Source organism: Agromyces sp. NPDC055658, assembly GCF_053618155.1.
Genome location: NZ_JBSHHD010000015.1, coordinates 1 through 54562 on the forward strand (window position 1 = coordinate 1; position 54562 = coordinate 54562).

54 protein-coding genes and 1 tRNA gene (1 of these 55 cut by a window edge) are annotated in these 54562 nt (G+C 72.6%); 29 read left to right on the plus strand and 26 right to left on the minus strand.

All coding sequences use genetic code 11. From position 1 onward, the window contains the following. Nucleotides 1–31: 31 nt before the first annotated feature. The 5 genes from ACWGPE_RS08890 to ACWGPE_RS08910 are packed head-to-tail and all read right to left on the minus strand — an operon-like array spanning nucleotide 32 to nucleotide 7218. Nucleotides 32–1138, minus strand: a complete 1107-nt coding sequence (locus tag ACWGPE_RS08890; protein WP_452048525.1) for a peptidase C39 family protein — start codon at nucleotides 1136–1138, stop codon at nucleotides 32–34. Further along, nucleotides 1135–2727 carry an ATP-binding cassette domain-containing protein gene (locus ACWGPE_RS08895; protein WP_452048526.1) on the minus strand — a complete coding sequence of 531 codons (1593 nt, stop codon included), beginning with the start codon at nucleotides 2725–2727 and terminating at the stop codon, nucleotides 1135–1137. Before ACWGPE_RS08895 ends, ACWGPE_RS08890 begins: the two co-directional genes overlap by 4 nt. Further along, nucleotides 2724–3581, minus strand: a complete 858-nt coding sequence (locus tag ACWGPE_RS08900) for an ABC transporter permease (RefSeq protein WP_231430016.1) — start codon at nucleotides 3579–3581, stop codon at nucleotides 2724–2726. The genes ACWGPE_RS08895 and ACWGPE_RS08900 overlap by 4 nt, the downstream gene beginning before the upstream one ends. Further along, entirely contained in the window at nucleotides 3578–4570 is a 993-nt protein-coding gene (locus ACWGPE_RS08905) for an ABC transporter permease (RefSeq protein ID WP_231430017.1), read from the minus strand. Before ACWGPE_RS08905 ends, ACWGPE_RS08900 begins: the two co-directional genes overlap by 4 nt. After that, nucleotides 4567–7218, minus strand: a complete 2652-nt coding sequence (locus ACWGPE_RS08910; protein WP_452048527.1) for an ABC transporter substrate-binding protein — start codon at nucleotides 7216–7218, stop codon at nucleotides 4567–4569. The genes ACWGPE_RS08905 and ACWGPE_RS08910 overlap by 4 nt, the downstream gene beginning before the upstream one ends. A gap of 91 nt (nucleotides 7219–7309) precedes the next feature. Here ACWGPE_RS08910 and ACWGPE_RS08915 point away from each other — a divergent pair, with 91 nt between their 5' ends. The 3 genes from ACWGPE_RS08915 to cls all read left to right on the plus strand — a co-directional run bounded on the left by ACWGPE_RS08915 (nucleotide 7310) and on the right by cls (nucleotide 9723). Beyond that, nucleotides 7310–8008 (plus strand): DUF1684 domain-containing protein, encoded by a 699-nt coding sequence (locus ACWGPE_RS08915; RefSeq protein ID WP_452048528.1) that lies wholly within the window; start codon nucleotides 7310–7312, stop codon nucleotides 8006–8008. A gap of 61 nt (nucleotides 8009–8069) precedes the next feature. Further along, nucleotides 8070–8246 carry a hypothetical protein gene (locus ACWGPE_RS08920; RefSeq protein WP_231430020.1) on the plus strand — a complete coding sequence of 59 codons (177 nt, stop codon included), beginning with the start codon at nucleotides 8070–8072 and terminating at the stop codon, nucleotides 8244–8246. 4 nt (nucleotides 8247–8250) lie between these two features. Continuing rightward, complete coding sequence (cls, locus tag ACWGPE_RS08925) at nucleotides 8251–9723, plus strand: cardiolipin synthase (protein ID WP_231430021.1); 1473 nt, start codon at nucleotides 8251–8253, stop codon at nucleotides 9721–9723. Between the two features lie 60 nt (nucleotides 9724–9783). Here cls and ACWGPE_RS08930 read toward each other — a convergent pair whose 3' ends face one another. Continuing rightward, nucleotides 9784–10833 carry a pirin family protein gene (locus ACWGPE_RS08930; protein ID WP_452048529.1) on the minus strand — a complete coding sequence of 350 codons (1050 nt, stop codon included), beginning with the start codon at nucleotides 10831–10833 and terminating at the stop codon, nucleotides 9784–9786. Nucleotides 10834–10909: 76 nt separating this feature from the next. Between ACWGPE_RS08930 and ACWGPE_RS08935 the strand changes: the two genes are divergently transcribed. Both ACWGPE_RS08935 and ACWGPE_RS08940 read left to right on the plus strand, forming a co-directional pair. Next, entirely contained in the window at nucleotides 10910–11362 is a 453-nt protein-coding gene (locus ACWGPE_RS08935) for a hypothetical protein (RefSeq protein WP_452048530.1), read from the plus strand. Nucleotides 11363–11536: 174 nt separating this feature from the next. Further along, nucleotides 11537–14908 (plus strand): prealbumin-like fold domain-containing protein, encoded by a 3372-nt coding sequence (locus ACWGPE_RS08940; RefSeq protein ID WP_452048531.1) that lies wholly within the window; start codon nucleotides 11537–11539, stop codon nucleotides 14906–14908. A 68-nt stretch (nucleotides 14909–14976) separates the two neighbouring features. Here the strand turns inward: ACWGPE_RS08940 and ACWGPE_RS08945 are convergent, their stop codons facing one another. Both ACWGPE_RS08945 and ACWGPE_RS08950 read right to left on the minus strand, forming a co-directional pair. Further along, nucleotides 14977–15210, minus strand: coding sequence for a helix-turn-helix domain-containing protein (locus ACWGPE_RS08945; protein ID WP_231430025.1), 234 nt, complete (start codon nucleotides 15208–15210; stop codon nucleotides 14977–14979). Next, on the minus strand, nucleotides 15210–15824 hold the full coding sequence (locus ACWGPE_RS08950) for a hypothetical protein (RefSeq protein WP_231430026.1): 615 nt from the start codon (nucleotides 15822–15824) through the stop codon (nucleotides 15210–15212). Before ACWGPE_RS08950 ends, ACWGPE_RS08945 begins: the two co-directional genes overlap by 1 nt. Nucleotides 15825–16004: 180 nt before the next feature. Here ACWGPE_RS08950 and ACWGPE_RS08955 point away from each other — a divergent pair, with 180 nt between their 5' ends. From ACWGPE_RS08955 to ACWGPE_RS08970, 4 genes are all read left to right on the plus strand, one after another. Then, nucleotides 16005–18533 (plus strand): ATP-dependent Clp protease ATP-binding subunit, encoded by a 2529-nt coding sequence (locus ACWGPE_RS08955; protein ID WP_231430027.1) that lies wholly within the window; start codon nucleotides 16005–16007, stop codon nucleotides 18531–18533. Between the two features lie 97 nt (nucleotides 18534–18630). Then, a complete protein-coding gene (locus ACWGPE_RS08960; protein ID WP_231430028.1) occupies nucleotides 18631–19137 on the plus strand; it encodes an amino-acid N-acetyltransferase in 507 nt (168 codons plus the stop codon). A gap of 77 nt (nucleotides 19138–19214) precedes the next feature. Next, entirely contained in the window at nucleotides 19215–19859 is a 645-nt protein-coding gene (locus ACWGPE_RS08965) for a hypothetical protein (protein WP_275505426.1), read from the plus strand. A gap of 238 nt (nucleotides 19860–20097) precedes the next feature. After that, the gene (locus ACWGPE_RS08970) at nucleotides 20098–20505 is read left to right on the plus strand and encodes a dehydrogenase (protein WP_231430030.1); all 408 of its coding nucleotides are present in this window, start codon (nucleotides 20098–20100) and stop codon (nucleotides 20503–20505) included. 315 nt (nucleotides 20506–20820) lie between these two features. On the opposite strand, the gene radA is transcribed toward ACWGPE_RS08970, so the two are convergent. Continuing rightward, complete coding sequence (gene radA, locus ACWGPE_RS08975; protein ID WP_231430031.1) at nucleotides 20821–22185, minus strand: DNA repair protein RadA; 1365 nt, start codon at nucleotides 22183–22185, stop codon at nucleotides 20821–20823. Between the two features lie 175 nt (nucleotides 22186–22360). On the opposite strand from radA, the gene ACWGPE_RS08980 reads away from it, so the two are divergent. From ACWGPE_RS08980 to ACWGPE_RS08990, 3 genes are all read left to right on the plus strand, one after another. Beyond that, nucleotides 22361–23584 carry an NAD(P)-binding domain-containing protein gene (locus ACWGPE_RS08980; protein ID WP_452048532.1) on the plus strand — a complete coding sequence of 408 codons (1224 nt, stop codon included), beginning with the start codon at nucleotides 22361–22363 and terminating at the stop codon, nucleotides 23582–23584. 48 nt (nucleotides 23585–23632) lie between these two features. Next, nucleotides 23633–23723, plus strand: a tRNA-Ser gene (locus ACWGPE_RS08985). Nucleotides 23724–23792: 69 nt separating this feature from the next. Further along, nucleotides 23793–24341, plus strand: a complete 549-nt coding sequence (locus tag ACWGPE_RS08990) for a GNAT family N-acetyltransferase (RefSeq protein ID WP_452048533.1) — start codon at nucleotides 23793–23795, stop codon at nucleotides 24339–24341. Between the two features lie 21 nt (nucleotides 24342–24362). Here ACWGPE_RS08990 and ACWGPE_RS08995 read toward each other — a convergent pair whose 3' ends face one another. Then, nucleotides 24363–25445, minus strand: coding sequence for a DNA polymerase IV (locus ACWGPE_RS08995; protein ID WP_452048534.1), 1083 nt, complete (start codon nucleotides 25443–25445; stop codon nucleotides 24363–24365). A 96-nt stretch (nucleotides 25446–25541) separates the two neighbouring features. Between ACWGPE_RS08995 and ACWGPE_RS09000 the strand changes: the two genes are divergently transcribed. The 3 genes from ACWGPE_RS09000 to ACWGPE_RS09010 all read left to right on the plus strand — a co-directional run bounded on the left by ACWGPE_RS09000 (nucleotide 25542) and on the right by ACWGPE_RS09010 (nucleotide 27180). Next, nucleotides 25542–25835: a DUF6412 domain-containing protein gene (locus ACWGPE_RS09000; RefSeq protein ID WP_231430034.1), complete on the plus strand. Its 294-nt coding sequence runs from the start codon at nucleotides 25542–25544 to the stop codon at nucleotides 25833–25835. Between the two features lie 194 nt (nucleotides 25836–26029). Then, a complete protein-coding gene (locus ACWGPE_RS09005; RefSeq protein WP_231430035.1) occupies nucleotides 26030–26812 on the plus strand; it encodes a YidC/Oxa1 family membrane protein insertase in 783 nt (260 codons plus the stop codon). Nucleotides 26813–26907: 95 nt separating this feature from the next. Continuing rightward, nucleotides 26908–27180 (plus strand): GlsB/YeaQ/YmgE family stress response membrane protein, encoded by a 273-nt coding sequence (locus ACWGPE_RS09010; protein WP_231430036.1) that lies wholly within the window; start codon nucleotides 26908–26910, stop codon nucleotides 27178–27180. A gap of 88 nt (nucleotides 27181–27268) precedes the next feature. Here the strand turns inward: ACWGPE_RS09010 and ACWGPE_RS09015 are convergent, their stop codons facing one another. Next, nucleotides 27269–28012 (minus strand): glutamine amidotransferase, encoded by a 744-nt coding sequence (locus ACWGPE_RS09015; RefSeq protein WP_452048535.1) that lies wholly within the window; start codon nucleotides 28010–28012, stop codon nucleotides 27269–27271. Then, nucleotides 28009–28719: a LysR family substrate-binding domain-containing protein gene (locus tag ACWGPE_RS09020; RefSeq protein WP_452048536.1), complete on the minus strand. Its 711-nt coding sequence runs from the start codon at nucleotides 28717–28719 to the stop codon at nucleotides 28009–28011. The genes ACWGPE_RS09015 and ACWGPE_RS09020 overlap by 4 nt, the downstream gene beginning before the upstream one ends. A gap of 152 nt (nucleotides 28720–28871) precedes the next feature. Between ACWGPE_RS09020 and ACWGPE_RS09025 the strand changes: the two genes are divergently transcribed. Next, nucleotides 28872–29240, plus strand: a complete 369-nt coding sequence (locus ACWGPE_RS09025; protein WP_231432269.1) for a DUF5997 family protein — start codon at nucleotides 28872–28874, stop codon at nucleotides 29238–29240. Between the two features lies 1 nt (nucleotide 29241). Here the strand turns inward: ACWGPE_RS09025 and ACWGPE_RS09030 are convergent, their stop codons facing one another. Both ACWGPE_RS09030 and ACWGPE_RS09035 read right to left on the minus strand, forming a co-directional pair. After that, complete coding sequence (locus ACWGPE_RS09030; RefSeq protein WP_452048537.1) at nucleotides 29242–29889, minus strand: alpha/beta hydrolase; 648 nt, start codon at nucleotides 29887–29889, stop codon at nucleotides 29242–29244. Continuing rightward, a complete protein-coding gene (locus tag ACWGPE_RS09035; RefSeq protein WP_231430040.1) occupies nucleotides 29886–30644 on the minus strand; it encodes a FadR/GntR family transcriptional regulator in 759 nt (252 codons plus the stop codon). Before ACWGPE_RS09035 ends, ACWGPE_RS09030 begins: the two co-directional genes overlap by 4 nt. A gap of 125 nt (nucleotides 30645–30769) precedes the next feature. Between ACWGPE_RS09035 and ACWGPE_RS09040 the strand changes: the two genes are divergently transcribed. The 3 genes from ACWGPE_RS09040 (at nucleotide 30770) to ACWGPE_RS09050 (ending at nucleotide 33430) form a co-directional block, all read left to right on the plus strand. Continuing rightward, nucleotides 30770–32206, plus strand: a complete 1437-nt coding sequence (locus ACWGPE_RS09040) for a GntP family permease (protein WP_231430041.1) — start codon at nucleotides 30770–30772, stop codon at nucleotides 32204–32206. A gap of 16 nt (nucleotides 32207–32222) precedes the next feature. Then, the gene (locus ACWGPE_RS09045; protein ID WP_231430042.1) at nucleotides 32223–32783 is read left to right on the plus strand and encodes a gluconokinase; all 561 of its coding nucleotides are present in this window, start codon (nucleotides 32223–32225) and stop codon (nucleotides 32781–32783) included. 65 nt (nucleotides 32784–32848) lie between these two features. Continuing rightward, nucleotides 32849–33430 (plus strand): NUDIX hydrolase family protein, encoded by a 582-nt coding sequence (locus tag ACWGPE_RS09050; RefSeq protein WP_231430043.1) that lies wholly within the window; start codon nucleotides 32849–32851, stop codon nucleotides 33428–33430. 27 nt (nucleotides 33431–33457) lie between these two features. Here ACWGPE_RS09050 and ACWGPE_RS09055 read toward each other — a convergent pair whose 3' ends face one another. Beyond that, a complete protein-coding gene (locus ACWGPE_RS09055) occupies nucleotides 33458–34423 on the minus strand; it encodes a nucleoside hydrolase (RefSeq protein WP_452048538.1) in 966 nt (321 codons plus the stop codon). Nucleotides 34424–34486: 63 nt separating this feature from the next. Further along, the gene (locus ACWGPE_RS09060) at nucleotides 34487–34990 is read right to left on the minus strand and encodes a GNAT family N-acetyltransferase (RefSeq protein WP_231430045.1); all 504 of its coding nucleotides are present in this window, start codon (nucleotides 34988–34990) and stop codon (nucleotides 34487–34489) included. 166 nt (nucleotides 34991–35156) lie between these two features. On the opposite strand from ACWGPE_RS09060, the gene ACWGPE_RS09065 reads away from it, so the two are divergent. Together ACWGPE_RS09065 and ACWGPE_RS09070 are read left to right on the plus strand one after the other, a co-directional pair. Further along, nucleotides 35157–35798 (plus strand): RNA polymerase sigma factor, encoded by a 642-nt coding sequence (locus ACWGPE_RS09065; protein ID WP_231430046.1) that lies wholly within the window; start codon nucleotides 35157–35159, stop codon nucleotides 35796–35798. Further along, nucleotides 35795–36295, plus strand: a complete 501-nt coding sequence (locus ACWGPE_RS09070; RefSeq protein WP_452048539.1) for a hypothetical protein — start codon at nucleotides 35795–35797, stop codon at nucleotides 36293–36295. The genes ACWGPE_RS09065 and ACWGPE_RS09070 overlap by 4 nt, the downstream gene beginning before the upstream one ends. 6 nt (nucleotides 36296–36301) lie before the next feature. Here the strand turns inward: ACWGPE_RS09070 and ACWGPE_RS09075 are convergent, their stop codons facing one another. From ACWGPE_RS09075 to ACWGPE_RS09090, 4 genes are all read right to left on the minus strand, one after another. After that, nucleotides 36302–36892: a hypothetical protein gene (locus tag ACWGPE_RS09075; RefSeq protein ID WP_275505433.1), complete on the minus strand. Its 591-nt coding sequence runs from the start codon at nucleotides 36890–36892 to the stop codon at nucleotides 36302–36304. Nucleotides 36893–37333: 441 nt separating this feature from the next. After that, nucleotides 37334–38884, minus strand: a complete 1551-nt coding sequence (locus ACWGPE_RS09080; RefSeq protein ID WP_231430049.1) for a DEAD/DEAH box helicase — start codon at nucleotides 38882–38884, stop codon at nucleotides 37334–37336. Between the two features lie 260 nt (nucleotides 38885–39144). Beyond that, nucleotides 39145–39774 (minus strand): DUF1684 domain-containing protein, encoded by a 630-nt coding sequence (locus ACWGPE_RS09085; protein WP_231430050.1) that lies wholly within the window; start codon nucleotides 39772–39774, stop codon nucleotides 39145–39147. Then, the gene (locus tag ACWGPE_RS09090; protein WP_452048540.1) at nucleotides 39771–40319 is read right to left on the minus strand and encodes a hypothetical protein; all 549 of its coding nucleotides are present in this window, start codon (nucleotides 40317–40319) and stop codon (nucleotides 39771–39773) included. Before ACWGPE_RS09090 ends, ACWGPE_RS09085 begins: the two co-directional genes overlap by 4 nt. Nucleotides 40320–40424: 105 nt before the next feature. Here ACWGPE_RS09090 and ACWGPE_RS09095 point away from each other — a divergent pair, with 105 nt between their 5' ends. Genes ACWGPE_RS09095 through ACWGPE_RS09105 form a run of 3 tightly spaced genes read left to right on the plus strand, consistent with a single transcriptional unit; the run spans nucleotide 40425 to nucleotide 45506 of the window. Next, nucleotides 40425–41675: a hypothetical protein gene (locus ACWGPE_RS09095; protein ID WP_452048541.1), complete on the plus strand. Its 1251-nt coding sequence runs from the start codon at nucleotides 40425–40427 to the stop codon at nucleotides 41673–41675. Between the two features lie 9 nt (nucleotides 41676–41684). Further along, on the plus strand, nucleotides 41685–42455 hold the full coding sequence (locus ACWGPE_RS09100) for a 2-phosphosulfolactate phosphatase (RefSeq protein WP_452048542.1): 771 nt from the start codon (nucleotides 41685–41687) through the stop codon (nucleotides 42453–42455). A gap of 9 nt (nucleotides 42456–42464) precedes the next feature. Then, nucleotides 42465–45506 (plus strand): hypothetical protein, encoded by a 3042-nt coding sequence (locus tag ACWGPE_RS09105; protein ID WP_452048543.1) that lies wholly within the window; start codon nucleotides 42465–42467, stop codon nucleotides 45504–45506. A gap of 129 nt (nucleotides 45507–45635) precedes the next feature. Here ACWGPE_RS09105 and ACWGPE_RS09110 read toward each other — a convergent pair whose 3' ends face one another. The 3 genes from ACWGPE_RS09110 to ACWGPE_RS09120 all read right to left on the minus strand — a co-directional run bounded on the left by ACWGPE_RS09110 (nucleotide 45636) and on the right by ACWGPE_RS09120 (nucleotide 48138). Then, a complete protein-coding gene (locus ACWGPE_RS09110; RefSeq protein WP_231430055.1) occupies nucleotides 45636–46328 on the minus strand; it encodes a CGNR zinc finger domain-containing protein in 693 nt (230 codons plus the stop codon). A gap of 49 nt (nucleotides 46329–46377) precedes the next feature. Next, complete coding sequence (locus tag ACWGPE_RS09115; RefSeq protein WP_231430056.1) at nucleotides 46378–46875, minus strand: SprT-like domain-containing protein; 498 nt, start codon at nucleotides 46873–46875, stop codon at nucleotides 46378–46380. A gap of 84 nt (nucleotides 46876–46959) precedes the next feature. Then, nucleotides 46960–48138 carry a PQQ-dependent sugar dehydrogenase gene (locus tag ACWGPE_RS09120; RefSeq protein WP_452048544.1) on the minus strand — a complete coding sequence of 393 codons (1179 nt, stop codon included), beginning with the start codon at nucleotides 48136–48138 and terminating at the stop codon, nucleotides 46960–46962. A gap of 51 nt (nucleotides 48139–48189) precedes the next feature. Between ACWGPE_RS09120 and ACWGPE_RS09125 the strand changes: the two genes are divergently transcribed. The 4 genes from ACWGPE_RS09125 to ACWGPE_RS09140 all read left to right on the plus strand — a co-directional run bounded on the left by ACWGPE_RS09125 (nucleotide 48190) and on the right by ACWGPE_RS09140 (nucleotide 52173). Then, nucleotides 48190–48951, plus strand: coding sequence for a LamB/YcsF family protein (locus ACWGPE_RS09125; protein ID WP_452048545.1), 762 nt, complete (start codon nucleotides 48190–48192; stop codon nucleotides 48949–48951). Beyond that, complete coding sequence (locus tag ACWGPE_RS09130) at nucleotides 48948–49583, plus strand: 5-oxoprolinase subunit B family protein (RefSeq protein ID WP_452048546.1); 636 nt, start codon at nucleotides 48948–48950, stop codon at nucleotides 49581–49583. Before ACWGPE_RS09125 ends, ACWGPE_RS09130 begins: the two co-directional genes overlap by 4 nt. Beyond that, the gene (locus ACWGPE_RS09135) at nucleotides 49583–50446 is read left to right on the plus strand and encodes a 5-oxoprolinase subunit C family protein (protein WP_452048547.1); all 864 of its coding nucleotides are present in this window, start codon (nucleotides 49583–49585) and stop codon (nucleotides 50444–50446) included. Before ACWGPE_RS09130 ends, ACWGPE_RS09135 begins: the two co-directional genes overlap by 1 nt. A gap of 80 nt (nucleotides 50447–50526) precedes the next feature. Then, nucleotides 50527–52173, plus strand: a complete 1647-nt coding sequence (locus tag ACWGPE_RS09140) for a glycoside hydrolase family 10 protein (RefSeq protein ID WP_452048548.1) — start codon at nucleotides 50527–50529, stop codon at nucleotides 52171–52173. 14 nt (nucleotides 52174–52187) lie between these two features. Here the strand turns inward: ACWGPE_RS09140 and ACWGPE_RS09145 are convergent, their stop codons facing one another. Continuing rightward, the gene (locus ACWGPE_RS09145) at nucleotides 52188–53057 is read right to left on the minus strand and encodes a spermidine synthase (RefSeq protein WP_231430062.1); all 870 of its coding nucleotides are present in this window, start codon (nucleotides 53055–53057) and stop codon (nucleotides 52188–52190) included. A gap of 46 nt (nucleotides 53058–53103) precedes the next feature. Beyond that, the gene (locus ACWGPE_RS09150) at nucleotides 53104–53871 is read right to left on the minus strand and encodes a spermidine synthase (protein WP_452048549.1); all 768 of its coding nucleotides are present in this window, start codon (nucleotides 53869–53871) and stop codon (nucleotides 53104–53106) included. A 102-nt stretch (nucleotides 53872–53973) separates the two neighbouring features. On the opposite strand from ACWGPE_RS09150, the gene ACWGPE_RS09155 reads away from it, so the two are divergent. Continuing rightward, entirely contained in the window at nucleotides 53974–54330 is a 357-nt protein-coding gene (locus tag ACWGPE_RS09155; RefSeq protein ID WP_231430064.1) for a group I truncated hemoglobin, read from the plus strand. Nucleotides 54331–54368: 38 nt separating this feature from the next. On the opposite strand, the gene ACWGPE_RS09160 is transcribed toward ACWGPE_RS09155, so the two are convergent. After that, nucleotides 54369–54562 carry the 3' portion of a LuxR C-terminal-related transcriptional regulator gene (locus ACWGPE_RS09160; protein ID WP_452048550.1) on the minus strand. 2479 nt of this gene lie beyond the right edge of the window, so only the last 194 of its 2673 coding nucleotides appear in the window; its start codon lies beyond the right edge, outside the window; its stop codon occupies nucleotides 54369–54371.

Here is a 54562-nt window from a genome sequence, read left to right on the forward strand (position 1 = left end):
ACGTCGGTCACGGCGCCGCCCCGCGCCGTCATCAGGTGCGCCCGACGAAGACGACGCCGCGGTAGCCCGCTGCGCCCCAGGCCACCATGCGGTCGAGGTCGGCGTGCGCGATCGGCAGTTCGTGCGAGTCGACCCACGTCTCGCCCTCGTCCGAGCTGATCCAGGGATCCTCGATCACGACCACGCCGTGGCCCGCGGCATGCGCGAGCACCCAGTGCGGTCCGGTCTCCCCGTGCATCGGCGCTTCATCGATGAGCAGCAGGGCGAGGTCGCCGCCGGCGACGCGCCGTGCGATCTCTTCGATGCCGATCCGCGTACGGTGCACCGCGAGCCCGACCGCCTCGCCCTGGCGCAGCGACTCGGCCTGCAGTTCCGCCCTGAAGTCGCGTTCGAATCCCGCGTAGGCCTCGATGAGCACCGGCCCGTCATGGTCGAGGAACACCTCGACCGGGCGGTCGGCAGGCAGGTGCTCCCGCATGACGACGCCGAGCCCGACGGGCTCGATCGCCGGGAAGTTGCTCGCCCGTCGCCAGAATGCGAGCTCGAGGTCGCGGTCGGCGACCGAGGGCAGCTGCGCCGAGCCCTGCGGGTCGTCCGGCGAGGCATCACGAGCACCGCCGAAGCCGGCGGCCCCCGCCGCCTCCGCCGCGAGCAGCCCGCTCACCGCGCCGCAGGTGTAGAGCGTCGTCTGCGCGTAGTAGGGCGCCTCGGCGTGCGGCAGGTCGACGAGCCAGCGCACGTAGCCGCGCGCCCCGAGCGTGCCCGGGGCCGAGGGGTGCGGCGAGGCGAGGGGCGCGAAGCCGCGCTCCGAGGCGAACGCCGGGAGGTCCTGTCCGAGCGGCACCTCCCACTTCACTGCGGCGTCGCCGGCGGCCTCCGCCCGGGCGACGATGTCGTCGACGAGGGCCGCCGCCGTCGCGGCATCCGCCTCGGTGCGCCACCAGACGTCGACGATCTTGACCGCGGCGGTCGCTCCCCGGCGCGAGGTGAGCGCCGCCGCGACCGGCCGCCCGTCGCGGTGCACGAGGTCGACGCGCGGCGCGTACGGCGCCCGCGGCGACGCCCAGCGGGCCGCGCGCTCGGCGCCGAGCGCCGATCGCAGGTCGTCGTCGAGCAGGGGATCGGCGGTGGTCGTCATCCGACGGGGGTCCTTCCTGTGCTGTCGCGGTGCGCCGCCGCGACCAAGAGCCTGGTGTAGTCCTCGGCGGGATCGTCGAGCACCTGTGCGCAGGTACCGTGTTCGACGACCCGCCCTTGCCAGACGACCGTGACGGTGTCGGCGATGCGGCGCACGACGGCGAGGTCGTGGGAGATGAAGAGGATCGCGATGTCGAGCTCGTCGCGCAGGCGCCCGAGCAGGTCGAGGATCTGCGCCTGCACCTGCACGTCGAGCGCCGAGACCGACTCGTCGCAGATGAGCAGGCGCGGCCGCGGCGCCAGAGCGCGGGCGATCGCCACCCGCTGGCGCTGGCCGCCCGAGAGCTGCGCCGGCCGTTTCACCGCCGCGTCGACCGGCAGGCCGACGAGCTCGAGCAGCGCCGGAACCTCGTCTGGACGGCGCCCGCCGACGGCGAGCGCCTCGCGGAGGATCGCCCCGATCGACATCATCGGGTTGAGCGACGAGTACGGATCCTGGAACACGATCTGCATCTGCTCGGGCGTGCGCGACCGGCGGCCGGGTGCGAGCGGGCGGCCGTCGAAGGCGATCGTGCCGTCGTCCTCGCGTTCGAGGCCGGCGATGCATCGGGCGAGGGTCGACTTCCCCGATCCGGACTCGCCGACGACACCGGCGATCTGGCCGGGGGCGATCGAGAGGTCGACGCCGTCGAGCACCGTGCGCGGCCCGAAGCGCTTGACCACGCCCGAGGCGGCGACGAGCGGTGCACGCCCGCCCGCGTCGGCGCCGTCGTCGTGCCCGAGGCCGGGCGCGGTGTCGCCCGTGTGGTCGGCCTCGAGGGCGAGCGCCGGGTCGGCGGCGATGAGCGCGCGGGTGTAGGCGTGCTCGGGCGCCGAGAGCACCGTCGCGGTGGAGCCGCGCTCGACCACCTCGCCGTGCCGCATGACGAGCACCTCGTCGGTGCGGCCGCGGACCAGCCCGAGGTCGTGCGAGATGAGGAGCATCGCCATGCCGCGCTCGTGCTGCAGTTCGCGGAGCAGGTCGAGGATCTCGGCCTGGTTCGAGGCGTCGAGCGCCGTCGTCGGCTCGTCGGCGATGAGCAGGCGCGGGTCGCTCGCGATCGCGGCGGCGATCGCGACGCGCTGCCGCATGCCGCCCGACAGCTCGTGCGGGTAGGCGCGTGCCACCCGGGCCGGCAGGTTGACCTCGGCGAGGCGCGTCGCCACGGCCTCGTCGAGCTCGCGCTTCGACAGCCGCCGGCCGGCCTTCGCCTCGAGGGTCCACGCGATCTGCGGCCCGCAGCGGTGCACGGGGGAGAGACTCGTGAACGGGTCCTGCAGCAGGAGGGAGACCTCGCGGCCGCGCACCCGTCGCCACGAGGCATCCGTCGACGCGAGCGGGTGCTCGCGTCCGTCGACCCGCAAGACGCCCCGGGCGCCGAATCCGGGCGGGAGGAGGCCGACGAGGCTCTTCGCCGTGAGCGTCTTGCCCGACCCCGACTCGCCGATGAGCGCGAGCGAGGCTCCCGGTTCGACGGCGAAGGCGAGCGCCTCGACCATCGGCCCCGCGGGCCCGGCGATGCCGTCGATCGCCACCTCGATGCCGGTCATGCGAGGCCTCCCGAGCGGGTCATGCGCTGGCCGAGCCAGTCGCCGACGAGGTTGACCGCGCACGCGACGACGATGATGAGGAGCGCCGGCACGATCACCGCCGCGGGGTTGTCGAACATGATCGCCCGGCTGTCGGTGAGCTGGCGGCCCCAGTCGGCAGTGCCGGGCGGCACGCCCACGCCGAGGAACGACAGCGACGAGAAGGCGACGAGGGCGAACGCGACGTTGAGCATCGCGTTCGTGATGACGAGCGAGGAGACGTTCGGCAGGATGTGCCGGAACATCACGCGCCAGCGAGAGAGCGAGAGCATCTGCGCCGCCTCGATGTACGGGCGCGCCGACTGCTCGAGGACGCCCGCCCGGACGATCCGGATGTCGGACGGCGAGAAGAGCAGCACGAGCAGCGCGACGGTCGTCCAGTAGCCGCCGCCGAAGACGCCCGAGACGACGATCGCGGCGAGCAGCACCGGCAGGGCGAGGAGCAGGTCGGTCCACCGGCTGATCGCGAAGTCGAGCGGGCCCCGCTCGTACCCGGCGAGGGTGCCGAGCAGGATGCCGAGGAGCATCGAGCCGACCGCGACGCACACGGGGCCGACGAGCGCCGACGCCGCGCCCGCGACGGTGAGGGCGAGGATGTCGCGGCCGAGCTCGTCGGTCCCGAGGGGGTGCCCGGGCGAGCCGGCGGGCATGAGGCTCGAGAGGATGTCCTGCTTGGTCGCGTCGGGGAACAGCAGCGGGCCGAACAGCACGGCGAGCAGCACGACGGCGAGCAGCACGAGGCAGACGACGATCGACGCGGGCATGCGCCTGCCGGAGCGGAATCCGACGCCGACGGCGCCGAGCGAGGCGGTCATGCGGCACCTCCCTGCGCGCGGACGCGCGGATCGAGCACCAGGTAGGCGACGTCGGCGAGCAGCGCGATCACGGCGATCACGAGCGCGACGAGCAGCGTGAGCGCCTGCACGACGGCGAGGTCCTTGAAGAGCACCGAATCCTGCAGCAGCGTGCCGAGGCCGGGGAGCGCGTAGGTCGTCTCGGCGAGCACGGTTCCGCCGACGAGGAACGTGAGCAGCAGGCTCGCGCCGGTGACGATCGGGATGGCTGCGTTGCGCAGGGCGAGTCGGCGGGTGCGCGACTCGGGGATGCCGCGCGCACGCGCGGACGTGACGTAGTCGGCATCGAGTTCGCGCAGCATCGCCGTGCGGGTGAGCTTCAGCACGATCGCACCGAGGCCCGCCGCGAGGGTGACCGCCGGCAGCACGAGGTGGTAGAGCGTGTCGAGGGGCCCTCGTCCTCCGCCGTACACCGGGAAGATCGGCAGGTAGTACGCGAAGACGTAGAGCAGCAGGAGCCCGACCGCGAAGGTGGGTGCGCTGAGGCCGATGACCCCGAGCGCGGTCCCCGTGCGGTCGATCACGCCGCCCGCGCGCACGGCGCTCTGCACGCCGAGCGGGATGCCGACGACGAGGGCCATCGCGAAGGCCAGCCCGCACAGGGCGAGCGTGAGCCCGAGTCGCGAACCGATCGCGTCGGCGACCGAGGTCTGCAGGCGGATCGACTGCCCGAGGTCGCCGCTCAGCACGCCGCCGAGCCAGCGCAGGTACTGGACGGGCAGGGGGTCGTCGAGGTGGTACTGCTCTCGGATCGCTGCGACGGCCTCGGGCGAGGCCGGGCGCGTGCCGAGCAGCGTCTTGACGAGGTCTCCGGGCGCCAGGTGCAGCATCGAGAACACGACGATCGACAGGATGAACAGGATCGCCGCCGTGCCCAGCACGCGCACCGCGAGCATCCGGCCGAGGGGCCGGAGTCGCGGCGCGCGTGCGATGGGAGCGGACTCGGTCACGGCGCGGTGCGGTAGAGCTGGGTCGGCCACGACGAGATGAAGGCGAACGAGCTGTAGTCGTCGAAGCCGAGGTCGTTCGCGAACGCGGTGGCCGACTGGCCCCACCAGAGCGGCACGTTCACGATGTCCTCCGCCTGCAGCGTCTCGGTCTGCACGAGCAGGTCGACGCGCGCGGCGGGGTCGGACTCCGCTCCAGCCTGTGCGAGCAGCTCGTCGATCTCGGGGTTCGAGTACGCCGAGGGGTTGCCGGCGCCGAGCAGGTAGCTCGGCACCTCGGCCGGGTCGCCGAGGGTCGAGAAGTACCACATCATGCCGACGCCGTAGCTCGACGAGGCGTCGAGGCTCGCGAGCCATTCCTCGATGGGCACCTCGCGGACGTTCAGCGTGATGCCGATCGCCGAGAGGTTCTCCGCGAGCGACTGCGCGGCGGTGCCGAGCTGCGGGCCGGTCGACGGCGTGAGGAGTTCCGCCTCGAAGCCGTCGGGGTGGTCGGAGGCGGCGAGCGCCGCCTTCGCGGCGTCGAGGTCGAAGTCGTACTGGGGGATGCCGGCGAGCACCTCGCGAGCCTCGTCGCCGTCGTACGCCTTGCCGAGCGACTCGGGCGTCATGATCGCGGTCGCGGCCTCGCCGTGGCCGCGCAGCAGCTTGTCGACGACGGCGTCGCGGTCGACCGCGTGCGCGAAGGCCTCGCGCACCTTGGGGTCGTCGAACGGCGCGAGCGAGGTGTTGAAGTAGAGCCCGACGTACGAGAGGTCGTTGACGTACTCGACCCGCATGGTCTGCAGCTGCTCCCACTGCGTCGCCTGCGCGAGCGGCACGTTGAAGGCGACGTCGACGTCGCCGGACTGCGCCGCGAGCAGGCGCGTCGACTCGTCGGGGATGAACTCGACGGTGATGGACTTCACCTTGGGGAGCTCGCCCCACCAGGTGTCGACCCGTTCGAACTGCACGTGCGAGTCGGGCACGAACTCGGTCACCTGGTACGGTCCGGTGCCGAGCAGCAGCGCGTCGGCCGTTCCGACCTTGCCGCCGTGCTCCTCCCAGAATGCCTGCGAGGTGATGAAGGCGGCTCCGCCCGAGCTCATGTTCGCGGCGAAGGCGGCGTCGGGCGCGGTGAGCGTGATCGTCACCTCGTGCTCGTCGGTCTTCTCGATCGTGTCGACGCCGGCGAGGTAGTACGCGAGGCCCGGCGAGGTCGTCTCGTCGCGGGCCTGCTCGAGGCTGAACACGACGTCGTCGGCGGTGACCGGCGTACCGTCCTGGAACTCCGCATCGTCGCGGAGCTCGTAGACGTAGGTGACGTCGTCGGTCTGCTCCCACGACTCGGCGAGCCCCGGCTGCACCCGTCCCTGGGCATCGACCGAGACGAGGCCCTCCTGCGCGATCGACGCGATGTAGTAGTTCAGGATGCCGGCCTCCTGGCCGACGTACAGGTTCGAGAGCGAGCCCGGCAGCGCGACGCTGATGTGCTCGATCTCCTCGCCGGTGTCGGTGCCGGTACTCGATTCGGCTGCGCCGCTCGTGCAGGCGGCCAGCAGCAGCACACCGGCTGCTGCGGCGCCTGCCCGCGCGATGCGGGAACGGGATGATGCGGACATGGGGGAGTCCTCCTCTTGCGATCTCGGGAGTGGTGCGAGGGCGATGGGGCGTGCGAAGCGCGCACGATGTCCGTTCGAGCGGCGCCGGGCTTCGGCGAGCGCCTCGACCTCGTAGCCGCTCGGACGACGTGCGGCGAGCATGCGCAGGCTCGCCGCGACGGCGGGGATCTCGCTCGCCTCGGCGAGCGTGACGGCGACGGTGCGGAGACTGAGCGTCGGGCTCAGGCCGAGTGCCCGCACACCCGGCGGCGGGGCCGACGCGAACGCGCTCTCGGGCAGGAACGTCGCCCCGAAGCCCCCCGCGACGAGTGCGAGCGCGGCATCGGGGCGGCTGACCTCGAGGTCGCCGGGTCCGGTCGCGCGGCCCACGGCCGCAGCCACGACGCCCGAACGCGTTCCCTCGCCGAAGATCCACGGCAGCTGGGTGAGCGCGGATGCCTCGACGCGGGTGCCGTGACCGGGACGCTCGTCGAACGGGAGGGCGGCGATGAGCTCCTCGGCGTAGAGGAACGTCGATCGCAGGCCGTCGCGGCGGAGGCGCTGCCCGCGCTCGCCGGAGGCGCCGGTGATCACGGCGACGTCGACGCGCCCCGATCGCACGAGTTCGAGCGCCTCATCGGGCTCGGCCTCGACGAAGCGCACCTCGACCCCCGGGATGTCGGCGGCGATGCGGGCGAGCGCGGGGGCGATGGTGCCGACGACGGCCTCGGCGGGGGCGGCGATGCGCACGGTGCCCACCCGGTGCCCGAGCGCCCGCGCGAGTTCGGTGGCGGCCGCGGTCAGGCTCGCGTCGATGCGCGGCGCGTGGGCCGCGAGCAGCTGGCCGATCGCGGTGAGGCTCGCCGAGCGGGCGGTGCGGGCGACGAGCGGCGTGCCGAGCCGTGATTCGAGGCGCTGCACGTGCTGGGTGATGGTCGGCTGGCTGAATCCGAGCGAGCGCGCGGCCGCGCTGATCGAGCCGGTCCGGTCGATCGCGACCAGGATCCGCAGCGAATGGACGTCGAGCACCCGCGTCAGGGCGTCGATCTCGATGAGTCCTGCATCCTCCATAGGCAGAGACTATAGATCTCTAGGTTTCGATGGCGTAACAATATGCATACGAACGTCATGCGACGTCGTCGACATCGAGAACGGGAGCCTCATGGACCTGCGCGCAGCGCACGAGGAGTGGATCGAGGAGCGAGAGGCCCGAGTGTGGGGCGAGTGGGGCATCGCGACGCTCGCCGCGACGCACTGGCTCACGGCCGAGCCGGCCGAACTCGACGGACTGCCCGGCCGCTGGCGTGCGAGCGGCGGCGACGTGCTCGGCGACGACGGACTGCGCCTCGCCCCCGGGCAGGAGGCGGAGGTCGCTGGCCTCCTTCTGCGAGCCTTCGAGCGCGACGGGGCGTCGGCACTGAGGGTCCTCGATCCCGGCGCGCCGGCCGCCAGGGGGATCTCGTCGATCGAGCGGTTCGCGTTCACGGAGGCGGCGCGGCTGACGGGACGCGTGCAGCAGACGGCGACCACGACCGAGACGATCTCGGTCGACGGCCACGCCGCCGCGTCGGCGTTCGACGCGGTCGTCGACCTCGAATGGGCGGGCGAGGCGTTCTCGCTGACGGTGCAGGAGGACGACGGCTGGTTCTCCGCCGCCTTCGCCGACGCGACGGCCGGGCGCGAGAGCCACCCGTTCCGATTCATCCGCTTCCCCGCGTCGGCCGGCGGAACGGTCGTCGTGGACTTCAATCGCGCCACCCTGCCGCCGTGCGCGTTCTCCGACCACTACGTCTGCGTGATGCCCGTGCCCGGCAATCGCTGGCCCGTGCCGATCCGCGCCGGCGAGCGGATCGTCCGATGAGCACCCGAGTGCCGGCCGCGACGGTGGAACTCGCAGGGAAGCCGGATATCCTGTACGCACTATGAACGACTTCTGGGCGAACGCGATCTGGTCGCTCGCGCCGACCGTGCTCATCGGCCTCATCTTCTGGTTCGTGATGCGCGCGGTCATCCGCGCCGATCGCAACGAGCGCAAGGCGTACGCGCGGATCGAAGCCGAGGAGCGCGCCAAGATCGCCCGCGAGCACCCGGCCGCCTGACGGCATGGGCTCCGGCGTCGAGCAGACGACCCTCGTCATCACGGTGGTCCTGCTCATCGTCGACCTGGTCGTGCGCGTGATCGCGGTCATCGTGGTGCCGCGAAACCGCCGCCCGACGGCGGGCATGGCGTGGCTGCTCGCGATCTTCTTCATCCCGTTCCTCGGGGTGCTGTTCTTCGTGCTCATCGGCAACCCGAAGCTGCCCAAGCATCGTCGTGAGAAGCAGGCGGAGGTCGACCGGTACATCCGCGAGTCGACGCACGGCGTCGAGCGGGTGAGCGACTCGCGTGCCTGGCCGAGCTGGTTCGAAGGGGTCGTGCGGCTCAACCGCAACCTCGGCTCGATGCCGCTCATCGGGCAGAACAGCGCGAGCCTCATCGGCGACTACCAGGGCTCGCTCGACGCGATGACGGCGGCGATCCGGAGCGCGAGGCGGTTCGTGCACGTCGAGTTCTACATCTTCGCGCTCGACGCGACGACGGCGCCGTTCTTCGACGCGCTCGGCGACGCGGTCGCCCGCGGCGTCGACGTCAAGGTCCTGCTCGACCACGTCGCCTCGGCCAGGGTCGCCGGCTACCGCAGGACGTTGAAGCGCCTCGACCGCATGGGCGTGCGCTGGCAGCTCATGCTGCCGGTGCAGCCGTTCAAGGGCAAGTACCAGCGGCCCGACCTGCGCAATCACCGCAAGATCCTGGTCGTCGACGGCGACGTCGGCTTCATGGGATCGCAGAACATCATCGACCGCAGCTACAACAAGCGCAGCAACCGGCGCCGCGGGCTCAAGTGGAAGGAGCTCGTCACCCGGGTCGAGGGCCCCATCGTCGCGGGCCTCGACGCGATCTTCGCGACCGACTGGTACCTCGAGACGGGGGAGGAGCCCGCTCGCGACCTCACCGACGCGCTCGAGCAGCCGGGCGAGGCGCAGGACCTCGACTGCCAGGTCGTGCCGAGCGGCCCCGGCTTCCGCAGCGAGAACAACCTCAAGCTCTTCCTCGCGCTGCTCTACGCGGCGAAGGAGAAGCTCATCATCACGAGCCCGTACTTCGTGCCGGACGAGTCGATGCTCTACGCCATCAGCGGCGCCACGCAGCGGGGCGTGCACGTCGAGCTCTTCGTCTCAGAGATCGGCGACCAGGCGCTCGTGTACCACGCGCAGCGCTCGTACTACGAGGCGCTGCTGCGCGCCGGCGTCAAGATCTACATGTACAAGGCGCCGTACATCCTGCACGCGAAGCACTTCACGATCGACGACGACGTCGCGGTCATCGGGTCGAGCAACATGGACATCCGGTCGTTCGAGCTCAACATGGAGGTGTCGCTGCTCGTGCGGGGCGCCTCGTTCGTGCGCGAGATGCGCGCGGTCGAAGACGGCTATCGGCACGACAGCCGCGAGCTCACGCTCGACGAATGGCTGCAGCAACCGCTGCGTTCGACGGTGCTCGACAACCTCGCCAGGCTGACCTCCGCCCTGCAATAGCCGGCAGCGGTCGGATGCGTCGGAGGGACGCCCACGGCGAGGCATCCACGATCGGGAGGTTCAGGACCGCGGCTTCAGCCTGACCGTCGGCAGGTCGGGTGCCGGCAGCGGGGCTCCCTCGTAGTCGACGTGGCCGAAGCGCCCGTCGGGGTTGTCGCGGCCGATCACCTCGGCCTGCCACTGGCGGCGGTACTCGACGATCTCGTCGTGGTCGCGGCCGATGAAGTTCCACCACATCACGAGCTCCTCGCCGAACGGCACGCCCCCGAGCAGCACGACCCGCACCGGGCCGTGGTCGGCGCGGAGGCGAACCCCCTCGTGCCCGACGGGCAGGTAGCCGAGCTCGCTCCGGTCGAGCACCGCCGAGTGGCCCGCGACGGCGAGCCCGTCGGCGTCGGCGCGCGTCTCGTCGACCTCGTCGTCGGTCGGCGCGATCGTGACGTGCACAGGGCCGACGTCGACGAGCACGCCGTGCTCGAACGCCGGGTCGAGCTCGATCCACGCCTCGCCGCCGGCCGCGATGTCGATCTGGGCGCCGACGATCGGGCTGAACAGCGTCACGCCGGCATCGTCGCCGATCGAGGGGAGGGAGCCGGCGAACACCCGGACGACGGCGTCGTCGACCTCGTGCGCCTCGACCTCGGCGTGCTCGAAGAACGGCGCCGTGTGACGGGAGGCGTCGGGCAGGGCGACCCAGAGCTGCACGCCGTGAAGTCGTGCGGTCGTCGCCGTCGAGACCTCGGAGTGCGAGATGCCGCGGCCGGCGGTCATGAGGTTCACCTGCCCGGGCCGCACGAGCTCTCGGCTGCCGGTTGAGTCGCGGTGCTCGATCTCGCCCTCGAACAGCCAGCTCACGGTCTGCAGCCCGGTGTGCGGGTGCGGGGGCACGACCATGCCGCCGGAGACGGCGACGTCGTCGGGGCCGTAGTGGTCGGCGAAGCACCAGGCGCCGATCGTCGTGCGGCCGCGCTGCGGCAGCGTGCGCCGCACGTTCATGGCCCGCGGGCCGCCGAGCGGCACGTCGCGGGATTCGAGGACCTGCACGGCCGGGCCCTGCCGCCCCTCGGGCGGGCAGAGCAGTTCGAGCGGATCCTTCTCGAGATTGCTCATGGCGCCAGCCTAATCCGCGCCGACGACGCGGCCGGGCGGGCTGAATCAGCGGCGGTCGACCGGATAGCATTGCCGCATGGCTACCTCCGTGCGTCTTCGTCGTGCCGGCCTCGCTGCCGCGGCCCTGGCTTCCGTGTTCCTGCTCGCGGCGTGCGCGCCGCCGAAGACGCCCGCCGAGAACTACTCGGGTGCCCCCGTGTCCGAGCACGAGGGCGAGGCGAGCGGTGAAGAGGGCGGCGACGGCACGGGTGAGCCGCAGGCCGGCTGGGTCGGCGAGGGCGGCCAGCTCTCGGTCACGCTGTGGGGCAGTTCGACGTGCCCGCCGGTGGGCGAGCGCATCAGCGTCGTCGAACCGGCCGCCACGGGCAACCGGGTCGCGATCGAGATGAAGCAGTACCCCGAGAACCAGATGTGCACCATGGACCTCGTGCCGCACACGACCGTCTTCTGGACCCCGATGGACGTGACGACGACGAAGCCGCTCGTCGTCGAGGTGCAGGACACCGAGATCACGGTTCCGATCAAGTAGCCGCGTACTGCACCCCGGTTCGCGGAACCCTCGTACCCCGAATCGGAAATCACCCCTGAACTGGGGTAAGACGTTCGGCATCGAACCCTGAAGTGAGGGGTCCTGCCGCACTAGCGTTGCGATCACGTGCGCCGTTCACCCGGGACGGCAACCCGACACGTGAGGACGTTCTTCGTGCCCAGAAGCAGACTGACGGCTGCTGCCGCCATCGCCGCATTGTTCGGCGCACTCCTGACTCCCGCCTTGCTCGCCGCACCGGCGTCGGCGGCCACGCTCGAACCCGGTGGTCTCCAGACCGGGTTCGAGATCGACGGCAACATGACGCTGGAGGGCTCGGATCCCGGTGACACCGACTGGGACAGCATCCTGGCGCCGCTCCCCGCGGAGGGGACGTCGGACTTCCTCGGGTCGGTCCCGTACACGACCGACCAGGGATTCTCGTCGACCGGTATCGTCTACGCGACGCGCGGATGGGACAACGGCGCCTCCGACATCGCGTGTACCGGCGTCGACCAGACGGGCTCGCCCGGGTCGCAGAAGCAGAACGACAACCCGTGGGCCCCGGCCCCGGCCAACGTCAACGCCAAGGACGACGCCTGCACCGGCGGTGCGGCGTACGAGGTCGTCACCGATGACCAGGGCGACGAGCACGTCGTGCTCTACATGTACTGGACGCGCCTGGACGGCTCGGGCGACATGAGCACCTTCCAGACGTTCGAGGGCCCAGAGGCCGGCCGCTGCGACGACTTCGCGGTGGAGTTCAACTACGACTCGGCGAACAACACGACCACCGCCGGAGCGCTGCGCTGGGTCGCGGCCGACGGCGACTGCACCGACCCCGACGGACCGGGCCTCTGGGTGCCGATCCAGCAGACCCTCGTGTTCGAGGCGGCGGTCGGAGCGCGCATGGAGGGCCCCGGGCCGCTGCCCGGCGAGGCGGGAACGTTCGGCGAGATCGCCGTGGACCTCTCGAGCGTCGGCCTCTTCGACGAGGAGTCGTGCGAGGGCTTCGCGACCGGCATCGGGTTCACGCGCACCGGCAACTCGGCGACCGCCGAGATCATCGACTTCTTCCAGCCGCAGAACCCGCTCGTGATCACGAACTGCGGTGCCCTGAGCGTCACGAAGCTCTCCGACCCGCAGGGCATCACCTCGACCGTCGACTTCGCCTACACGGTGGAGCGCGCGGGCGGGGGCGACATCTACCCCGACCAGACGGCGATCGACGAGACGCTGCGCATCGGCGAGACCGACGTGTGGCCCGACGTCTTCGCGGGCGAGGACTACACGCTCGGCGAGGTCATCCCCGACGGCGTGCCGTGGGAGCTGCTGTCGATGAGCTGCCAGATCGACGACCGCATCATCGAGCTCACCTCGCCCGACGACGTGTTCCCGGTCGAAGAGGGCAACGTGACCGCCTGCACGATCGTGAACACGACCTCGTGGGTCACCGTCGAGAAGCAGACGCTGCCCGACGCTTCGGCCCAGACGTTCGACTTCGACGTCGACGGCACTGCCGTGCAGCTGACCGACGGCCAGACGAGCGCGCCGGTCTACTTCGCGCCCGGCAGCGAGGTGCCCGTGACCGAGACCGTGCCCGAGGGCTGGAACCTCACCGACGTCACCTGCTCGCCGGAGGGAACGGATATCGCCGACGGCGAGACCGTGACCACCGTCGCGGGCGAGGGCACCCACTGCGTCTTCACGAACACGCAGAACGGCGAGATCCAGGTGCACAAGGTCGTCGACGGCACCGAGGGCGCCGTCTTCGAGTACACCGGCAGCTGGCTGGAGGACCCGTCGACGTTCACGATCGACGCGACCGACGGATCGGGCGACAGCGAGGTCTACTCGGTCGAGCCCGGCAGCTACGACCTCGCCGAGACCGCGCTCGAGGGCTACGACACGACGAACCTCGTCTGCGTCGACCCCGACCAGGGCACGATCGTCGACCTCGCCGACTTCTCGGCGGTGCTCGATGTCGACCCGGGTGAGCGCGTCGAGTGCACCTACACGAACACGCAGCGCGGCGAGATCCGCGTCGACAAGGAGACCATCCCCGGTGAGTGGGACCAGGACTTCGACTTCTCGCTGACCGGTGAAGGCACCGACGAGCAGTTCACGCTCAACGACGCCACCGACGACGAGGCGAACCCGTGGAGCTCGGGACTCATCGTGCCCGGCGACTACACGGTCGCCGAGACGCTGCCTGACGGCTGGGAGCTCGACTCGATCAGCTGCGGCACGCCCGAGGGCACGTCGACGGCCGTCGTCCTCGAGCCCGGCGCCGTCGTGACCTGCGTGTTCACGAACGAGGCGCTCCCGGGCTCGGTCACCGTGACCAAGAGCGTCGAGGGCGTCGCCGACGGCTTCGAGTGGGCGTTCGACCTCACGATCTCGCCGGTCCCCGGCGAGCAGCCCGGCACCCAGACGGTGAGCGGCGCCGGAAACGGCTCCGACAGCGTCACGTGGACCGATCTCGTGCCCGGCGACGACTACACGGTGTTCGAGACCTCGGTCGACGGCTGGAACATGGGCGCCATCACCTGCACCGGTGCCGAGGGCGCGCTCGAGGACGGCAACGGCGACGCACCCGGCTTCCAGTTCACCGCTGAGATCGACACCGAGATCGAATGCGCGCTGACGAACGAGGCCGTGCCCGGCCAGATCGAGGTCACGAAGTCCGCCGTCGGCGGCGACGGCACCTTCGACTTCGAGCTGACCCCGCTCGACGCCGAGGGCGCGCCTGCCGGCGAGCCCGTCGTCGAGAGCGTCACGACCGAGGGCGGCGAGGGCACCGCGGTGTTCGAGGGCGTCCTGCCCGGCGGCCGCTTCTCGCTCGCCGAGGCCGACCCGGGCGAAGGCTGGGTCGCGGGCGACCTCGTGTGCACGGTCGACCCGGTCGGCGAGGCCGGCCCGTCGCCGATCGACGCGAGCGACTTCACGGTGCAGCCGGGCGACCTGATCGCCTGCGACATCGAGAACGTCGCGCGCGGCCCGCTCGACATCGCCAAGACCGTCGACGGCCCGGCCGTCGACAACGGCGACGGCACGTGGGATGTCTCGTACACGATCACCGTGACGAGCCTGTCGGCGACGGACGAGTCGTACGACCTCACCGACGAGCTGAAGTTCGGCGACGGCATCACGCCGATCTCGGCCGAGATCACGGGCCCCGAGGGCATCGAGATCAACCCGGACTGGGATGGCATCGACGACATCGCGGTCACGACCGCGGTGCTGCCGGCCGGAGGTGAGCACGTCTACGCCGTCGAGGTGACCGCCGACGTCGCGTCGGATGTGACCTCCGACCAGGCCGACTGCGCGGTCGGCTCGGGCGACGAGGGCAGCGGCACGCTGAACTCGGCGACGATCGAGTTCTGGAACGGTTCGGCGTCGAGCGAGGACTGCGCGCCGGTCACGCCCGAGCAGCCGCCGCTGCCGTCGACGGGCGCGAGCCTGACGGCCGGCTGGGTCGGCCTCGCGGTGATCGCCGCGGGTGGCCTGCTGCTCTTCATGCGCCGCCGCCGTACGGTGAAGGCGTAACGCCGGGCGACCGATCGACGGGCCGTCGGGGCAGGATCTGATTTCCTGGCCCGGCGGCCCGTCGTCGTTCAGCGCGGGCGCACGACCAGCAGGTCGCCGACCTCGCACTCGAGCGCTTCGCAGATCGCCTGCAGCGTCGAGAACCGGATGGCTCTGGCGCGATCGTTCTTCAGCACGCTGAGGTTCACGATCGAGACCCCGACGAGCTCGCTGAGCCTCGTCAGCGTCATGCCCCTCGCCTCGAGCAGCTCATCGAGCCGGCAGTGCACGTCGGAGGCCTCGTCGGGTTCGGCGGGGGCCATCAGACGAGGCCCTCGGCGTCGCGCTGCAGCCGCTCGCCGACCTGGAATGCGGCCCCGACGACGGCGAGCACGAGCACCGCGAAGAACGGCACCCAGCTGATCGAGAAGGTGATGCCGTCGTAGGTGTACTCGCTGACGGCCGAGAGGGCCCCGTTCACCGACATGGTCTGGAAGAGCGACCCGAGCACCCATCCGGCCGTGATCGCGGCCGAGCCCCACCAGATGATGCGCGTGTTCGCGCGCGTGAACGCCCGCCCCCTGGCGAGGTTCCAGCAGAGCAGGGCGAGCAGCACGACCCCGGCGGTGACCGCGAGCGCGACGACGATCGGCTCGGCGACGAGGGCGAACTGCGTCGCGGCGGCCGGTTGCGGCACCGTCACGACCGCCTGTTCGACGTCGACCTCGATCGGGGCGCCGTCGGGGCCGATGGGCAGCGTGGCCGCCTCGCCGATGAACGGGACGAGGACGGGGACGTCGCGGCCGGGCACCACTTCGACGAGGCGCGCGACCGCCTGCCACACGGTGGTGACGATCGCCACCGCCGCGATGGCGATGGTCAGGAACATGCCGGCCTGGTCGCTCCGGCTGAGTCGGGTGTCGGCGATGAGGGACATTCGCAGCTCCGTATCGAAAATCATTAACATCGAATATCGATAACAATGACCCATCCGCGGTCTCGCGTCAACCACTGCATCGCGATGCGCCCACGGCGAACACCGGCCCACGAGGCATCCCGAGTGTTTACGCTCGATGTAACGACGTCCCCTGCCCAGTGGGGCCGTGAGGAGTAGAGCATGTTCGAGAGATTCACCGACCGAGCCCGTCGTGTCGTCGTCCTGGCCCAAGAAGAGGCCAAGATGCTCAACCACAACTACATCGGCACCGAGCACATCCTGCTCGGGCTCATCCATGAGGGTGAAGGCGTCGCCGCCAAGGCGCTCGAATCGCTCGGCATCTCGCTCGACGCGGTGCGCGAGCAGGTGCAGGACATCATCGGCCAGGGCCAGCAGCAGCCGACGGGGCACATCCCGTTCACGCCGCGCGCCAAGAAGGTGCTCGAGCTCTCGCTCCGCGAGGCGCTGCAGCTGGGCCACAACTACATCGGCACCGAGCACATCCTCCTCGGCCTGATCCGCGAGGGCGAGGGCGTCGCCGCCCAGGTGCTCGTCAAGCTCGGCGCCGACCTCAACCGCGTGCGCCAGCAGGTCATCCAGCTGCTCTCGGGCTACCAGGGCAAGGAACAGGTGCAGGTCGGCGCGAACGAGCAGCAGACCCCGCAGGGCGGCTCGCAGATCCTCGACCAGTTCGGCCGCAACCTCACGCAGGCCGCTCGCGAGTCGAAGCTCGACCCGGTGATCGGCCGTGAGAAGGAGATCGAGCGGGTCATGCAGATCCTCTCGCGCCGCTCCAAGAACAACCCCGTGCTCATCGGCGAGCCCGGCGTCGGCAAGACCGCCGTCGTCGAGGGCCTCGCGCAGGCGATCGTCAAGGGCGAGGTGCCCGAGACGCTGAAGGACAAGCAGCTCTACTCGCTCGACCTCGGCTCGCTCATCGCCGGTTCCCGCTACCGCGGCGACTTCGAAGAGCGCCTGAAGAAGGTCACCAAAGAGATCCGCACTCGCGGCGACATCATCGTCTTCATCGACGAGATCCACACCCTCGTGGGTGCCGGCGCCGCCGAGGGCGCGATCGACGCCGCGTCGATCCTGAAGCCGCTGCTCGCCCGCGGCGAGCTGCAGACGATCGGTGCGACCACGCTCGACGAGTACCGCAAGCACTTCGAGAAGGACGCCGCGCTCGAGCGCCGGTTCCAGCCGATCCAGGTCGCCGAGCCGAGCCTGCCCCACGCGATCAACATCCTCAAGGGCCTGCGCGACCGCTACGAGGCGCACCACAAGGTGTCGATCACCGACGGCGCCATCGTCGCCGCGGCGAACCTCGCCGACCGCTACATCAGCGACCGCTTCCTGCCCGACAAGGCGATCGACCTGATCGACGAGGCCGGCGCGCGCCTGCGCCTGTCGATCCTGTCGTCGCCGCCCGAGCTGCGCGAGTTCGACGAGAAGATCGCCGTGGTCCGCGCCGCGAAGGAGACGGCGATCGAGGAGCAGGACTTCGAGAAGGCCGCGTCGCTGCGCGACGAGGAGAAGAACCTGCTCGGCGAGCGTCTGCGCCTCGAGAAGCAGTGGAAGTCGGGCGACGTCAAGACCACCGCGGTCGTCGACGAGGGCCTGATCGCCGAGGTGCTCGCCCAGGCCACCGGCATCCCCGTCTTCAAGCTCACCGAAGAGGAGTCGAGCCGGCTCGTCTTCATGGAGAAGGCGCTGCACGAGCGCGTCATCGGCCAGGAGGAGGCGATCTCCGCCCTCTCGAAGACGATCCGGCGCACCCGTGCGGGCCTGAAGGACCCGAAGCGCCCCTCGGGCTCGTTCATCTTCGCCGGCCCCACGGGCGTCGGCAAGACCGAGCTCGCGAAGGCGCTCGCCGAGTTCCTCTTCGACGACGAGGCCGCGATGATCTCGCTCGACATGTCGGAGTACGGCGAGAAGCACACCGTCTCGCGGCTCTTCGGCGCCCCTCCCGGGTTCGTCGGCTTCGAAGAGGGCGGCCAGCTCACCGAGAAGGTCCGCCGCAAGCCGTTCAGCGTCGTGCTCTTCGACGAGATCGAGAAGGCGCACCCCGACATCTTCAACTCGCTCCTGCAGATCCTCGAGGAGGGTCGTCTGACCGACGGTCAGGGTCGCGTCGTCGACTTCAAGAACACCGTCATCATCATGACGACGAACCTCGGCACGAAGGACATCTCGGGCGGGCCGGTCGGCTTCCAGCTCGAGGGCGACACCCGCACCGGGTACGACCTCATGCGCGGCAAGGTCAACGAAGAGCTCAAGAAGCACTTCAAGCCCGAGTTCCTCAACCGCGTCGATGAGATCATCGTGTTCCCGCAGCTCTCGAAGCCCGAGCTGCTGCAGATCGTCGACCTCTTCCTCAAGCGCCTCAGCGAGCGCCTGCTCGACCGCGACATGACGATCGAGCTCACGCAGGCGGCGAAGGAGCGGCTCATCGAGGTCGGGTTCGACCCGGCGCTCGGCGCCCGCCCGCTGCGCCGTGCCGTGCAGCGCGAGGTCGAAGACCGGCTGAGCGAGAAGATCCTGCACGGCGAGCTCAACGCGGGCGACCACGTGCACGTCGACTTCCAGAACGGCGAGTTCGTCTTCACGACGTCGCAGCGGGCGCTGCCGGCGAACGTCGGCGTGAACGCGAACGCCGCCCTCGGCACCGGCACGGCCACGCCCGACCTCGCGGCCGCATCGGGCGAGTAGCGCACACGATACGAGGGGGCGGATGCTGCGGCATCCGCCCCTTCGTCGTGTCCGCCCGCCGTCGTCATCGTCACCCACGCGGCAATACGATGGGCGGATGACGACCGAGTTCCACGTGCGCCGTGCGCGCACGAGCGATGTGCCGAAGATCATCGACGTCGTGGAGCCGTTCGTCACCCGACGCATCCTGCTCGGCAAGGAGCGGGTCGACCTCTACGGAGCCATCCAGGAGTTCCGCGTCGCGGAGACGGCCGACGGGCGGATCATCGGGGCCGGGGCGCTGCACGTCATGTGGGAGGACCTCGGCGAGGTGCGCACGCTCGCGGTGGGCGAGGACTGGCTCGGCCGGGGGGTCGGCCACGCACTGCTCGACGCGCTCGAGGCCGACGCCCGCGAGCTCGGCCTCTCACGGCTGTTCTGCCTCACGTTCGAGGTCGAGTTCTTCGGGCGGCACGGCTTCATGGACATGGGCGCCGAGACCGTCGACCCCGAGGTCTACGCCGAGCTCGTGCGCTCGCACGACGAGGGCGTCGCCGAGTTCCTCGACCTCGCCCGCGTCAAGCAGAACACGCTCGGCAACACCCGCATGCTGAAACGACTCTGAACCGTCCTCCGGGAGCTTGTCGAAACCCGCCGACCGGGTGCGTCGGGGTGGGCGCCGCTCGGTCGTACCCTGTGACCATGTCGACGAACCCTCCGGCCGGACGCCCGTCACCTCAGGTGTACCGGCGCCGTCGGGTCGTCGTGCTGCTGGTGCTGCTCGCGGTCGTCGCCGCGATCGTGCTCATCATCGTGCGGCCGGGAGCGAGCCAGGGCGAAGAGCCCTCGACCGGCGACGGCAAGCCGGCCGCGACGGACGCCACGAAGACGAGCGACCCCGAGTCGACGACGATTCCGACCGAGCCCACCGCGGCCGACGGCGACCCCTGCGCACCCGAGCAGATCGTGGTCGAGCCGATCACCGACAAGTCGTCGTACGAGGCCGGCCAGCAGCCGCAGCTCTCGGTGACGATCGAGAACACCGGCAAGAACGTGTGCGTGCTGAACGCCGGCACGAAGGCCCAGGTCTTCACGATCACGAGCGGCGACGACGTCTACTGGATGTCGACCGACTGCCAGGTCGACGCGATCGACGCCGAGGTGTCGCTGCAGCCGGGCAAGCCGATCTCGTCGAGCTCGCCGATCGCCTGGGACCGCACGCGTTCGAGCAAGGACACCTGCGAGGGGCCCCGTGAGTCGGTCCCGGCCGGCGGCGCCTCGTACTACCTGGCGGTGTCGATCGACGGCTTCGACTCGGCCGAGAAGAAGCAGTTCCTGCTCTACTGACGGTGTCGCTCGAGGTCGCCGCTCCCGCCGGGCCGGCACTGACCCTCGAACTGGGCGTACCCCGAACGGAGCGAACCGGGGGACACTCGGGTGCAGGGATGGTCGAGGACCTGGCAGGGCGAGATCACCCGGGGGTCGCACTCGTGGTTCGATCCGACGGATACCCGACCGTCGCCCGCGAGTGCGGCCCCGTTCCCGGCGGACTCCCCGGCACGGCGGCCCGGCTACGCTGGAAGGCATGGCAGGCAAGGCGAAGAAGAAGGCGAAGCCGCCGGTCGAGTTCCGCTCGCAGGCGCTCGCCGAGGCGCTCGAACGGCAGGACATGGCGGCCGTCGCCCTCGCACTGCGCAACGGCAACACGGTCGTGCCGCTCATCAAGCCGGGTCCGCGCGACAGGCCGCTCGACGGCGGCGAGGTGTGGACGTACCGCGACCCGAACACCGGTGAGGTCGCGCTGCTGCTCTTCAGCGACGCGGTGAACAAGCCGGCGAACCTGCCGCCCGCGGTCGGCCTGCACAGCCCCGCCTGGCTGCGCGGGTTCCTCAAGCGCCACGAGTCGACGATCACGACGGTGTTCCTCGACATCGCCGGGCCGCATCCCATGCAGGCATCGCCCGCCGAGCTGCTGCGCGCACTCGAGGTCTGACGCGGCTTCTCGAAGTTGCAGGATGAGCGGGTCGGTGGCCCCGTATGCACGGGTGCCCGCCGAATAGTCCTGCAACTCCTTGCGGGGAGCCCCGGCCTCCGGCACGCTGCGTGCCCCGGAGATCCGAGTGGCTCGAAGTTGCAGGATGAGCGGGCCGGCGGCCCCGTCTGCACGGGTGCCCGCCGAATAGTCCTGCAACTCCGAGCAGGAGCACCCCGCATCCGGGATGGTGCCGACCGACCGACCGACCGACCGACCGACCGCGCGCCGGCCGAGTCGGGTGAGACCCGGCGAACTCCCGGTGCCGACGACGCGTCAGAACGCCGCGTCGAGCTCGCGCTGGCGGGAGTCGGTCGACGCGAGCATCGCCCGGGCGACGGCGGCGCGAACGCTGCCGGCCTCGACGTCGAGGATCGTCGTGTAGCCCAGACGGCGAGCCTCGGCGGTGCGCTGCTTCGCGGCGGTCACCGGCCGCACCTCGCCGGCGAGGCTGATCTCGCCGAAGGCGGCCAGCTCGTGCGGCACCGCGGCGTCGCGCATGGCCGAGGCGATGGCGACGGCGATCGCGAGGTCGGCACCCGGCTCGGCGAGCCGCACGCCGCCGACCGTCGACACGTACACGTCGTGCTCGCCGAGTGCCTTGAGCCCGGCGCGCCGCTCGAGCACCGCGATGATCATCGCCACGCGTGACGGGTCGACGCCGTTGACGACGCGACGCGGCTGCGGGGCCTTCGTCGCGACGACGAGCGCCTGCACCTCGACGGGCAGCGCGCGGCGGCCCTCGAGCGCGACCGTCACGCACGTGCCGCTCACCTCGCGTCGCCCGGTCGAGCGGAACAGCCCCGACGGGTCGGGCACCTCGGCGATGCCCTCGCCCGTCATCTCGAAGCAGCCGACCTCATCGGTGGGACCGAACCGGTTCTTGAGCGCGCGCACGAAGCGCAGCGCCGTCTGCCGGTCGCCTTCGAACTGGCAGACGACGTCGACGAGGTGCTCGAGCAGGCGCGGCCCCGCGATCGAGCCGTCTTTCGTGACATGGCCGACGAGCAGCAGCGGCAGTTGCCGCTCTTTCGCGACCCGGATGAGCGTGGAGGCGACCTCGCGGACCTGGCTCGGCTGCCCCGGCAGGCCGTCGGAGAGCGACGACGAGACGGTCTGCACCGAGTCGACGATGAGGAGCTCGGGCGAGGTCGCATCGATCTGGCCGAGGATCGTCGCCAGGTCGGTCTCGGCGGCGAGGTAGAGCTCGCCGTGCAGCGCACCGGTGCGACCCGCCCGCAGGCGGACCTGGGCCGTCGACTCTTCGGCGGTCACGTAGAGCACCCGGCGGCCGGTGGCCGCGACCCGGGCGGCGACCTCGAGCAGCAGGGTCGACTTGCCGACGCCGGGCTCGCCCGAGAGCAGGATGGCCGCCCCTGCGACGATGCCCCCGCCGAGCACGCGGTCGAACTCGCCGATGCCGCTCGGCCGGTGCGCCGCGTCGGTGGTCTCGACCTCGACGATGGGCCGGGCCGAGCGCGCCTCGCCGACCTTCACGGCCTGCAGCCCGCGCACGATGCCGGTCTGTTCGGCCGCGTCGACGACGGTGCCCCACTGCTGGCACTCGACGCAGCGGCCGACCCACTTGACGGTGGTCCACCCGCACTCGGTGCAGCGGAAGGAGGAGGTGGGGCGGGCCATGCCCAGAGACTACCCGTGGCCGCCGACACCACCCGTGCGAACGGCCGCCGCAGCGAAGGGCCGACGCAGCAGGCCGACGCAGCAGGCCGCCCGCCGCGGATCGCCGCCGCGGCGGGCCGCGCACCTCCCGATCGGGGGAGTCGCGGCTCGTCGCCCGCGGGCGTACCGTCGAGACATGCGAGCCGACGTCGACGTGCTCGTGATCGGTGCGGGCCAGGCGGGCCTCGCGATGAGCCACGAACTCACCGCCGAGGGCGTGGAGCACGTCGTGCTCGACAGCGAGACGGTCGGCAGCACGTGGGCCGATCGGTGGGACTCGTTCCACCTCGTGACCCCGAACCACTTCATCCGGCTGCCGGGCGGCGAGTACCACGGGCCGTACGGCTCGGGCTACCTGTCGCGCGACGAGGTCATCGCGCACCTGCAGCGGTACGCCGCCTCGTTCGACGCGCCCGTCGAGGAGCATCGCCCGGTGACCGCGCTCCGCCTCGACGGCGACGACGCCTTGGTCGCCGACACCCCGGCCGGAGGCATCCGCGCCCGCCGTGTCGTCGTCGCGACCGGCGCCTACCAGCACGAGCGGCGCCCGGCGTGGGCGCAGGAGCTCGCGCATCGGATGCCCGTGCTCGGCTCGACGGACTACCGGTCGCCCGACGACGTGCCCGACGACCTGCCCGACGGCGTCGTGCTCGTCGTCGGCGGCGGGCAGAGTGCGGCGCAGCTGGCCGACGAGCTCTTCGCCGCCGGCCGGGAGGTCGTGATGGCGGCGGGATCCGCCCCGGCGATCCCGCGGAGGGTCGCCGGCCGCGACGGCATCGACTGGCTCGAGGCGGCCGGCTTCTTCGAGCAGACGCTCGCCGACCAGCCCTCGGTCGCCGTGCGGGTCGCTGCGAATCCGCTCGTGACCGGCAACCACGGCGGTCAGGACCTCAACCTGCGCACGCTCGCCGACGAGGGCGTGCACCTCTGCGGCCGCGTGCTCGGCATCGACGGCGATCGGCTCGTCGTGGCCGACGACCTCGCCGCCTCCGTCGCGAAGGGCGACGAGGCCTATCGCCAGGTCTGGCAGGCGGCCACTGCGATCTCGGCCGGGTGGGGCCTGCCCGGCCCGGAGGAGCTGCCCGCCGATCCGCCTGCTCCCGTGGCGGTCGCGCCGCCACGGCTGGCCAGGGTCGCCGCAGTGATCGTCGCGTGCGGCTACCGACCCGACTACGGCTGGATCGAGCTCGACGGCGTCACCGACGAACACGGGTTCCCGGTGCAGGAGGGCGGGCGCAGCCCTCGCTTGTCCCGGCTGTGGTTCATCGGCGTGCCATGGATGACGACCCGCCGGTCGCCGCTGCTCATGGGCGTCGGTGCGGACGCGACCGCGATCGCCCGCGCGATCGCCGCGGCGTGAGGCGCCCTCGTTTTGGTACTGGGCCCGTCGTCGTCTACTATCGATCCCGGTGACGTGTCCGAGCGGCCGAAGGTGCAACTCTCGAAAAGTTGTGTAGGGTAACCCCCTACCGTGGGTTCAAATCCCACCGTCACCGCCACCGAACCCCGCGATCGCAAGGTCGCGGGGTTCGTCGTTTCAGCGTGAGTCGTGAACGCGGGAGGCGCGGATGCTCGAACCGGTCGAACTCGACGGCGGGGTCGTGATGCGCCTGCTCGCACCCGGCGACGGCCCCGCGCTCGCCGCGGCCTACGAGCGCAATCGTGAGCACCTCGCACCGTGGGAGCCCCTGCGCACCCCCGAGTTCTTCACGACGTCATGGCATGAACGGGATGTCGCGGGCGCGGTGCTCCGGCTCGAGGCGGGCGCCCTCATTCCCCTCGTCCTCGCCGCAGGCGACGAGGGCGCAGAGATCGTCGGCCGCGTGAACCTCTCCGACCTCGTGCGCGGCGTCTTCCAGAACGCCCACCTCGGGTACTGGGTCGACGGCCGGCTCACCGGACAGGGCCTTGCGACGACCGCAGTCGGCATCGCGCTGCACCACGCTCGCGCGGCCGGCCTGCACCGGGTGCAGGCCGGCACCCTCGTGCACAACCTCGCCTCGCAGCGGGTGCTCGAGCGCAACGGCTTCGAGCGGTTCGGGCTCGCCCGGCGCTACCTCCGCATCGCGGGCGAGTGGCAGGACCACGTGCTGTTCGAGCGGCTGCTCGAGGACTGAGCAGGCGACGGCCGAGCGCGCTCACCACCCGCTGCGCGTCGGCGTGTGCCCCTCCCGGGCCTCCTCCGGCATCGGCATCTCGAGGCGCAGGCCGAGCAGGCGAACGGCCCGTCCGGGCTCGATGCGGTCGCCGGCGAGCGCCTCGACGCTCGCGAGGGCGACGTCGCGATCGCCGGTCGTCGCGATCCTGCGTTGGTGCGTCGTCGTGATGAACGGGGCGTACCGCACCTTCAGGGTGACGCCGATGACGGGTCGTCCCTCGGCGACGATGTCGGCCCACACCTGCTCGAAGAGCGCGTGCAGGGCCGCGTCGACCTCGGCCGGGTCGGTGAGGTCGCGCTGGTAGGTCGTCTCGCGACTGTGCCCGCGGGCCACCCATGGCGTGTCGTCGACGACGCGGGAGCCCTCCCCGCGCCCGAGCTCGCCGTACCAGGGCCCCATCCGCGGGCCGAACTCGGCGGCGAGCACCTCGGGGTCGGCAGCGGCGAGCTCGGCCACCGTCGTGATGCCGTGCCCGGCGAGCCGACGCGAGATCTTGGCGCCCACGCCCCAGAGGTCCCGCGTGGGGCGCTGCCCCATGACCTCGAGCCAGTTGTCGGCCGTCAGCCGGAACACCCCGCGCGGCTTGCCGAACCCGGTCGCGACCTTCGCCCGCACGAGCGTGTCGCCGATGCCGACGCTGCAGTGCAGGGCCGTGCGGTCGAGCACCGCCTGCTGCAGGCGGCGTGCGTAGGCCTCGGGGTCGTCGAGCTCGACGCCGACGAATGCCTCGTCCCAGCCGAGCACCTGCACGGTGGCGCCCGGCTGCGACCGGAGCGTCGACATCACCTCGTCGGAGGCGGCGAGGTACGCCTCGGCGTCGACCGGCAGGATGACGGCATCCGGAACCTTGCGCGCGGCGATGCGCAGCGGCATCCCCGACCCGACGCCGTACTCGCGCGCCTCGTACGAGGCGGTCGACACCACCGCGCGCTCGGTCGGGTCGCCGCGCCCGCCCACGATCACCGGCCGCCCGGCGAGTTCGGGGCGGCGCAGGACCTCGACCGCTGCGATGAACTGGTCGAGGTCGACGTGCAGCACCCACGGGCGCACGGGCCGGGTCACCCCGCCAGTCTGCCGCCTCGCAGCCGCCGGGTGTTAGCGTTGATCGCGTCCCGCCCACGTCGGAGGGCGGGCACGATCGATGAGGGGAGCGCCGCCGTGATCGAGCTGATCGCCGAGCTCTTCCGCTACCTCCAGGCCTCGCTCGAGCTCGCGCTCGCGTCGAACGCGACGCTCGCGGTGCTGCTCGTGGGCGTCGTCGGTGCCGCCGCGCTCGCGGTGGTCGTGCTCGCGGTCCGGGCGCTGCCCGCGCTCGTCGCGGCGGACGCCTCGGGGGCCGCTCGACGCCTGCGGCAGACCGCCGATCCGGGTGCGCTGCTCTCGCAGAGCGACCCCGACGCCCCAGGACGAGCACGGCCGAGGGCACCGGGCCGCGGCCTCGCGGCCGCGTAGCGCGCGACGATCGAACGCCCGCCGACCGCGGGCGGGCCTGCCGACGGCGACCCGCCGACGGTCGGCGACCCCACCGGCGGCGACCCGCCGTGGGCGGACGACCGGACGGATGACTCGTCGACCGGTGGCACGACGTCGCAGCGTCCGCGCGGCCAGACGGAACCCAGTTTCCTCGACCGCGAACGGATCACACCTTGGACCTCTACAGCTTTCCTCCCATCGCCGCGCTCCTCGACGGAGCGCACGACCTCCTCATCGGCCTGGCCGACCTGCTCGAGCCGCTGATCGGCGTCGCGAGCGCGGCGGCGGCGATCGTCCTCGTCACGCTGCTCGTGCGTGCGGCGCTCATCCCCGTCGGCGTCTCGCAGGCGAAGGCCGAGCAGGGCCGGGCCCGGCTCGCGCCGAAGCTCGCCGCCCTGCAGCGCCGGTTCGCGAAGCAGCCCGAGCGACTCCAGCGCGAGATGATGGCGCTCTACCGCGACGAGGGCACGTCGCCCCTCGCGGGCTGCCTGCCCATGCTGGCGCAGGCACCCGTCGTGGGCGTGATCTACGCCCTGTTCGTGCTGCAGGCGATCGCCGGTCACCCGAACGCGCTGCTGCAGCACACGCTGGCGGGCGTGCCCCTCGGCTCGAGCCTCGCGGGGATGCTCACGGTCGGCACGCTCACCCCGTCGGCGCTCGCCGTGTTCGCGATCGTCGTCGTCTCGATCGCCCTCGTCGGCGAGACGACACGGCGGGTGTTCCGCGCACCGGTGTCGACGGCGCCGCCGGCCGGGCGCGTCCCCGGCGAGGCATCCGCGTCACCGCTCGCGAACCCCGCCGCCGTGCGGATGCTCGGCCTGCTGCAGTACGCGACCGCCGTGGTCGCGATGTTCGTTCCGCTCGCGGCCGCGCTCTACCTGCTCGTCACCGTCGCGTGGACGCTCGGGCAGCGCATGGTGCTCCGGCGCGCGTATCCGCTGCCCGAGCCGGCGTGACCGCACCGATACCGTGTCGGCGCCGCGCCGCACAAGCCCTTGCCGCGCGTCGCCCGCGGTGGTTCGGTTGAGGCATCCGAATCGAAGGAGCTGCCATGAGTTTCCTCGCTTTCCTGGTGCTCGGCCTCATCGCCGGCGCCATCGCCAAGCTGATCCTGCCCGGCAAGCAGGGCGGCGGCTGGTTCGTCACGCTGCTGCTCGGCGTCGTCGGCGCCCTGCTGGGAGGCTGGCTGGGCAGCCTCATCCTCAACCGCCCCCTGACGGAGTTCTGGGATCTCGGCACGTGGCTGCTCGCCATCGCCGGGTCGATCGTCGTGCTGCTGATCTGGGGCCTCATCACCCGGGGCAACAGCAAGAGCACCGCCTGACGAGGCGCGGGCCGGTCGCCGACCGGCCCGGTCACCGGGTCGACGAGGTGGATGCCTCCAGCGGCATGCGTCTCGTCGGCCCGGTCGGTCAGCGCGCGTCGGCGAGCTCGACGAAGCGCGCCAGCAGGCGCTGCGGTTCGGTCACGGATGCCTCGGCGAGGCGCCGCGAGACCTCGCGCAGTTCGCTCGCCGGGAAGTAGCCGTGGTGCCGGTACACCTGCGCCCGCGCGATGAAGTCGTCGGTCGTGACCTCGGGGTGGAACTGGGTCGCGTACACGCTCGGGCCCACCCGGTAGATCTGCACCGGGCAGCCCGCCGACGACGCGAGGAGGACCGCGTCGGCCGGCAGGAGCTCGGTCGACTCCTTGTGGCCGACGAGCGCGTCGAAGCGGCCGGGCAGCGTACCGACGAGCGGGTCGGCCACGCCGTCGGCGGTGAGCGCGATCTCGACGGCGGCGGCGTTCTCGCCGTACCGGGTGCCGACGCGTCCGCCGAGCACGCGGGTCAGCACGCCGATGCCGTAGCAGGTGAACATCACGGGGAACCCGATGTCGAGGGCGCGCTCCGCCAGGGCGGCGAGCTCCGCCTCGACCCGCTGCTGGACGGGATGCTTGTGCTCCTCGGGGGTCGTCACGTTGTACGGGCTGCCGCCGACGACGATGCCCGCGAACGCGTCGAGGCGCACCTCGCCGAGCGGTTCGACGTCGAGGCGGTGGTGCTCGAGCCGGCCGGCATCGAGGCGCATCGCACGGCGCACCGACTCGTACTCGGGCCCGACGGCCTCGACCTCGGGGCGGGCGGAGAGGAAGAGGAACGGCTTCGGCGCGGTCATCGGCCACGCCGCCGATGCCGCTGCTTGGCCCCCTGACCGGTGCGCGGTGCGGCCCGCCCGGACGCGGCCTTGCCGCCCTTCGCTCCGCCGGCCTTTCCGCCCCTGCCGTCGGCGGCGCGCCGCTCGGCGGCCGCGAGCTTGGCCGCCTTCGCCGGCTTCATCGTCGGCGCCTCGTCGCCCCGCGAGCTGCGCACGCCGCGTCCGCGCACGACGCCGACGAACTCCTGGATGTCGTCGTCGTCGCGTTCGACCCGCCAGACGAGGGCGATGCGGGTGGAGGTGCCGTCGGAGAGCGGGATCGCCACGACGTCGCGCCGGTGGTGGAGCCTCGCGATCGAGTGCGGCACGATCGCATAGCCGGTACCGGCGGCGACGAGTTCGAGGGTCGTGGCGGGGTCGGTCTGCACCGGGGCGACCGGCTCGCCGCCGAGGTCGGCGAGCGACAGCTCCGCCTCCTCGGCGAAGGCGTGGTCCTTCGGGAGCACCACGACCGCGAGCTCCTCCCAGAGCGGGATGAGGTGCAAGCCGTCGGCATCGACCGGCAGCCGGACGAATGCGAGGTCGACCTCGCCCGAGCGCAGCCGGTCGAGCTGCACGGACTCGTCGACCCTGGCGGCCTCGAGGGGCAGGTCGGCACGTCGCTCGCCCCAGGCTCGCAGCCACTTCGACGGGGAGACGCCCGCGACGTAGTCGAGTCGCAACGCCATGTCGCCCCCTGTTCGCCGTCGTGCCGGCACGCGTCGTCCCGCGTGCCGGTGCCTCTCAGGCTACCGTCGGCTACGGTTGCAGGGTGAGCGAGAACGAGTCGCCGGCCGCCGAGCCGCGCGAGAAGCAGCCCCGGGCCAAGAAGTCGCAGACCATGAAGGCCGAGACCGCGGCGAAGAAGCTCGGCATCCTGCTCTCCGCCGCGCCCGAGGAGTTCCGCGACCACGCGATCACCCGCGACGAGGTCGACGCGTTGCAGGCCGACCCGCCCGAGTGGCTCGCGACGCTGCGCCGAGAGGGACCGCACCCGCGTCAGGTCGTCGCCGCGAAGCTCGGCGTCTCGAACTCCGGCCTCGCACGCGCGGGCGTCAGCGACGCGCTCACGACGGCCGAGATCAAGGCCCTCCTCGCGGCACCGCCGCAATGGCTCGTCGAGGAGCGCGCGACCCAGGCCGCCGTGCGCGCCGAGAAGCAGCGCGTCGCCGAGCGCGACCGCGAGCGGGCGGCGCGTTCGGCGGAGTAGTTCACGCGGCGTAGCGGTCGCGCAGGAAGCCGGTGAGGTCCGCGAGCTCCGCCTCGGAGACGGAGTGACCGAGGCCCTCGTAGATGCGTGCGTCGACGGTCGCGTGCCCGGGCAGCCAGTCCTGCGTCCGGGCGACGGACGCCGCGGGGATGACCTCGTCGAGGGTGCCGCGACCCCAGAAGACCGGCGGCCGCACCGTCGCGAGCCGGGCGTCGCCGTCGCGCTCGCCGGGCATCGCGAAGCCGGCCAGGATGGCCGCGAACTCGAAGCGCTCGGGTGCGAGGCGCAGGAGCTCGAGGCACAGCGCGCCACCCTGCGAGAAGCCGACGAGACCGACCGGCGTGCCGGGCGCGGCGCGATCGACCCACGCGAGCACCGCTTCGGCGGCTGCCTGCGACTCGGCCTGCTTCGCGGGGGAGTCGTCGTCGATGCGGCCGCGCTCGTCGAAGACCTCGAACCACGCGTAGCCGTACCCTGCGTCGAGCGGCGCGCGCAGCGAGGCGATGACCGGCTGCAGCGGCAGGTACGGCGCGAGGCCGAACAGGTCGCCCTCGTTCGAGTTGTAGCCGTGGAGCAGCACCAGCAGCGGCCGATCGGCGCGGTCGTCGCCGGCGGCCGACCAGAGCACGGCATCGTCGTCGATGATCATCGCCCCTCCTCCGGGGAATCGGTCGCGTCGGCGTCGCCCGGCGTCACGTCCGCGACCGCCTGCACCGCCTGGTCGGCCTCGGAGACGATCGCGGCGAGGGCGCGTTCGGCCTCGTCGGGCCGGCCCTCGGTGATGGCGAACGCGACCTCCTGGTGGAGGCGGAGCGCCGTCGGGTTCGCCTCGTGCGGCATGAGCGCGTGCTGCGTGCGCCCGCGCAGCACCTCGCCCACGACCGGACCGAGGGCGGCGAGGAACGGGTTGCCCGAGGCATCCAGCACCGCGGCGTGGAACGCGACGTCGTGCTCGAGGTAGGGCGCCTCGTCGGCCTCGCGCGCCCGCTCGGTCATGCCCGTGACGGCGGCGATGAGCGCGGTGCGCTGCGCGGGCGCGGCGTGCTCGGCGGCGAGTCGCGCCGCGAGCGGTTCGACCGCGCTGCGCAGCTGGCTGAGCGCATGCAGGGTCTCGATCCGGTCGGGGCCCGCGAGCCGCCACCTGATGAGCCGGGTGGAGTACGGGTTCCAGCGCTCGGGCGGCAGGATCTCGACGCCGGCGCGCCGGCGCACCTCCACGAGGCCCATCGACTCGAGCACGCGCACCACCTCGCGCAGCGCCGAGCGGGAGGCGCCGAAGCGCTCGGCGATGTCGGTCGTCAGGATGCGCGCGCCGGGGGCGAGCCGGCCGGAGACGATGTCCGCGCCCAGCGACTCGATCACCCGCTCGTGCAGGGCGGACGAACCGTTCGGCGAAGCATCCATCCACTGATTATCGCCGAGGCGTCGCTCGAGTGAAATGCCCGGCGTTATAAGGCGTGCCTTGAAATATGCCCTACATATATGTAGAGTCACCTCACCCAGTCCGCCAGACCGAGAAGTTCAGGCCAATGTCCACCGTGCTCTCCACCGCTGCAGCGCTCGTCTCCGCCGCCGATCCCGTCGTCCCGACCACCACGGCGCCCGAATGGCAGCTCATCACCGCCGCACTCGTCGGCATCGCCGTCATCGTCGTGCTCATCACCTGGGTGAAGCTGCACCCCTTCATCTCGCTCATGATCGGCGCCATCGTGACCGGCCTCGTGGCCGGCATGACCGCGGTGCAGACGATCCTGAGCTTCACCAACGGCTTCGGCGCGACCATGGGCGGGGTGGGCGTGCTGATCGCGCTCGGCGCGATCTTCGGCAAGCTGCTCGCCGACTCCGGCGGCGCCGACCGCATCGTCGACACCCTCATCGCGCGCTCGAGCGTGCAGGCGCTGCCCTGGGTCATGGGCGGCGTCGGCGCCCTCATCGGCCTCCCGATGTTCTTCGAGGTCGGCCTCGTGCTGCTCGTGCCCGTCATCATCCTCGTCGCGCGCCGTTCGGGGCTGCCGCTCATGCGCATCGCGATCCCCACGCTCGCGGGCCTCTCGGCGATGCACGGCCTCGTGCCGCCGCACCCCGGGCCCCTCGCCGCGATCGACCTCGTCGGCGCCGACCTCGGCCAGACCCTCCTCTTCGGCGTGATCGTCGCGATCCCGGCCGTCATCATCGCCGGCCCGCTGTTCTCGAAACTCGCCGCCCGCTGGGTGAAGGTCCCGGTGCCCGACCTCTTCGTCACCGCGGAGGACCGCGGCGAGGACGTGTCGTCGAAGCCGCGCCCCTCGTTCGGGGCCGCACTCTTCTGCATCCTGCTGCCGGTCGTGCTCATGCTCGCCTCGTCGCTCGCGAACATCGTCGCTCCGACCTCGGGCGACGCGTGGAAGCTCGTCGTCGACTTCCTCGGCAAGCCGGTCATCGCGCTGCTCCTCGCCGTGCTCGTCGGCATGGTCGTGCTCGGCCGCGGCGGCCGCATGGGGCGCGACGAGATCGCCGCCTCGGTCGGCTCGTCGCTGCCTCCGATCGCGGGCATCCTCCTCATCGTCGGCGCCGGCGGCGGCTTCAAGCAGGTGCTCGTCGACTCGACGATCGGGCAGGTCATCGCCGACGCGATCTCGGGCATCGGCGGCTCCCTCGCCGTCGTGCTCGCCCTCGCCTGGCTCGTCGCCGTGCTCATCCGCGTCGCCACCGGCTCGGCGACCGTCGCCACGATCACGGCCGCCGGCATCCTGCAGCCGCTCGTCGCCGACCTCGACCTCTCGGCCGGTGCGACCTCGCTGCTCGTGCTCGCGATCGGATCGGGCTCGGTCTTCCTCTCGCACGTGAACGACGCCGGGTTCTGGCTCATCAAGGAGTACTTCGGCCTCACGATCGGCCAGACCCTGAAGTCGTGGACCGTGCTCGAGTGCCTCATCTCCCTCGTCGGCCTCGCGGGCGTGCTCGCGCTGAGCCCGTTCGTCGCGTGAGCGGGGGAGGACGATCATGAACGACGCGCGCGAGGCCGCCCCCGAGGCATCCCCGATCGAGGTCGAGCACCCGCCAGTGCTCGTCGTCATGGGAGTGTCGGGCAGCGGCAAGACGACCTTCGCCGAGCTCATCGCCGAGCGCCTCGGCTGGGATCTCCAGGAGGGCGACGCCCTGCACCCCGAGGCCAACGTCGCCAAGATGGCGAGCGGCACCCCCCTCACCGACGACGACCGGTGGCCCTGGCTCGATCGCATCGCAGCCTGGATCGACGGGCACCTGGCCGCCGGCGAGCCCGCCGTGATCACGTGCTCGGCGCTCAAGCGGGCCTACCGCGACCGACTGGCGCGGCCGAACGTCGTCTTCGTGCACCTCGAGGGCGCCCGGGAGCTCATCGCGGGAAGGCTCGAGCATCGCACCGGCCACTACATGCCGGCGTCGCTGCTCGGCTCGCAGTTCGAGACGCTCGAACCGCTGGGGCCGGGCGAGCGCGGCATCGTCGTCGACGCGCAGGGCTCCCCAGAAGATGAGGTCGCCCAGACGCTCGCGCGCCTCGGGCTCGGGCGCGACGCGGGCTGAGGCATTCGCGCCGACCGTGCCGGAATCCCCGACGGCTGCGGACATCGTGGGGCAGAATCGGAGGCATGAGCGTGCGCACCCCCGATCCCGACTGGAATCCCGACGACGAACCCGCCGTCCGGCCGCCGGCGAATCCGGGTTGGCTGAGCGATCTCGAGCTCGCCGAGGTGCGCGGCCGGCTGCCCCTGCTCTACGTCGAAGCCGTGCCGGTACGGGTCGACGGGCTCGGCCAGGTCGGCGAGGTCGGCATGCTCCTGCGGGCGAACGCGCTCGGCGAGATGACGCGCACGCTCGTCTCGGGGCGGGTCATGTACGGCGAGACGATCCGCGACGCGCTCTTCCGCCACCTCGAGAAGGACCTCGGACCGATGGCCTTTCCGCTGCTGCCGGCGAGCCCGGTGCCCGCGGCCGTGGCCGAGTACTTCCCGCTGCCCGGCATCTCGCCGTTCACCGACGAGCGCCAGCACGCGGTCTCGCTCGTGTACGTCGTGCCGGTCACGGGCACGTGCGAGCCACGGCAGGATGCGCTCGAGGTGACCTGGATGACGCCGCAGGAGGCCGTCGCGAAGCCGGTCGCCGACGAGATGGAGGGCGGACGCGGAGTGCTCGTCGCGCAGGCGCTCGCCTCGGTCGGCGCCCTGCACTAGGCGGCAACGGGTGCGGCCGGCGCCGGATCAGGCTCCGGACGGCAGCGCGAGCACGGTGTCGAGGAACAGCCGGGCCACGCGGTCGGCATCGACGTCGAGGGCGACCTCGACCACGGGCCATGGGTCGACGAGTCCGTGCACCACGTCCTCTCCGGCGAACTCGCGCCGGTCGACGAGGGTCTGACCGCGGCCGAGGCCGGCGAGCTCGACCCGGACGGGCCGGCGCTCGGTGCGCAGCGCGGCCGGTTCGACGATGGAGCACACCGCGCCGGCGTCGCCGATGAGGCCCGTGTACTCGGCGTGCTCGTCCTCGCTCAAGGCGATGCGCGAGCCGAGCAGCTCGCCGACGATGCGGCCGACTGAGTGGTCGCCGCGCTCGAGCGCATGCGCCCGGTCGGCGGCGACCGAGACGCGGTTGAACACGTCGAGCCCGTACATGTAGACGGGCACCCCTGCATCGAACACGATCGCGGCGGCCTCGGGGTCGTGCCAGACGTTGAACTCCGCGACCGCGGTGGCGTTGCCGACGCTCGCCGACCCGCCCATGACGACGATGCGCTCGATGCGCCCGGCGACCTCGGGGTGGGTGCGCAGCAGCAGCGCGAGGTTCGTCTGCGGCGCCAGGGCGACGAGCGTCACCGGCTCGGCGCGCTCCATGATCAGGCGGCGGAGCAGCTCGACCGCGTGCTCGGCGCGCGCCGTGCGGCGGGTCGCCGGGAGGACGAGGCCCCCGAGCCCGTCGGCGCCGTGCACGTGCGAGGCCGAGCGCGCCGGTGCGATGAGCGGCCGGTGGGCTCCTGCGGCGACCGGGATGTCTCCCGCCGCCGCGGCATCGAGCACGCGCAGCGTGTTGTCGACGACCTGCTCGAGCGACGCGTTGCCGGCGACGCACGTGATGCCGAGCACGTCGAGATCGGGGTGGGCGACGGCGAACAGGATCGCGAGGGCGTCGTCGACACCGGTGTCGACGTCGAGGATGACGGGAGTGGGCATGGTGTCTCGATACGCTCCGACGTCGCTACTCGACCACGAGCGGGTGCATGCTCGACCGGCCGCTCAGCGGACCAGCCGCACCTCGTGGATCTCCTCGCCGAGGAACGGCACGTGCTGGTCGGCACCGTCGGCGGTGAAGCCGTTGCGTTCGTAGAAGCGGTGCGCACGCGGGTTGTCGGAGGCGACCCAGAGGTAGACGGCGTCGTCGCCGACGGCCGCATCGAAGAGCTTCTTGCCGATGCCCGTGCCGTGATATGCGTCGAGCACGTAGATGAAGTAGAGCTCGCGCTCGCGGGGCGGGTTCTCGTCGCGAGCGGGGCCCGACCCGACGAACCCGACGATCTCGCCGTCGACGAGCGCGGCGAACTGCGCGTACTCCTCGCCGCGCGCGGCCATGTGGGTCCAGAGGTCGGCCATGCGCCGGGGCGAGAGCTTCTCGAACGCGGCGGCGCTGATCAGGTGGTCGTACGTCTCGTGCCAGCACGTCGCGTGGACACGGCCGAGCGCCTCGACATCGGAATCGCGGATGGGGCGGACGACGACTTCGGCAACGACTTCGGTGCTCATGCCCCGAGACTAAGCCAGGCCGGGCCAGCCGCGAAATCGAGGGCCGGCCGGCCGATCGGGAACCTTTGCGCGGCATCCGGACATATCAGTGCATGGCACTCTCGCAGCATGCGGTGCGACCCGCGAATGCTCGAACCGTCGTGCGCCCGGTTAGGCTTGGCCGGGCATGGAGCAGGATCGGCGTAGCGACTCGGCGCTCTGGCTCGAAGCGACTTCGGGCACGGAGGCGGCGTTCGGCGTGGTCTACGACCGGTACCGGGCGCGCATCTTCCGCCGCGCGTACGCGCAGGTGCTCAACACCGCCGACGCCGAGGACATCGTGGCGATGGTCTTCCTCGAGGCGTGGCGCCGTCGCCGGAGCGTGCGCTTCGTCGACGGTTCGCTCCTGCCGTGGTTGCTCATCGTGACCACGAACGTCTCGCTCAACATGCGTCGATCGGCCCGCCGGTACGACCGGCTGCTCGCGGCGGTGCCCCGCGGCCCCCACGCCGTCGACCCGAGCCGCGAGGTCGAGGAGCGCATCGACGGCGAACGGATCTCGGGACGGCTGCGCTCGGCCCTGGAACGGCTCACCCTTCCCGAGCGGCGGGTCGTCGACCTCTGCCTCGTCGAGGGGTACCCGCTCTCCGACGCGGCCGCCGCGCTCGACGTGCCGATCGGGTCGGTGAAGTCGCGGCTCTCGCGCGCCCGCAAGAAGCTGAAAGAGGCGCTCGGCGAGTCGCCGTGGCCGGAGTCGGGCGTCGCCGGGCCGCCCGAGACGCCCCGCAGCGCGACAGCGTCGGCAGGCGACATGGAGGTGCTCGGATGACCGGACCCGAGATGCGACCCGAGCGCGACGCGGCGATCCGCGCGATGCTCCTCGAGCACGTGCGCGCGGAGCCGGCCGCGCAGGCGCGCCGCCGCCGCAACCGCATCATCGGCTGGGGCGGCCTCGGCGCGGTCGTCGTGGGCGTGGCGGCGACGGCCGGGGCTGTGCTGCTCAGTCCCGAACCGGTGACCGAACCGGGGTACGTGCACTGCATGAGCGCGGCGGAGCGCAACCCCGACGGCACCTACCCGGGCTCGGGCGCGGCCGTCGCGGACGGCGCGAACGGCCTGCCCACCGATCCCATCGAACTGTGCACGCTGATGTGGGAGCAGGGGCTCTTCGAGGACGACTACGACCCGATGGCCGTGAGCCCGTCGCCCGGTCGCGTGCCCGAGCACCTGCAGCTGTGCGTCATGGACGACGGCGCCGCCGCCGTCGTCCCCTCGTCGAACCCCTCGATCTGCGCCGCGCTCGGGCTCGCCGCCCCGGTCGACTGACCGGCGTCAGCCCAGTGAACCGGTCGGGCGGAAGACGAGCGACTTCACGCGGTCGTTGAGCGAGCCGAGCGTCGCGCAGTACGGCGTGCAGTTGGCGCGGGTGCCGCTGTAGCTCGTGGCGGCGTAGGCGGTCGCCCAGCACCCGTTGAGCCCGGTCAGCGAGCTGATCGAGCTGTTCCACCCCGACGAGAGCGACGGGAACCCGAACGTCACGCCGGCGCAGCCGCTCGATCCCCAGAAGGTGAGGCTCGACCCGCCCTTGCTGGCGTCCTTGTAGACCCGGCCGACGGCCACCGATGCGGCGGCGGCCGCCGTGAGCCGGCTGCCGTCGTCGGTGGTCTGCTCGGCGAGGTAGCGGTCGACCTCATCCAGTGACGAGAAGCAGACCGGCTCGGGGGCTTCGGCGCCGGCGCGGTCGGCGGCCGCGACCGCGTCGAGCCCGATCGCGCAGTGCTCCTCGATCGCGGCGGGCTCCTTGGCTGCGGGAGGCGCCGGGTCGATCAGCGTCTCTGCGCCGGCCGGGACGACGGGGATGAGCGCGGTGGCGAACGCCAGCGCGAGGCCCGCGGCGGTGCGGGCGGCGACTCGGAATTGCATGCGGATGCTCCGTTTCCTTCGGGTGGAAAGGCGGCGGGTGGGCGGCCCGCCATACAGGTATGTCCGGACGGCGGGAAAAAGTTCCCCGAATCGGGAACCTTTCGTCCGCATCCGGACATATCAGTGATGAGGGCAGGAGGAACGATGCGTCGCACGAAGAACATGACCACCGCGTTGGTGGCGCTCGCGGTGGCCGGAGCCGCGGCCGTCGGTGTCGCGTTGATCGTCGGCAGCGAGATCGGCCGGACGGTGCTCGGCGTGTGAACTTCGAAGCTGGACCGCTCCTTGGGGGGACGCGGTCCGATCCCGTCGGGGGACGGGACGGCGGGTCGGTGGTCGGGGGACGCCGACCCGCACGGCCGAGGCCCGTGGAGCGGTGACTCCACGGGCCTCGGTTCGTCTGTTGCGCGGTGCGCGGGGTGCGCCGGGTGCGCCCGCGGCTCAGCCCTGCGCGCGGCGGTTCGTGCGCGCGTTGCGATCGGGCGTGACGAGGCTGCCGACGCGGAGCGGCTGCTTGGCGCCCCGGCCGGATGCCTGACGCTGCGCGCCCGTCGTCTGGGCGCCGCGGCTGTGACCGGAACCCTGCTTCGGAGCGTGCGCCTTCGCCTCGGCCGGACGACCCGAACGGTCGCGGCGGGGCTTGCCCGCGGCATCCCCGTGCTTGGCCGCGTCGCCGCGGCGGCCGGCACCCTCGCCCTGGCGACCGCCCTGCCCGCGGGCGTCGCGCGCTGCGCGCTTGCGCTGGGCGTTGGCACCCTGCGAGCGACCGCCGCCGCCCTGCTGCGGCGCAGCCGTGCGGGGCGCGGGCTTCACGTACGGGGCGACGTCGCCGACGAGCTTCACGACCTCGGGCGAGGTGGGGGTCGCAGGCGCCGGGGTCACCGTGATGGCCGCCTTGCGCAGCAGCTGCTTGAGGTCGTGCAGCTGGCTCGGCATCGCGATCGTCACGACGTCGCCCTCGCTGCCGGCTCGGGCCGTGCGGCCCGAGCGGTGCAGGTACGCCTTGTGCTCCATGGGCGGGTCGACGTGGACGACGAGCTCGATGTCGTCGACGTGCACGCCGCGGGCCGCGACGTCGGTCGCGACCATGACCTTCGCCGAGCCGTCGGAGAAGGCCGCGAGGTTGCGGTCGCGCTGCGGCTGCGACAGGTTGCCGTGCAGGTCGACCGCGGGGATGCCCTGCTCGGTGAGCTTCTTCGCGAGCTTCTTGGCGTGGTGCTTCGTGCGCATGAAGAGGATGCGGCGGCCCATGCCGCTCGCGAGGGTCTTCACGAGCTCGAACTTCGTGTCGGCGTCGTCGGTGAGGAACACGTGATGGGTCATCGCGGCGACGGGCGAGTTCGCCTCGTCGACGGAGTGCAGGACCTCGTTCTGGAGGTAGCGCTTCACGAGCTTGTCGACCCCGTTGTCGAGGGTCGCCGAGAACAGCAGGCGCTGGCCGCCGCGCGGCGTCTTGTCGAGGATGCGGGTGACGACCGGGAGGAAGCCGAGGTCGGCCATGTGGTCGGCCTCGTCGAGCACGGTGATCTCGACGGCGTCGAGATGCACGTAGCCCTGCTGCATGAGGTCCTCGAGGCGGCCGGGAGCGGCCACGACGATGTCGACGCCCGCGCGGAGCGCCTCGACCTGGCGCTTCTGGTTGATGCCGCCGAAGATCGTCGTCACCTTGAGGTCGTACGCCTCGGCGAACGGCTCGATGGTGCGGGCGATCTGGGTGACGAGCTCACGGGTCGGGGCGAGCACGAGGCCGAGCGGGCGGCCGGCGCGGCGGCCGCCGCCGGCCAGCGTCGTGCCGAGCCGGGCGACGAGCGGGAGCGCGAAGGCGATGGTCTTGCCCGAGCCGGTCTTGCCGCGGCCGAGCACGTCGCGGCCCGCGAGGCTGTCGGGCAGCGAGTCGGCCTGGATCGGGGTGGGGACGGTCTTTCCGTCGGCGGCGAGGGCCGCGACGAGCGGCGCGGGGACGCCGAGGCTTGCGAAGGTGATGTCGGTCACTGGTGCCTTTCGGGGGCATGGCACGGCCGGGCGCATCGCATCCGTCGTTCGACTCGGGGTGCGGTGCTGTGTGGGCCCGGCGGTGGGGAGGTGGCGAAGGCGCCGGTCGGCGCATCCGTTCGCCGTATGAGAGTCATCGGGCGGCTCGAGTTCGAACCCGGCCCGGAAGCGTTTCTACGACGCAGGCGGCGCGATCGTCGCGCGCACCGTGGGCCAGCATAGCGGATGCCTCGTGGCGGATGCTGTGAGGTCGTCGCCGTTCACCGCGGCATCCGCTCGCCCACCGGCACCTCGGCCCTGAGCACGTTGCCCTCCGGCGCGAGCGGGCACGACCACGACGGGTCGTACGCGCACGACGGGTTGTACGCGAAGTTGAAGTCGACGACGAGCGAGTCGCCGTCGGCGCCCGGCCCCAGGTCGGCCCCCTTCACGGTGTCGATCAGGTACCGGCCGCCGCCGAAGGTGCCGCCGGCGGTGCCCGCGAGCGCGTCCTTGACGGGCAGGAAGAGGCCGCCGCCGTACCCGGCGAGCCGCCAGACGTCGAGCGAGCCGAGGTACGGCAGCCGCACCGAGCCGACGAGGGTGAACGGGATCGGGCCGTCGGGTCCGCCGTCGACCGTCAGCCGCACGGGCTCCTCGGGCCGGCGCACCTCGAGCTCGAAGCGCCAGTCAGGGTCGTAGCGGGCGATGTCGAGGCCGGTGAACCGCGCCCGGTCGTCGGGCAGCAGCGGCGATCGAGGATGTCCCGCGAAGAGTTCATCGCGCCCCGATCTCCACAGTTCGTGGCCCGCCGCGGGATCGTGCACGCTCAGGTGCCGGACCCCGGCGTACAGTCCGAACACGCGCCGGCGCCAGTCGGCCAGCTGCAGCGCGCCGATGGAGTCGGTCATGCCCGAACCCCCGATGCGGCCGCGTCGCCGCCGGCGGGCTCGCCGGAGGCCGCGTCGGCGGTCCCGGGCGGGTCGAACGACCAGCCGGGCGCGAGCCGGCGCAGCCGGTGCCCGCGCCACTGCCAGAACGCCCACGTCGGATACCACGCGACCGGATCCCAGGCGCCTGCGCTCGCGAGCAGGCGATCGCGATAGAGGGTGCGGCCGTCGGGCAGTGCCGAGATCGCCATCCGGTGGTCCCAGCGGCCGAAGCGTGCGAGCGGTCCGGTGAGCGCGCCCCCGCTGTCGCGCAGCATCCTGACCCCGGTCGGCAGGCCGCCGGGGAAGCTGATCTCCACGAGTTCTTCGCCCGCTGGGAAGCGGCGGAACGCGAATGCTCGCACATGATGCCCGCCCTCGGGCCAGACCGTCGGCAGCCCGCCCGGCTCGAGCGAGGCGAGGTCGAGCCAGGGTGCGACGACCTCGCGCAGCACCGCCGGGCTGCGCAGCGCTCGCCACGCCGCGTCGGGCGTGCAGTCGAGCGTGAGTTTGAGGAGCACCCGCATGAGCCGAGCGTAGGTCGGCCGGGTGCCGGTGCCAAGTGCCTCGTCGTGGTGGCGGGCGTCGAGGTCGCGGGAATCGCCGTCAGGTCGCTCATCTAGACTCCGGGCATGCCCACGTGGTTGCCCTCGCTCGTCGTGTTCGGCGCCGCGGCCGTGCTGGCCGTCGTCGCGGTCGTCGCCCTGCGCCGGGCCGCCTCGCGACGCGTCCGTCGCGACGTCGCGGCGGCCGATGAGGCCGAGGTGCGGGCGAAGCAGCTGATCGTGCGGGTCGACGACGCGGTCCGTGACGCCGACCGCGAGATCGCCTACGCCGAGGCGCAGTTCGGAGCCGCGACCGCCCGGGACACGAGGGTCGCGGTCGAGCGCGCCAGGGCGCGACTGCGCGAGGCGTTCCTGCTGCAGCAGCGGCTCGACGACGCCGAACCCGATTCCGCGGTCGACCGCCGTGGCTGGGCCGCCCGCATCGACGACCTCTGCCGATCGGCGCTCGTCGAGCTCGCCGAGGCCGACGGTGCGCTCGCCGTGCGCCGCCGGCGCGAGCGGGGCGCCGGGGCCGAGCTGCCCGCGCTGCGCGACGAGGAGGCCGAGCTGCGTCGCCGCGTCGACGCGTCGGACGGCGTGCTCGCGCGCTTGGCCTCGCGGTACGACGGATCGGCGCTCGGCACCGCTCGCACCGCCGCCGAACGCGCTCGGGCGGCCCACGCCGAAGCGGAGTCGGCGCTCGCCGAGGCCGGTCGCCTCGTCGAGCGCGGTCAGCCCGCTGCCGAGCTGCTCGCCGGGGCTGCCGACGCACTGGATCGGGCCCGTCGCGACCTCGGCGAGCTCGAGGGCGCCGAGGCGGCCCTCGCCGCGGCCGGTGGCGACGCCGAGCGGGCCGCCGTCGAGCTCGATCACGACCTCGCCGCCGCCCGCAGCGAACGGGACGCGCTCGACGACGCGGACGCGGCGACGCGACTGGGCGACGCGATCGGCGACGGTGCTGCGGCGCTCGTCGCCCGCGCGGCGTTCGCCCGCGACCCGATGCTCGACCGCGATCGCCTGCGCGCTGCGCGCGACCGGCTCGAGTCCGCCCGTGCGGCCGCCCGGACCGCCCAGGCACGCCTCGACGGGGCGCGCGGTGCGCTCGACGGTGCGATCTCGATCGCCGAGGGCCAGGTCGCGGTCGCGCGCGCCGCGATCGAACGCGGCGGCGGCGCGGTCGGCGCGGCCGCGCGCACCCGGCTCGCAGAGGCCGAGCGGCAACTGCGGAACGCCCGGCAGGAAGCCGACCCGGTCGTCGCCCTCGACGCCGCCCGACGCGCCACCGCACGCGCCACCGACGCCGAGGACCTCGCCAGGTACGACGGCCTCGGCCGGTAGCCTGTCGCGATGACCGATTCGACGTCGCCCTTCGGGCAGGCCAAGTACCAGGTCCGGTTCGACTGGGGCCTCGCGGGCGCCGACCGCATCCTGCCCGGCGCGCACGCGGTCGTCGTCGTCGACGCGCTCTCGTTCACGACCAGCGTGGTCGTCGCGGCCGAGCACGGGGTCGCCGTCGCGCCGTGGCCGGCGGGAACCGAGGCGCGTGCAGGTGCCGACGCGTTCGCGGCCGAGCGCGGCGGCCTCGTCGCGGGCCGGCGCGGCGCACCCGGCCCGACGCTCTCACCCGCGAGCTGGGTCGGTGTCGCGGCATCCCCGGTCGTTCTGCCCTCGCCGAACGGCGGCGCGCTCGCGCACGCACTCGGCGCACGCGACGTCGTCGTGATCGCCGCGGCGATGCGCAACCGCAGCGCCGTCGCCGAGCGCCTGCTCGCGCTCCAGGCGGAACGCGGCGAACGGCTCATGATCTCGATCGTCGCCGCCGGCGAACGCGAGGCCGCCGGCGCCGACCTGCGGTTCGGGCTCGAGGACCTGCTCGTCGCGGGTGCCGTCGTCGACGCGCTCGTCGCCCGCGGCATCGACCACACGTCGCCCGAGGCCGCCGTCGCGTGCGCCGCGTTCGAGGGCCTCTCGCGGGCGACGGGGCACCTCGTCAGCGCGTCGGGCAGCGGGATCCGGTTGCGCGAGCTCGGCTACGCGGGCGACGCACGGCTCGCGGCCGAGCGCGACGTCGCGGACGTCGTGCCGGTACTGCACGACGGCGTGTTCATCGCCGAATAGGATCTCCCCATGACGACGGCGACGCGGCGGGGCATCCTCGCCGTCGTCACCGCCCTCGTGCTGGTCGCCCTCGGCCTCGGCGTCGCGTTCGCCGTCGGTGACGCGCTCGGCATCCGCACCGAGCCGAGCGAGCAGATGCGGCCGGCCGCCGCCGTCGTGCCCGAGGTCGCGGCGCCCGTGCCGCCGCCCGAGCTCACGACCCTCGACGTGCCCGAGAGCGAGCGGGTCGGCGTCGCGGTCGACGAGCTCCTCGACGCGGTCGCCGACGCCCCGGCCCGCGAGGGCACGGCGTCGATCGCCGTCGACCAGGCGCAGACGGTGCGCGATGCGTCGGACGACGACGGCTACGAGCTGCGCGGTGACGCATCGGCACTGCGCATCGTCGCGCGCAGCGAGGCCGGCACCGTGCGGGCGATCTACGACCTCGCCGCGCAGGTGCGGGCGGCCGCGCCGCTCACCGACCTCGTCGGCGCGCACGAACGGTCGCGGCTCCCGCTGCGGATGACCGACCTCGGCGCGGTCGGCGTCGCGCCCGACCCGGCCGAGTGGGAGTTCGGCGGCGACTACTCGCACGCGTCGAAGGCCTTCGCGGCGGTCGTGCAGCCCGAGGCGCCGTACATCGACGACGCGGCGCTCGCCGAGGCGTACGACGACTTCGACGGGTTCCTGCGGCACTCGCTCGCGAACGGGTTCAACGCCGTCGCGTTCCCGGGCTTCGTCGAGTTCGTGACCTTCGACGGCGCTCCCGGCGGGCCGGTCTACGCCGACGGCGACGACCACCGCGACAAGGCGCTCGCGCTGCGCGAGGCGTTCGCCCCGTTCTGGGAGCGCGCCGACGAACTCGGCGTGAAGGTCTTCCTGCGCACCGACATGCTTGCGCTCACGGGCCCGCTCGAGCACCACCTCACCGACCGGTTCGGCACGCTCGACACCGAGGACCCCGAATTCTGGGACGTCTACACGGCGGGCCTCGACGAGCTCTACGACGCGGTGCCGGCGCTCGACGGCGTGCTCATCCGCATCGGCGAGGCCGGCGCGATCTACGACGTCGGCGGCTGGGACTACTACTCGGCGCTCGAGGTGACGACGGTCGACGCCGTGCGCACGATGCTCGAGGCGTTCTCGGGTCAGGCCGAGGAGGCCGATCGGGAGGTCGTCTTCCGCACCTGGAGCGTCGGCGTCGGCGCCGTCGGCGACATGCACACGAACGACGCCTCGTACGAGGCCGTGCTCGACGGCATCGACTCGCCGGCGCTCATCGTCTCGACGAAGTACACGCTCGGCGACTTCTACAGCTGGCTGCCGCTCAACCACACGCTCGAGCAGGGCGAGCAGCGGCGCATCGTCGAGTTCCAGAGTCGCCGTGAGTTCGAGAACTTCGGGGCGTTCCCCAATGACCTCGGCACGCAGTACCAGTGGGCGCTGCAGCAACTGCTCGCGGCGAACGACCGCATCGAGGGCGTGTGGGTGTGGACCCAGGACGGCGGTCCGTGGCGGGCCGGACCCATGAGCCTCTACCTGAAGGCCGGATTCTGGCAGCTCTACGAGCTGAACACGCAGCTCGCCGCCGAGCTCGCGATCGACCCCGACGCCGACGTGGCCGACATCACCGCGAACTGGGCACGCGAGTGGTTCTCCGACGACCCCGAGACGGTCGAGGCGATCGTCGCCGCGATGACGCGCTCGCGCTCGGCGATCGAGCAGGGCATGTACGTCGAGCAGTTCGCCGAGCAGCGCGTGTTCGCGATCGGGCTCGAACCGCCGCCGATGATGTGGATCTTCGAGTGGGACATCCTCACCGGGGACTCGGCCGTGCTCGACGTCATGTACTCGATCGTGCGCGACTCCGCAGGCGCAGCCGGCGGCGACGCGGAGGGGGTCGATGCGGCGATCGCGAGCGGAGCCGAGGCGGTCGACGCCGTCGAGGCGATGCGCGAGGTCGTGACGGCGACGGATGCCTCGAGCTGGCGTTCGCCGGAGCTGCGCGACGCGTTCGTCTCGACCCTGGACTACGAGCTCGACACCCTGCGCCTCCTCGAGGCCTACCGGGCGATGATCCTGCACGAGGGGCAGTGGCACGACACGCTCTCACCTGCCGCGCACGACGCATGGGCTGCCGATCGCGCCGCCTTCGAGCGGCGGGCGGCCGAGCACCTCGAGCAGTACGAGGGCGACCTCGATCACCCGGCGTTCAATCTCACGGCCGCCCAGCTCGGCGTCGAACGGGCCGAGCGCGACCTCGTGATGGCGTGGCTCGCCCGCGGGCTGCTCGTGCTCGCGCTCGCGTGGGTCGTGATCGGCATGCTCGCGGCGCGCACGCGGCTCGTCGCGAAGCCGGGCGCAGCGGCCGCGCGCGCCACGTGGATCGCGTCGACCCGCCCCTGGCGCGCACGGGAGTCGACGCTCGGCATGTTCGACCTCGACCGCTGGCTGCTCTTCCTCGTGCCCGTGGCCCTGCTCGTGGCGACGCGAGCGGTGCAGACGGCGTTCCTGTCGTGGACGCACGTCGCGGTCGTCATCGGCGCTTGGACGGTGTTCGCCCTCGTGCTGCGGCTGCTCGTGCGACGGCGTTCGCCGTGGCCGGTGATCGCGGCGGTCGGCGGCGTCGTGGTGCTGCGCTGCATCGTGACGCTCTTCGCCCTCTCGTTCACGGGCCCGGGCGGGTACTGGTTCGCGTTCTGGACGGACCCCGTGCTGCGCACCGCGTACATCGCGCTCGCCTTCGCGCTCTTCGTCTGGGTGTTCGTCGCGGCGGGGTGGGCGCTCACGGCCCAGGTTGGCGGGCGGCGGGCCACCGGCTTCGTGCTCGCCGCCGTCGGCGCCGGGCTCGTGGTGCCGTCGGTCGTCGTCGGCGCGATCGGCCTCGAGCGGGTGCTGACGCTCTGGAACGACGAGATGGGTCTGCTCCCGTGGGGCCTCGCACGCATCCTCGGCATCACGACCTACCTCGACATCCCGGGCGAGACGGCGTGGTTCGCCGCAGCCTTCGGCGCGGTGCTCCTCGTCGCCGGCGTGCTGCTCGCGCTGCCGAAGCGCCGCCCGGCTTCCTGAGCTCTTCGAGCGTGCACCCGTCGCCCCGCCACGGGGCGACGCGTGCACGCTCGGCTGGGACCGGTGCGGAGGTCGACGAGGGCCCGCCGGCGCGGACGCGGCGGGCGATCCGCCGGCGGGGGCGGCGCGTCAGGCCGCGCGGTCGGGCTCGACGGGCTCGGGCGCAGGCTCGGGGAGCGTGGTCTGCAGGGCGCCGCCGGTCGCCGCCGGCGTCCGGCCGCTCTTGCGGGCGCGGTGGGCGCGGACCTTCGCCCGGTTGCCGCATCGCTGCATCGAGCACCAGCGCCGGGTCGCCGCGCGCGACGTGTCGAGGTAGACGATCTCGCAGTCGTCGCCGGAGCACTCGCGGATGCGCTCGAGGTTCGCCGGCGAGAACAGGTCGACGGCGTCGCGCGCGATCGTGGACAGCGCCTGCGGCACGGTGTGCACCGAGCGGCCCGCCTGCCGCGATCCGCCGCCGAGCGTCGGCGGTACATCGGGTGTCGCCGCGTAGAGGTTCACGAGGTCGATGTCGCCCGATCGCGCCGGCTCGTGGCGGCTCGCGGCGACCGCCATCCGCGCGATCGCGTCGCGCAGCGCGACCGCGTCGAACAGGTCGCGCGAACGCGCCTGGCCGACCGCGACGGGAAAGCGCTCGCGCAGCCATTCGGTGAGATCGTCGGGGGAGTGGAAGCGCTCGACGCCGGCCGAGGCCGCCGCGCCGCCGATGGCACCCGTCGTCGCGAAGTCGAGGGCGACCGATCCCGAGTCGAACCACCAGGTGACGCCTTCTGCGGGAACGAGCCATTGCCCGATCGGGATCGACACGGTGGAGACGGGCACTCGATCAGCGTAGCGCTTGCGGATGCCTCGGATCGCGCCCCGCGGACGGTCAGCCGGCCGCCGCGCTCGCCGCCCGCCGGCGCACGGCCGTGGTGATCTCGCGATGCCGCCAGACGATGAGGTTCGCGCTGTCGAACCCGCGCCGGCACAGCCCGCAGCTCAGCGGCCGCGTGGGCTCGCGGTAACGATAGTGCTCGTGCCCGGCGGGGCACCGGCCGACCCACGGGGCGAGCTCGTGGGCGACCTCGCCGTCGTGCGTACGCCGCCCCACGAAGCCGAGGCCTGCGGCGATCGACGCCCACTTCGGGCCGTGGCCGGCCCGCGGGCCCGCGATCGCGTGGGCGACCTCGTGGAGCAGGATCTGGTGCACCTCGTCGTCGTCGTACCGGGCGGCCAGGTACCGCGACACCGAGATGCGCTTCGCGGTGTAGTTGCAGAGCCCGGCGCGCTTCTTGGCGTTGTCGAACCCGAAGCTCCAGACCTCGGGATCGAGGTGCAGCACGATGAGCGCCTCGGCCCACCGCCTGACCCGCTCGAGATCCGCCATGGGATGAGAATAGCGCCGGCCGCCGACCTTCCGGAGGGTCGGATCACCCCCGAACGGGGCCGAATCCCGCGACGGACGCCGGCCTCAGCCGCCGGGTGCGAGGTCGACCGACAGCAGCCGGTCGTCGCCCTCGCGCGGCGAGCCGCGCCCGTCGGTGTTGTTGGTGAGGAACCAGAGCGCCCCGTCGGGCGACTCCACCACCTCGCGGATACGGCCGAACTCGCCCGCGAACCACGGGGTCGTCGTGGGCTCGGCCGCGCTCGCCGGCGCCACCGTCCAGATGCGCTGCCCGCGCAGCGCCGCGAGGAAGAGCGTGTCGCCGATCACGGCGAGCGCGCTCGGGCTCGCCTCGCTCGTCGACCACTGCACCACGGGGTCGACGTAGCGCGGGTCGCCGGCGGCGCCCTCGACGACGGGCCAGCCGTAGTTCGAACCCGGCTCGATGCGGTTGAGCTCGTCCCAGGTGTTCTGGCCGAACTCGGCGGCCCACATCCCGCCCGAGGCATCCCAGGCGATGCCCTGCGGATTGCGGTGGCCGAGCGTGTAGACGAGCGTGCCGAACGGGTTGCCGGGCGCGGGGGCGCCGTCGGGCGTCATCCGAAGGATCTTGCCCGACAGCGAGTCGGGGTCCTGCGCCGCCTCGCCCACGCCCGCGTCGCCCGTGGTGGCGTAGAGCATCCCGTCGGGGCCGAAGGCGATCCGTCCGCCGTCGTGGTTGCCGGCCTTCGGGATACCGGTCAGCACCGGTTCTGCCGTGCCGAGGGCGAGGGAGCCGGCCGTGCCCGTGAGCGGCATCCTGACGATGCGGTTGTCGTCCGACGAGGTGAGGTACGCGTAGAGCTCGGTGCCGCGGTCGTCGTCGGCCGGCCGCACCGCGATGCCGAGCAGGCCCCCCTCGCCGGCGGCCGCCACGCCCGGCACGGTGCCCGCGACGCGCAGCGACCCCCCGGCGAGCACCTCGACGACGTCGCCCCGGTCGCGCTCGGAGACGAGCACTCCGCCGCCGGGCACGAGCGCGATCGACCACGGTGCGTCGAGCCCCTCGGCGACCACCCCGACGTCGCCGGCGGGCACGACCGGCACCGGCGCCGGCTCGGCCGATGGCGTCGGGGTCGTCGTGACCGACGGGCTCGGCGTCCAGCCCGTCGGGCCGGGTGCCGGTTCGTGCGTCGTGCAGGCGACGAGCGGCAGCGCGACGGCGACGATGCCGGTCGCCGCGGCGACGCGCGCGTGGCGGGTGGACTGCCGAGACCCGGTTCGCATGGTTGCGCCTCCCCGACCCCAGTCTGCCCGGCACGGCGGCAGAATGGGAGCATGCGGCCCGCGATCGACCTCAACAGCGACCTCGGCGAGTCGTTCGGCGCGTGGCGCGTCGGCGACGACGCGGCCATGTTCGGCCTCGTCTCGAGCGCGAACGTCGCCTGCGGCTTCCACGCGGGCGACCCGATCACGATGCTCGCGAGCGCCCGTCGCGCCGCCGAGCACGGGGTCGTGCTCGGCGCCCACCCCGGCTATCGCGATCTCGCCGGATTCGGACGACGAGCGCTCGACGCGAGCCCGGCCGAGGTCGCTGCCGAGCTCGTGGTGCAGCTCGGCGGGCTCGACGGCGCCGCCCGCGTCGCCGGCACCCGCGTGCGCTACGTGAAGGCGCACGGGGCGCTCTACCATCGCCTCGCCGCCGACGCCTCGGCCGCGCACGCCTTCGCCGAGGCCGTCGCCGCCTACGACCCCTCGCTCGTCGTGCTCGGCCCGCCCGCGAGCGCGCTCGAGCAGGCGGCGGATGCCTCGGGGCTCGCCTACGCGCGCGAGGCGTTCGTCGATCGCGGCTACGCCGCCGACGGCTCGCTCGCCCCGCGCGGCGAGCCGGGATCGGTCATCGACGACCCCGCCGCAGCAGCCGACCGTGCGCTCGAGCTCGCCGAGACGGGCGGGATCGCGGCCGACGACGGCAGCCGGGTCGAGCTCGCCCCCGACTCGCTGTGCCTGCACGGCGACACCCCGGGCGCCGTCGCGATCGCGCGAGCCGTGCGAGCCGTGCTCGAGTCCGCCGGGTGCCGCATCGAGGCGTTCGCGTGACCGGGCGACTGCTGCCGAGCGGCGAGGCGGCGCTGCTCGTCGAGTGCGACTCGCTCGACGAGGTGCTCGCCCTGCACGACGCCCTCGCTTCCGACCCGCGGCCCGGCCTCGTCGAGCTCGTTCCGGCCGCGCGCACGATCCTCGTGGCGGTCGACCCCGAGCGGCTGCCGCTCGAGTCGGCCGAGACCTGGGTGCGCCGGGTCCAGGGTGCGACGACGTCGGCCGGCGCCGATCGGCGCGGCCCGGTCGATGACGAGGCGATCGTGCGCGTCATGTACGACGGCGACGACCTCGACGAGACCGCCGCGCGGCTCGGCTGGTCGGCCGAGTCGCTCGTGGCGCGCCATTCTGCGGCGCGCTGGAGGGTCGCGTTCGGCGGGTTCGCGCCGGGATTCGGCTACCTCGTGAGCGACGACTGGCCGTTCGAGGTGCCGCGGCTCGACGCGCCGCGGACCCGGGTCCCGGCCGGCGCGGTCGCGCTCGCGGGGGCGTTCTCGGGCGTCTACCCGCGGGAGAGCCCGGGCGGCTGGCGCCTGATCGGTCGCACCGACGCCGACTTGTGGAATCCCGATCGCGCCGATCCCGCGCTCCTCGCACCGGGGCGTCGTGTCCGATTCGAGGCGGTGCGGTGATGCGCCGCCTGATCATCGAGGCGGTCGGACCGCTCGCCCTCGTGGAGGACCTCGGCCGCCCGGGCCTCGCCCACCTCGGGGTCGCCGGTTCCGGGGCGCTCGACCGGGGCGCCGCACGGCTCGCGAACCGGCTCGTCGGAAACCCCGACGGCGCCGCGATCCTCGAGGTCCTCGTCGGCGGGCTCCGCGCTCGGGTGGTCGGCGGTGGCACGTGGTTCGCGGTCGCGGGCGCCTGGGGGCCGATCACGCTCGACGGTCGCCCGGTGGCGCCGTACACGGCTGCGCGCGCGCCCGACGGCGCGGTGCTCGAGCTCGGCACCGCCGAGCGCGGGCTGCGCTACGCGCTTGCCGTGCGCGGCGGCATCGACGAGCCCCCGGTGCTCGGGTCGCGCTCGCGCGACACGCTGGCCGGCCTCGGTCCCGAGCCGGTGGGGCCGGGGCGCGAGCTCGTGATCGGCGACGAGCCCGAGGCATCCGTGCCGGCGCTCGACCAGGAGGCCGCGTTCGCGCCGCCCGACGAGACCGTGACCCTCGCGCTGCGCCCGGGGCCGCGCGCCGACTGGTTCACCGACGCGGCGCGCGCCGCCCTGTTCGAGACGCCGTGGCGCGTCTCCGAGCGCGCCGACCGCGTCGGCGTGCGACTCGTCGGGCGGGCGCTCGGGCGTCGCGCCGTCGGCGAGCTCGCGAGCGAGGCGACGGTGCCGGGCTCGATCCAGGTGTCGGGCGACGGGCAGCCGACGATCCTGCTCGCCGACCGTCCGGTCACGGGCGGCTATCCCGTGATCGCGATCGTCGCCGCGGCCTCGCTCGACGCGGTGGCGCAGCTGCGGCCCGGGCAGGAGTTGCGCTTCCGGCACGCGTGAACCGCTCTGGAAGAAACTCTTCACAAGATCGACTGCGTGTGGAAGTATTTTCCGAGTCAGACCGACTCGGAGGACCGAAGATGCCCCTCGCACAGCCGCACGACCACCCCGCCGATGCCGAGGCCGCCGGCCTCGGCCGCCGCGGATTCCTGACCCTCGCCGTCGCGGGCGTCGCCGCATCGGCGTTCACCGTGACCGTCGGGTCGCTCGCACCGACGCCTGCGCACGCGACCGGGGCGGGCGCCACCGCCCCCGCCGCGGAGACGGGTCCCCGCAAGCGGGAGCTCCGCGCCATGTGGATCTCATCGGTCGTGAACATCGACTGGCCGAGCCGCACCGGCCTCACGGCCGACGAGCAGCGCGCCGAGTTCCTGCACTGGCTCGACGTCGCCGAGCAGTTCCGCCTCAACGCCGTGTTCGTGCAGGTGCGCCCCACCGCCGACGCGTTCTGGCCGAGCCCGCTCGAGCCGTGGTCGCAGTACCTCACGGGCGTGCAGGGGCAGGACCCGGGCTACGACCCGCTCGCCTTCATCGTCGACGAGGCGCACGTCCGCAACCTCGAACTGCACGCCTGGTACAACCCCTACCGCGTCTCGATGCAGGCCGACCCCGCGAAGCTCGTGCCAGAGCACCCCGCCCGCGTGCACCCCGACTGGGTGTGGGCGTACGGCGGCAAGCTCTACTTCGACCCGGGACTCCCCGAGGCGCAGGAGCACATCCAGCAGGCGATCCTGCACTCGGTCGAGCACTACGACCTCGACGGCGTGCACTTCGACGACTACTTCTACCCCTATCCGGTGGCGGGGCAGACGATTCCGGATGCCGCGACCTACGCCGCGCACGGCGCCGGCTTCGACGACGTCGCCGACTGGCGCCGGCACAACGTCGACACGTTCGTGAGCTCGATCTCCGAGCGCATCAAGGCACTGAAGCCATGGGTCAAGTTCGGCATCAGCCCGTTCGGCATCTGGCGCAACCGCGCCACCGACCCGCTCGGCTCGGAGACCGGCGGCTCGCAGTCGTACGACCTGCAGTTCGCCGACACGCGCAAGTGGGTGCTCGAGGGCTGGCTCGACTACATCAACCCGCAGGTGTACTGGCAGATCGGGCTCTCCGTCGCCGACTACGCGAAGCTCGTGCCGTGGTGGGCCGACGTCGCCGCGACGAGCGGCACGCACCTCTACATCGGCGAGGCGCTCTACAAGGTGACGTCGGGGGTGTTCACCGACCCGGCCGAGCTCTCGAACCACCTGGCGTTCGACCGCGGCGTGACCGAGCAGGGCACGCCCGTGCACGGCAACGTGTACTTCTCGGCCAAGCACGTGCCCGCCGACCCGCAGGGCTCGATGTCGCGCGTGCTCGTCGACCACTACTCGCGCCCCGCGATCGTGCCAGCGATGGAGTGGCTGCCCGCGACCGCGGTCCGGGCGCCCGTGCTCGCCGACCCCGAGCGCGGCGACGGCGGCGTCTCCCTGCAGTGGTCGGACGCCGTGCCGCCCTCGCGGCGGGCGACCTCGTTCGCGATCTACCGCGTCGACGGCGCGGCCGGCGCGATCGACGTGGAGGACGCGGCCAACCTCGTCGCGACCGTGCGCGCCGGCTCAGGGGTCGTGCAGCGCTGGGTGGATGGCTCGGCCGAGGCCGATCGCCCGTACACGTACGCCGTGACCGCGCTCGACCGGGTCTGGAACGAGAGCACGCCGAGCCGCACCGCCGCGATCGGCTGACCCGGCGTCAGGCGTCAACCGCCGGGCTTCGTCAGGAAGATCGAGCGGGCCGGCGGCGGCGACGGCACCGCGGTGGCGTCGGTCACGACCGGGGCGCCCGCGATGAAGCGGCGGAGCTCGTCGCCCTCGACGAGCTTCGCCGGTGCGGGGTCGCTCGCGAGGCGTCGGGGCATCGCGTCGAACGGCAGCGGGGCGTCCGACGCGTACATGACGATGTTGCCGAACCGCCGGCCCTTGAGCATGCCGGTGTCGGCCGCGATCGCGACGTGCGGGAACACGTGCGAGAGCGTCGCCGCCTGCGAACGCGCGAAGGCGAGGCCCGCCCCGTCGGCGACGTTCACGGCGACGATGCCGCCGGGCGCGAGGCGGGGCACGACGAGCCCGTAGAACTCGGCGCTCGTGACGTGCGCGGGGGTGCGCGCGCCCGAGAAGATGTCGACGACCACGAGGTCGACGGCCCCGTCGAGCCCGCCCGGCAGCTTCGCGAGCACCTCGCGGGCATCGCCGTGACGGATACGGAGTTGCGCGCCGCGCGGCAGCGGCAGGTGCTCGCGCACGAGGTCGACGAGCTCAGACTCGAGCTCGATCACCTGCTGCCGCGAGCCCGGCCGGGTCGCGATGACGTAGCGCGGCAGGGTGAGCGCGCCGCCGCCGAGATGCACGGCGGTGATCGGCTCGCCCGCGTCGCGCACGAGGTCGACGGCGTGGCCGATGCGGCGCACGTACTCGAAGCCGAGCCACTCGGGCCGCTCGAGCTCGACGTGCGACTGCGGGGTGCCGTCGACGTAGAGCGTCCACGATCCGGGCGCCTGTCGCGACTCCTCGAGTCGGGCGACGTGCCCGCTCGCGGTGAGGCGGCGTTCGAGCGAGGGGTCGGCGGTCACGTCACCACGCTACCCGCCGTCGAGCGCGGGCGCCCGGGCGCGAGCGTCAGCAGGCGCCCCAGAGTGCGAAGTCGAGCCGGTCGCCCTCGAGCACCGCAGCCGGATGGGGGCCGAGCGCGGCGAGCCGCCCGGCGAGCCCGGGCGGGAGCCCGCGGGGCGCCGCCACGAGCACGACGTTGCCCTCTTCCGCCCCCGAGACGACGCTCGCGTCGCCCGCGACGAGCAGCTCGGTGCCCGGATCGGCACGTGCGATCGCACGGGCCTGTGCACGGAGCCGGGCGAGGCCCGCCGCGTCGGCCACGTTCACGACGAGCAGCCCGCGATCGGCGAGCAGCCCGAGGCATCCGCCCATGAACACGCCCGTCTCGACGAACGCCGGCGCGTCGAGCCGGTCGTAGAGGTCGACGATCACGAGGTCGAACGACGCCCCGCCCGGGAGTTCCACGACGACGGATGCCGCATCGTCGACCCGGACGGCGATGTCGGCGCCGGTCGGCAGCGGCAGGCGATCCTGCACGAGGCGGGCGAGCTCGCCGTCGATCTCGACGACGAGCTGCTGCGAGTCGGGACGGGTCGCCTCGACGTAGCGCGGCAGGGTCATCGCGCCGCCGCCGAGGTGCAGCACGCGCAGCGGCTCGCCCGGCAGGCCCATCGCGTCGACGACGTGGCCGATGCGGCGCACGTACTCGAAGAAGAGCCGCGTCGGATCGGCCCGGTCGACGTGCGACTGGGCGACGTCGTCGACGAGCAGCGTGAACCCGGTCGACGAGAACACGTCGGTCTCGAACTCGATGCGGCGGGGGCTCGCGGGCACGGAGGCATCGTCCCACGGATCGGGGGCGGAATGAGCAACGATTGCTCAGGCGTCCGCCCGAGGCATCCGCCATGCTGGACCCACGACCGATGAGGAGGACGGATGCACGCGATCTACGACGAGCTCGGCGGCAGCGACGGAGTGCGCACGGCGGTGGCGGTCATGTACCACCGCATCGTCGCCGATCCCGAGCTCGCGCCGTGGTTCGAGGGCGTCGACGTCGACCGGCTGCAGGCGCACCAGCGCGCGTTCCTCGCCGCGGCGTTCGGCGGTCCGCAGGTCTTCAGCGGCCGGTCGGTCGGGGAGGCCCATCACGACATGGCGATCACCGATGCCGCGTTCGACCGGGTCGTCGCCTCGCTCATGACCGCGCTCGCCGACCTCGGCGTCGCGAAGGAGGCCGTGGGCGCCGTCGGCGAGCGGCTCGAGGGCATGCGCGCCGACATCGTCACGGCGTAGGCGCCGTCCACGGCACGGTCGCGGCTGCAGGGCGCGAACTACAACTGCAGCTCGCGCCGCCCGCGGATGCCGAGCTTCGTGTACGTCGACTGCAGGTGGTTGTTCACCGTGCGCGGCGACAGGAAGAGGCGCTGCGCGATCTCGTTCGAGCTCAGCCCCTGGGCCGCGAGCGACGCGATCTCGCGCTCGCGGGGCGTGAGCGGCTCCGAGCCGTCGGTGAAGGTGAGCAGCG

Coding starts and splice junctions, on each gene's coding strand:
- ACWGPE_RS08960 (WP_231430028.1), top strand. CDS start 18,631: ATGACGACCGAGTTCCACGTGCGCCGTGCGCGCACGAGCGATGTGCCG.
- ACWGPE_RS09055 (WP_452048538.1), bottom strand. CDS start 34,423: ATGCCCACTCCCGTCATCCTCGACGTCGACACCGGTGTCGACGACGCC.
- ACWGPE_RS08990 (WP_452048533.1), top strand. CDS start 23,793: ATGCTCGAACCGGTCGAACTCGACGGCGGGGTCGTGATGCGCCTGCTC.
- ACWGPE_RS08965 (WP_275505426.1), top strand. CDS start 19,215: ATGTCGACGAACCCTCCGGCCGGACGCCCGTCACCTCAGGTGTACCGG.
- ACWGPE_RS09135 (WP_452048547.1), top strand. CDS start 49,583: ATGCGCCGCCTGATCATCGAGGCGGTCGGACCGCTCGCCCTCGTGGAG.
- ACWGPE_RS09010 (WP_231430036.1), top strand. CDS start 26,908: ATGAGTTTCCTCGCTTTCCTGGTGCTCGGCCTCATCGCCGGCGCCATC.
- ACWGPE_RS09085 (WP_231430050.1), bottom strand. CDS start 39,774: ATGACCGACTCCATCGGCGCGCTGCAGCTGGCCGACTGGCGCCGGCGC.
- ACWGPE_RS08915 (WP_452048528.1), top strand. CDS start 7,310: ATGGACCTGCGCGCAGCGCACGAGGAGTGGATCGAGGAGCGAGAGGCC.
- ACWGPE_RS08920 (WP_231430020.1), top strand. CDS start 8,070: ATGAACGACTTCTGGGCGAACGCGATCTGGTCGCTCGCGCCGACCGTG.
- ACWGPE_RS09025 (WP_231432269.1), top strand. CDS start 28,872: ATGAAGGCCGAGACCGCGGCGAAGAAGCTCGGCATCCTGCTCTCCGCC.
- ACWGPE_RS09060 (WP_231430045.1), bottom strand. CDS start 34,990: ATGAGCACCGAAGTCGTTGCCGAAGTCGTCGTCCGCCCCATCCGCGAT.
- ACWGPE_RS09140 (WP_452048548.1), top strand. CDS start 50,527: ATGCCCCTCGCACAGCCGCACGACCACCCCGCCGATGCCGAGGCCGCC.
- ACWGPE_RS08935 (WP_452048530.1), top strand. CDS start 10,910: ATGGCTACCTCCGTGCGTCTTCGTCGTGCCGGCCTCGCTGCCGCGGCC.
- radA (WP_231430031.1), bottom strand. CDS start 22,185: ATGGCCCGCCCCACCTCCTCCTTCCGCTGCACCGAGTGCGGGTGGACC.
- ACWGPE_RS09120 (WP_452048544.1), bottom strand. CDS start 48,138: ATGCGAACCGGGTCTCGGCAGTCCACCCGCCACGCGCGCGTCGCCGCG.
- ACWGPE_RS08895 (WP_452048526.1), bottom strand. CDS start 2,727: ATGACCGGCATCGAGGTGGCGATCGACGGCATCGCCGGGCCCGCGGGG.
- ACWGPE_RS08970 (WP_231430030.1), top strand. CDS start 20,098: ATGGCAGGCAAGGCGAAGAAGAAGGCGAAGCCGCCGGTCGAGTTCCGC.
- ACWGPE_RS09030 (WP_452048537.1), bottom strand. CDS start 29,889: ATGATCATCGACGACGATGCCGTGCTCTGGTCGGCCGCCGGCGACGAC.
- ACWGPE_RS09115 (WP_231430056.1), bottom strand. CDS start 46,875: ATGGCGGATCTCGAGCGGGTCAGGCGGTGGGCCGAGGCGCTCATCGTG.
- ACWGPE_RS08890 (WP_452048525.1), bottom strand. CDS start 1,138: ATGACGACCACCGCCGATCCCCTGCTCGACGACGACCTGCGATCGGCG.
- cls (WP_231430021.1), top strand. CDS start 8,251: ATGGGCTCCGGCGTCGAGCAGACGACCCTCGTCATCACGGTGGTCCTG.
- ACWGPE_RS08900 (WP_231430016.1), bottom strand. CDS start 3,581: ATGACCGCCTCGCTCGGCGCCGTCGGCGTCGGATTCCGCTCCGGCAGG.
- ACWGPE_RS09105 (WP_452048543.1), top strand. CDS start 42,465: ATGACGACGGCGACGCGGCGGGGCATCCTCGCCGTCGTCACCGCCCTC.
- ACWGPE_RS09100 (WP_452048542.1), top strand. CDS start 41,685: ATGACCGATTCGACGTCGCCCTTCGGGCAGGCCAAGTACCAGGTCCGG.
- ACWGPE_RS08950 (WP_231430026.1), bottom strand. CDS start 15,824: ATGTCCCTCATCGCCGACACCCGACTCAGCCGGAGCGACCAGGCCGGC.
- ACWGPE_RS09050 (WP_231430043.1), top strand. CDS start 32,849: ATGAGCGTGCGCACCCCCGATCCCGACTGGAATCCCGACGACGAACCC.
- ACWGPE_RS09125 (WP_452048545.1), top strand. CDS start 48,190: ATGCGGCCCGCGATCGACCTCAACAGCGACCTCGGCGAGTCGTTCGGC.
- ACWGPE_RS09090 (WP_452048540.1), bottom strand. CDS start 40,319: ATGCGGGTGCTCCTCAAACTCACGCTCGACTGCACGCCCGACGCGGCG.
- ACWGPE_RS08910 (WP_452048527.1), bottom strand. CDS start 7,218: ATGGAGGATGCAGGACTCATCGAGATCGACGCCCTGACGCGGGTGCTC.
- ACWGPE_RS09070 (WP_452048539.1), top strand. CDS start 35,795: ATGACCGGACCCGAGATGCGACCCGAGCGCGACGCGGCGATCCGCGCG.
- ACWGPE_RS08945 (WP_231430025.1), bottom strand. CDS start 15,210: ATGGCCCCCGCCGAACCCGACGAGGCCTCCGACGTGCACTGCCGGCTC.
- ACWGPE_RS09020 (WP_452048536.1), bottom strand. CDS start 28,719: ATGGCGTTGCGACTCGACTACGTCGCGGGCGTCTCCCCGTCGAAGTGG.
- ACWGPE_RS09075 (WP_275505433.1), bottom strand. CDS start 36,892: ATGCAATTCCGAGTCGCCGCCCGCACCGCCGCGGGCCTCGCGCTGGCG.
- ACWGPE_RS09015 (WP_452048535.1), bottom strand. CDS start 28,012: ATGACCGCGCCGAAGCCGTTCCTCTTCCTCTCCGCCCGCCCCGAGGTC.
- ACWGPE_RS09095 (WP_452048541.1), top strand. CDS start 40,425: ATGCCCACGTGGTTGCCCTCGCTCGTCGTGTTCGGCGCCGCGGCCGTG.
- ACWGPE_RS08955 (WP_231430027.1), top strand. CDS start 16,005: ATGTTCGAGAGATTCACCGACCGAGCCCGTCGTGTCGTCGTCCTGGCC.
- ACWGPE_RS09045 (WP_231430042.1), top strand. CDS start 32,223: ATGAACGACGCGCGCGAGGCCGCCCCCGAGGCATCCCCGATCGAGGTC.
- ACWGPE_RS09155 (WP_231430064.1), top strand. CDS start 53,974: ATGCACGCGATCTACGACGAGCTCGGCGGCAGCGACGGAGTGCGCACG.
- ACWGPE_RS08980 (WP_452048532.1), top strand. CDS start 22,361: ATGCGAGCCGACGTCGACGTGCTCGTGATCGGTGCGGGCCAGGCGGGC.
- ACWGPE_RS09035 (WP_231430040.1), bottom strand. CDS start 30,644: ATGGATGCTTCGCCGAACGGTTCGTCCGCCCTGCACGAGCGGGTGATC.
- ACWGPE_RS09040 (WP_231430041.1), top strand. CDS start 30,770: ATGTCCACCGTGCTCTCCACCGCTGCAGCGCTCGTCTCCGCCGCCGAT.
- ACWGPE_RS08930 (WP_452048529.1), bottom strand. CDS start 10,833: ATGAGCAATCTCGAGAAGGATCCGCTCGAACTGCTCTGCCCGCCCGAG.
- ACWGPE_RS09065 (WP_231430046.1), top strand. CDS start 35,157: ATGGAGCAGGATCGGCGTAGCGACTCGGCGCTCTGGCTCGAAGCGACT.